This window comes from Bradyrhizobium nivariense (assembly GCF_029846695.2).
Classification (GTDB): domain Bacteria; phylum Pseudomonadota; class Alphaproteobacteria; order Rhizobiales; family Xanthobacteraceae; genus Bradyrhizobium.
In genome coordinates, this window is record NZ_JARWCR020000001.1 from 1 (window position 1) to 56483 (window position 56483).

The window sequence follows — 56483 nt, forward strand, 5'->3', positions numbered from 1 at the left end:
GATAGTACACGCTGCCGCGGCTAATCCTCAAAATCTCCGCCTGTTTCGTGATCGACAGATCGTGTTCACGGTCGATCATCGCTTTGCGCTCAGCAATCCCGCCTTGGTGAGCGCTCCTTCTAAAAAATCATTCTCCAGCGTCAGTTCTCCGATCTTGGCGTGGAGCGACTTCACATCGACCGTCGGCGTGGCCGGCGTCCCGCCTCCCGATCCGAAAACGTCGGAAGCGCTGCCTTCAAGCTGCGATTTCCATGCTGTGATCTGATTGGGGTGTACATCGAAATGCTCGGCCAACTGGGCTATCGTCCGATCGCCTTTGACGGCGGCCAGAGCCACCTTCGCCTTGAAGGCCGGTGAGTGGTTCCGGCGGGGTCGTCTGCTCATGGTCTCTCCTGATTCGCGGGGCCTATCGTGCCCGCCGTCAGGCAGAAACTCCACTTAGCGTCCTGTGCAGATTTCCGGGACCGGCTCTTGTAACGGGAGTGTGGGATGCAGCACTGGTAAGGCGGCTCCAATCAGATGTTGATGGCAAGTTGGAAGACCGCAGAGCTAGGCCCGCGCAGGAAGGAGCGCGCGTGGGTACTCCTGCATCAATCAACGGGTGCTCGTCGCGCTCTGGCGCGGTATTTCAGCGAAATAGAAACAAAAGAAAAGGTAAGTATCTTGTGCACGGCGTGTGCACGTCGCCCTATAACCACTTGTTTCTTATGGACTATCCGTCCAGTCCGTCAGGGTGGCAGCGATTGAGCCCCAGCTGGTAGGTCTAGGTTCGCGGATTGGGTCGACCCAAGCCCAAAGCGGATTCAAATTCGTCTCGACGCAGTTTCTGCGGGGGACGTCCAGCAAGGGACTTTTATCCGCGCTTGGCAAGCCGATCGAAAACGCTTCGACGAGGGTCATATCGCTCGGCACTTGCTTGAGAGATGGCCCGCCCCAGCAACGTGAATCAGCCTGCCAGGCATCACTCATGAGGCTGCATCGGCCACTGCGCCATCCTCTCGACATCAACGCAACCACAGAATTGATTACCTGACGACCGGCGCCTTAAAGGCCTGGCTGAGGAAAATAAGCACGATCGTCACGCCGATAAGGCAGCTAGAAATGGCGGCAATCGTAGGATCGACCTGATCCCGAAGAGCGTTGAACATACGACGGTTCAGTGTAGCGGCAGAACCGTTGGAGATGAACATAGCAACGACTACCTCGTCGAAAGAAGTAAAGAAGGAAAAGAGAGTCGCCGACAGCACCGACGCCCTGATCTGCGGCAGCGTCACCGTGAAGAACGCACGCAAGCGCGTCGCGCCCAGGCTCCGGGCCGCCTGTTCTTGATTGCCATCATAAGACGCCAGTCCTGCCGTCACGATGATGACTACGATGGGCAGCGCCAAAGCGGTGTGGACGACAGAGAGCCCGAGAGTGGTATTCACCAGGCCGAGCCGTGCCAACACGAAGAGCGAGCCAACGGCTACAAGGATGACTGGCACGGTCATAGGCAATGCGAAAAGGCCGAGAAGGAACGACCGCCACACTGTACTGCCGGCCCAAATACCGTAGGCCGCAGCAGTCCCGATGGACGTCGCTGCCACCATTGTGATGATCGCCACACGAAAGGAAATCAACGTCGATGTCATCCATTCAGTGGAGTAGAAATAGTGCTCGTACCATCTCAAGGAAAAGTCCCGTGGCGGGAATTCGAGATCCGGTGCGCCGGAGAAACTCATCGGCACAACGATAAGGGTCGGCAATATAAGGAAAATCAAGGTAAGAACCGCAAAGGCATAGAGCCAAATGCGCTGCCGGTGAGTCACTTGTGTAATGGAGGCGGGACGATTTAACCAAGTCATCATAACGTCCTCCGTCCTGTCTTCCGTGCAAGAACTGCTGCAATCGCGATCAGCGTCATTGTACTGGTCAGCAATACGATCCCGAGTGAACTCGCAGCGCCCCAACTGGAATACAGCCGCACGTTAGCGTCAATCCGCATGGCCGCCATGACGACCTGACCGCCTCCAAGCACTGCGGGTGTCGTGTAGAAGCCGAGGCACATGACGAACACCATCAGGAGACCTGAGAAGAATCCGGGCAATGACAACGGGAAGAACACGTCCCAAAACGCCCTCGACGGCTTGGCTCCCAGATTGCACGCCGCGGCAACGAGATTCTGATCGATCGATCGCATCGATGCGTAAAGAGGAAGCACCATAAAGGGAATCATGACGTGAACCATGCCGATCAGCGCGCCGGTCAAATTGTGCGCGAGTTGCAATGGCTCGCTGATCAGTCCAATGCCGATCAGAGCCTTGTTGACAAGACCCTTGTTCTGCAAGAGCACGACCCAAGCATAGGTGCGAACCAGAACGGCCGTCCAGAACGGGAGAAGAATGAAGAGAAGCATGTATTTCAGGGTTTTTTCCGGCAGTTGGACCATAAAATACGTGAGCGGATAGCCGATCAGCGCTACTAACAGTGTCGTGTAGAGCGACACTCTGAAGGTAATGGCCAAGACCTCCGCATAGACCGGCTGGCTCCAGAGCCGCTGATAATTCTCTAAGCTGAATCCGCCTCTGTCTCCGAGAAAGGAGAAGTAGAGCATGACACCGAGCGGCAGGATAACAGCCAGAAAAATGACCGCTGCGCCTGGCGCGGAAAGGGACAGAAGCCATGCGTTTTCCGAATTCGCAGAACTCCGGAGCGCCTCGGCATTCCCGTCCGAACTTTGGGTCAATGTGATCGGCGCCATGTTCATCGCTTGATGTCTCTGCCCACGACACGGCTTTCGTTGATATGCAGGCCAACTGAAATCGGCTCGCCACGCTGGGGGAAAAGCGACTTAGTGCCTTCGCGTAGGTTTCTCCTCACCGAGATGGTTTCACCCGTTGGAAGCAGAACGAAAGCGAGGCAGCTTTCGCCCTGAAAGAGAATTCTTTCAAGAATACCGTCGAACACATTGAAAGCGCTCGGATCTACGGAAGGTGTGATGACCTCCATCTTCTCCGGACGGATCACTAACAATCCCTCCCCCTCTGGCGGAGTTGAGCCATAAGCTAGCTTAAGCGTCTGATCGCGGTAAAGGGATTGGCCGCCGGATGTCTTAGTCGGCAGGAAGTTGGATTCACCCATGAATTCCGCGATGAAAGCCGTCTTTGGTGCATTGTAGAGATCTTCCGCTGCATCTATCTGGGCGATCTCTCCCGCCCGCATTACCGCAATGCGGTCCGACATTGTAAGTGCCTCGCGCTGGTCGTGCGTCACCAGAACGGTCGTCATTCCTAGGCGCTCATGCATCGCTCGCAACTCGACCTGCATGCGCTCCCTCAAGTTCTTGTCTAAAGCCGAAAGCGGCTCGTCCATGAGGAGGATCTTGGGCTTGGCGACCACCGCGCGCGCGAGTGCAATACGCTGTTTTTGGCCGCCGGATAGTTCGGAGATTCGTCGATTCTCGTAGCCGGGCAGTTGCACGGTCTCGAGGACCTGGGCCACCGCTTCGTCGATCTCCCTTTTCGACCACTTCCTGACCTTCAACGGATAGGCGATGTTCGCAAAGACGTTCATATGCGGGAAGAGAGCATAGTTCTGGAACATCATTCCGACGCCGCGCTGATGCGGAGGTTTCAAGATCACCTCTTCGGCGCCGAATTTGAGGGAGCCATGATCCGGTCGAATGAAGCCGGCAAGGACCATCAGCAGAGTCGTCTTTCCGGAACCAGACGGTCCCAGAAGGGTCATGAACTCACCGCTGCGAATATCCAGCGACACGTTCTTGAGAGCGGCTACCGCGCCATAGACCTTGCTGATATCTGCGATGCCAATCGGTAGCGACTGCATCGAGGCGGAAGTCAAGTTTCTTGGTTGTTCCATATTGTCACGCACATCCAATGCACCACGATTGAACAGGTAGTCGCGATCAGTTTGGCCGGGCGGCCGACTTAATGCTTCGAACCGCCCGACAGGGAGCCGACAGCATGGAGCGTCGGACTTCATGCGACTTTTCTCAGTTCGAGATGAGCATCGCGTCAAAGGCTTCCGACAACTCGGCCCCAAACTTATTCCAGAAGTCGAAATCGACCGTATATTGTTTTTGGATGTTCTCCGGCGACGAGGCTAACCGAGCCAGTGTGGCTTCATCATAGCCTTCATAGGCCTTTAGGTTCGCCGAACCGTAGGAGATATACTTGGGTAGATCCTTAGCGTATTGCGGCTTGCTGATTTCCTTGAGAAACTTCAATGCGTTTTCAGGATGCGGAGCTCCCTTGACGATCGCATCGCAGTCGATTTGAAGGACGCCGTCATTGAACGTAATCTTATACTTGGCTCCGGCGTCGATGGCAGCCTGCGTACGGCCGTTCCAAGTGTAAATCAGCGGCACCTCGCCGCTCTTGACGAGTTGCATTGCCTGAGCCCCGCTGGTCCACCAAATGACGTAAGGCTTCAGTTCGGCAAGCTTAGTCATTGCAGCTTTGCGTCCCTCCGGTGTGCTGAGAAACTTGTATATCTCGCTCTTCGGATGCCCCATAGCCAGAACGGCCGCTTCGAGATTGCCGCGCGGATCGCGGTACATTCCGCGCTTGCCGGGAAACTTCTTGACGTCCCAGAAATCCTTCATGTTCTGCGGACCTTGACCGCCGTAAGCCTCAGTGCTGTAGCCGATCGCCTGGGAGTACACGTCGTAGCCGACGCAGTAGTCGTTCACCGAGCCTGGAACATAATCATTACGGTTTACGATGTCGGCAGGTAGCTTGATGATAACGCCGGCGGCTGCGGCGCGTCCGACTTCAGTCATGGAGAGTTGCACGATGTCCCAGGTCACCGCACCGGCCTCGACCTGAGCTCTGACCTCTCCCCAATTCTGGGAAGTATCTTCGGACAAAGTCATGCCCAACGTCTTCGCGGCAGGATTCCAAAGCGCGGTACGTCGAGCTTCTTGAGAAACGCCCCCGGCCCCAGCGATCACGACGTCAACTGCGTGCGCCGACGCGAAGACGCCGCTCAGCGCGAAGGCCACTGCGGAAACCAGGCCGAGATGATAATTTCTAAAAGTCATGTACTCGCTCCCGTTGTTGATAAAGTCCCGGCGCAACACCGCAGCCTTCGGTCGCTAATGAGTTTGGAGAGCCAAACCTTTCGCCAAATGAAACCTGCGGGCATTCAAGGAAATCCCAGAGCCATCTCGTGCCGGAACTCGTGACAAGACATGCAACCGGTGGCGGCTCTTCTCTCGTTTTTTCGCGCCGCTTCTCTGTCGGCACGGCACTCCATCGATCATGAATTGCGTCGTTCGTAATCCGCGGCAGGGCGTCCGCTTTGCCAATAGCGGCCTCCCCTGTAGGCGAACGAACTCTCGTCAACCTGGCCGCCACGACTGGCTCCCTCATTTCATCGCTCCATATTCAGAAGCGCCGAATGCGGAGCCGCAGCCTGTTCTATCGAAAGCGTATCCGGAGCAGTCACTGTCCAACCCTAACAACCTGATGGCGTTTCAGCGCCACAGCGGGGCTCGCGATAACGCCACACATTGCTGCAGCGGCACCGGACCTACTTCCCTTGCCGGCCAAGAGGCGACCCCCGTCACGTACATTTCACATCTGTTTGATTTTTGTCAATATCAAACATGAACCAATCATTTTTTTGGAAGTTTATTGCGCGCCAAGGAGATTTGTTCTATTTTTGTTTGAAACGAACACTGAAAGAGTCAGCGAGCGTGAGCCTCGGCCGGGACGACTTCACTTTTGAAGGGTCGTGCAAGAAGGCTCGCACGATCGATCAGACACCCTCACTCGCCGCTACGGCACAGCCGCACGGCTAACTCTGGGACGATCCATGACTATTGCTAGAGGTTATGCTGCGACCGACGCGTCGAAACCGCTGACGCCCTTTACCTTCGAGCGCCGCGAGCCGAACCCTGATGACGTGGTGATCGACATCAAGTTTTCAGGCATCTGTCATTCGGACATCCATACCGTTCGCAACGAATGGAAGAACGCGGTCTATCCGATTGTTCCAGGTCACGAGATCGCCGGTATCGTTTCTGCAGTCGGTTCCGCTGTTACCAAGTTCAAAGTTGGTGATCGGGTCGGCGTCGGCGTTTTCGTGGACAGTTGCGTCGGCTGCGCCTGCCGCGATCTCGATAACGAACAATATATGCCGGGCCTTGTGGATACCTACAACAGCGTCGAAGCAGACGGAAAGACGGCCACACAGGGGGGCTATTCCGACCATATCGTCGTTAAGGAAGGCTATGTCCTGTCGATCCCGGACAACCTGCCGCTCGACGCCTCCGCACCGCTGCTCTGCGCCGGCATCACGCTCTATTCGCCGCTCCGCCACTGGAAAGCCGGCCCCGGCAAGAAGGTAGCCATTGTCGGGATGGGCGGGCTAGGCCACATGGGCGTCAAACTCGGCGCGGCCATGGGCGCGGATATCACCGTGCTCTCGCAGACGCTATCGAAGAAGGAAGACGGCCTGAAACTCGGCGCTAAGGAATATTACGCCACCAGCGACGCCTCGACATTCGATAAACTCGCCGGCACCTTCGACCTCATCATTTGCACGGCCGGCGTAGCGATCGACTGGAATACATATCTTTGCCTGCTCAGGCTCGACGGCACCATGGTCATCGTCGGAGCCCCGGAGCACATGATCCCGGTTCACGCCTTCTCGCTAATCCCTGGCCGCAGGAGCCTTTCCGGCTCGATGATTGGCTCCATCAAGGAAACTCAGGAAATGCTGGATTTCTGCGGAGAGCACAACATCGTGTCGGAAATCGAGAAGATTAACATACAGGACGTCAACGAAGCCTACGAACGCGTCCTGAAGAGCGACGTCCGCTACCGCTTCGTCATCGACACTGCATCGCTCGCCGCCTGATCTCAGACAACATACCGAAAGCGGGCGGGGTGGCTTGCTGGCCGCCCAATGCCGATCCGTACCGGACGGCTGACGCTGGACGCGAAGCGGAGGGCCGTCATTGCGGCTCGGCCGGAAGAGGCGCACGCTTGGCGACCGCCTGCTCGCGCATGAAGATGTAGATGCCGGCACCGATTATCAGTGCGGCGCCGACGAGCGTCAGCGGCTCCGGAACTTCGTTGAAGAAGATGTAACCGACCAACATACCCCAGATGATCTGCGTATATTGGAACGGCACCACGACGCTCGCGGGCGCAAGCTTGAGCGACCGGTTCGTGCACAACGCACCGCCGATGAAGAACATCGCCATCACGACGAAGATTGCGAGATCGAAAGGGCGCGGCGTAACCCATTCGGTCCGCAGGATCAGCATCATCATCAGTCCGATGAACATGGAGCCGACGAGCGATGACGAGATCAGCACGACGTCGGCGGACTGACGCAGCGACCGCGTTGCCAGCAGCACGCACGCGTAGATCATGCCGCCGAACAATCCGATCAGGACCGGTCCAGTGAGCATCTCGGCCGACGGATGCATGGCGAACGCGACGCCGACGAATCCGACCACAACAGCGGTCCAGCGTCGCCAACCGACCCGCTCGCCGAGGAAGATCACCGATAGCGCAGTGACGTAGATCGGTGTCGCCATCCAGAAGGTCATCGCGTTGGCCAGCGGCAGATAGGTGATAGCGCCATAGAACGCCGCGATCTCAAGGGCCGAGATAGCCATGCGGATGAAGTGGAGCTTTTTATTCGGGGCGTTGCGGAAGACCGCGACACCGGCCCGCCAATAGAGCGGCGTCATCAGCACTATAGCGGTCGCGCCGCGCAGCACCAGTACTTCGCCAACCGGCATGACCCCGATCAGATATTTTCCGAACCCGTTGCTAACGGTGTAGATTAGGACGCTCAGCAGCATCAACCCGATGCCGAGCAGGATCGTGTTGGCCTGGCGTTGTGAGAGTTGGACCGTCATCGCGCGCTCACGCCGGCTCGTTGGCGGACGGCGCCGACCGTTCGATGCGCTGTTTGCGCATGAAGATGTAGAGGTACGCCGCGGTGAAGTGTCCGTGCTGATCTATGCTGTGCCAGCAGCGTCGAGCACTCTTCGGTAGGTCTCTGATCCGTATCGGCATCTGCGTTTGGTGTGGCGACGGACGCTTACTCCATCCAGGCGCCACCGCTGACAGTCAGCGAGATGCCCGTCATGAAGTTTCCTTGGGGCGACGCGAGAAAGCCGATGACACCTGCGACGTCTTCCGGGGTTTCCAGCCGACCAAGGGGCGTGTCCTTAATGTAAAGTTCCTGCACTTGTTCGCTCGTCAGGCCCCGCAAGTTCGCCTCCCAGGCGATTTCGCGCTCCTGCATCGCTGTGCGCACATATCCGGGGCAGACGGCATTGACCGTAATGCCCTCGGGAGACAGTTCGCTGGCCATTGCCTGCGTCAGACCGACAACGGCGAACTTGGAGGCGATGTAGTGGGCAAGGTACGAGGCCTTACCAGTCTTGCCGGCTACGCTCGCAACGTTGATGATCTTGCCACGCAGACCGTCCGCGAGCCTATCTTGTTTGAGCATTTGCCTTGCTATTGCCCTGCTGCAGAGAAAAGTGCCCTTGGAATTTACCTCGAAATTGAAATCCCACTCTTCCTCGCTAATGTCGATAAATCGCTGCATTGTGCTGACACCGGCATTGTTGCACCAGATGTCAATCCGGCCATGCTTGGACAGGACTCGCGCGAGCGCCAAATCAATCGAAGCAACGTCGGTCACATCCAGAGCCTCCGCCGAAGTCTCGATGGCTGATTTCCTGATTTCAGCGGCAGCGCGCTCAGCCTTGGCCGCATCGCGATCGGTGACGACAACATGCGCGCCAAGCTCGCCCAGACGCACCGCGATGGCCCGCCCGATGCCTTCACCTGCACCCGTAACCACCGCGAGTTGATTGTCCAGTGATAGTGACCCCATCGTCATTTCCAATTTCCTCCATGTAGTCGCATTGCTCGCAATGGCGCCGCATGTCTATCCGGAGTCAGATAACAACCTTGTCCGCTAACTCTCTTGTTTGCATGACAAAGCGGTCGATGCAGTCAGAGAAAGAGGCAATCGATCCAGCTCCGAGAAGCAAGTGGAAGAGAGCGCTCACTGAGTTTGACGATTCAGAGGATAGACACTCGCGGAACTTCTTCTCCAGGGCGTCATCCGACAGTGGCGCACCGGCGCTTCCGGGTGCGAATTCCTGAAATCTCTCGAAACGACGCCCATCCCTCAGTTCGATCTCAATGCGCGAGGATACCGAGGCTCCGCTCGGACCCTTTGGCAACGTTGCGTCGGTCAGCATAGTGGTTCGCTCCATGACGGACCGAATGTTCGCGTCGAGACCGTTTTCCAATGTGAACTCGGCGACACCGACCTTGCCGACCTGTGCAGCGACGGCCAGGCAATATGGCATGCTGAACTTTGCCTCGGTTCCGTTGGTCGGCCTGTCGTAGATCAGGATACCCGGAACGACTGGATCGATATGGCAGGTTATCTTGGCGATATCGCTGCCGCTGAAACGGTGCTCGGCTTTGAGGGTAAGCATTGAGTAGATGGCGGTATGCGAGGCTGTACAGCAGGGATAAGCCTTGATGACCATACTTCCTCCGAGCAAGCGGTAGGGCTCGCCGAAGCCGTCGATGATGGTTTCAAGGTCGCGTCCTTTTTGGAACAGAGATCCAAAGCCCGCTTCTCCGAACAGCGCGCCCGCCGCGGCTGTCAAACCGGCCTTCGCAGCTTCAACGGCAAAGATGCCATTGCGAACAGCGTGGCCAACTTGAAGCGGTTTCGTATCACTGCCGAAGTTGGCTCGAATACCGGATGCTAATGAAGCGCACATTCCGAGCGCTTGACGCATCTGAAGAGGGGTCAGACCGAGGATGCGGCCTGCTGCAGCGCAAGCAGCAAAACTCCCCAATGTTGCGGAGGAATGCCATCCACGACGATAGTGATCCGGATTGATGATCTCGCCTAATCTCATTGCCGCTTCGGAAGCTACGAGGTACGCCTTCATGACCTCCGCACCCGACACTCCGGGGCACGCATCGGCCGCCACGATCGCTGCAGTGGCGGCAGTCACCGTCAAATGGGCCAAGGAGTATTCGACCTCGTCGTCGTCGAAATCGTGAATGTGGCCGGCAAACGCGTTGATCAAACCGGCTTCCCGTAACGAGACGCGTCTGTTGCTACCCCAGATGCGAGCCGAGAGCCGGCCCTGTTCAGGAAGATCTGCGGAAAGTGACACCAAGCGGTCGAAAGCGGGCAGTTTTGTACCCGCAAGAGCTACGCCGACGAGATCGGCAACATGTCGGGAAGCCTGGCACGTCTCTGTTTCGGACACTTTTGGTGTGTCCTGGACGATAAGTTCTGCGAGACGAAGCTCTAGGGTATTTGACGAAACGATGCTCATTAGGGCTTTCCGTTCGCTGGAGCTATTAGGGGCGCTGTGGCGCCTGCGGGATCAATCGATCGGCGCGAAGTGGAGGCGGCAGACGTTGAGTGCGGCCGGGCGATGGCATGCTCCAGACTTCGCCCACAGGACGAGACGATCCAGCCACGCACGAAGGAGACAACAAGAATAGCGCGGTAGGCGAGGAATGTAGGACTTCGTCGCGATCGGCGACGACGATAAGGGCGCTAAATTCGTCCAGATGCGCCGCGGTGGCCCGTCCAACGCCTTCGCCTGCGCCCTTAACCACTGCAAAATGATCGCTCAACGGTCTTCGACGCATCGTCCTTCCCAATTCCTTCGACGTCGTCGCATCGCTCGCGACAACGCCTCATGTCGAGGCAGCGCGGCCTGCATGCCAGCAAGGGCGCGAGCCGTTGCTCCCACTTGACACGATGTTCGATTTATGTCAATTTCAAACATCAAATAAACATTCCCGAAAACGATCGTTGTGCTTTCGGAGTATCTGTGCTGTTTTTGTTTGAAACGAACATCACACAGTTTGAGGCGAACATGAGTAGCGGACGCAACGACCGTCAAAAAACGTTGCTCGAATATCTCGGCGAAGCCGGGACGGGCAGCATCGAAGAACTTTGCAAGCGGTTCGACGTCTCCGAGATGACGATCCGGCGCGACCTTTCAGAGCTCGAAAGAGAGGGCCTGCTCATTCGCACCCACGGCGGCGCCAGGCTGAAGGAAACGGCATTCTTCGAGGTGTCGTTTGCAGCCAAGGCGACCCAGTTCGTCGCTGAAAAAAAGCGGATCGCCGAACGTGCAGCCGAGTTTGTGCAAGACGGAGATAGGATCATCATCGATTCAGGAACGACGACCGGTCATTTCGCCCGCCTGCTAAAGGATCGCCGCCTGACCGTCGTGTCCAACGCGTTGAATGTCGCAACCGATCTGATCGATGGTCGACAAATCGATCTGCATTTTTGCGGAGGGGCACTGCGCCGGGGACCTGTAGCTGCGGTCGGTCAGGTGGCCGCAAAGTTCTTTGAATCTATTCGCTGCGACCGCCTCTTTATGGGCGTGGAAGGAATAGACGACACCGGCACGATGACCGTGCCGGATGTCGATGAGGCTTTGGTGAAGCAGGTAATGATGCGCGCAGCCCGCGAGGTGTTTGTTCTCGCCGACCATAGCAAGCTCCGGCGCAATTCACTCGGCGTCATCGGTGGCCTCGGCTCCGTGACGGCATTGATAACCGGCGAGGAAGCCAACTCATCGGCTTTGGCGTCTCTCCGGGGATTGACGAATGTGATCACCGTGTAAGCTGAAGCTTCTGCAGCGAAGCTATCACTCAAGGGTGCCGGTAACGGTGAACCAACTTTATCTTCCCGAGCAGGAGACCTGCTTCGGGAGCAGCCTTCTACTGCCACCACGCCTGATCTCGGGCGACCTTATGAACTTACCGACTTAGCGAGGTACTACGATGAACCCCATGGATAGATTTCGGCTCGATGGCCAAACCGTCATCGTTACGGGTGCGGCACGGGGCATTGGCCTTGCGGTGGCGGAACTCTGCCTGCACGCGGGCGCGAATGTCGCCATCATCGATATCCTCGAGGAACAGGGAAAGGCCTCCGCCCAGCGGCTAGCCAAAGCTTCCGGAAAGAAGGTCCGGTTCTACGGCGCCGATCTGCGCGACGCGATGAAAGCCGGTCAGGTGGTTCAGGAGATCAGCCAAGACTTCGGCCCAACGCACGTACTGATGAACTGCATCGGTATCGGTCCAAATACCGACGTTCTAAAGATCTCGCCCCAAGAATGGCAGAACGTCATGAACGTTAACGTCAATGCGCAGTTCTTCATCGCCCAGGCCGTGGCGAAAGAAATGGTCGTGAAGGGTGGCGGCAGTATCGTTTCGATCGGGTCGAACTCCGGCCTCATCGTCGACCGGCCCCAGCCGCAGGCGCATTACAATGCGAGCAAGGCCGCCGTTCATCAGATGGTCAAGTCGATGGCGGTCGAACTCGCGCCGCACAAGATTCGCGTCAACGCCGTCGCTCCCGGTTTCGTCATGACGGACATGACAAAGGACGCAATCACTAAGTCGGGCTGGCTGGAGATCTGGGAGCACAACACGCCGATGGGCCGCCTCGCCCGGCCCGACGAAATCGCTTTCGCGATGCTCTACCTCGCCAGCGACGCGGCAAGCTACGTGACCGGCAGCATCCTCGTGGTCGATGGCGGCTACACCTGCTGGTAGTCGCGCGTTCGAACAGACCGTTGGCGAATAAGCCTTACCGGCACGCGCTCGCAGCGCGCCACAGCGGAGTTCCCTACCATGAGTGATGCGACGACAAACGCCGTGAGTTCTCGCCTTTCCGAACGTACTGCGAAGGAACTGGCGGATGTTATATACCAACCCGGAATGGCGGGTTTCGACCACCCGGCGCTGGATGCGCTATGTCAGTTGAACGAAGCCCATACTGTCATGCTCGTCGAGCAGGGTCTGATTGCCCGTTCCGCTGGCCAGTCGCTTCTGAGGGCGATGGCACGGATACGCTCCGAAGGAGTTAAGGCGATCGATCTCGACCCGCAGTTCGAGGACAGCTATTTCGCTTTCGAGAACAGGCTCGCCGTGATCGCGGAAAACGATGCGGGCTATCTTCACACCGGCCGCAGCCGCAACGACCTTGGCGCAACGCTCGACAGGATGAGAACCCGCACGTTGTGCCTGCGGATGATGGAAGGGTTGAACCAGGCTCGCGCCGCCTGCGAAGCCAAGGCCGCCGAGCACGCCGAAAGTATCATGCCTGGCTACACGCATCTCCAGCCAGCGCAGCCGATCACCTTCGGCTACTTTCTGACCAATGTCGCATCTGCGCTCTCTCGCGAGCACGACAAGATCGCCGCCGTTTACACCCGCATCAACAGGTCGAGCCTTGGTGCGGCGGCGTTGGCCGGCACCAGCTTCAATGTCGACCGGAACCGCACGGCAGAACTGCTAGGATTTGACGGTATTGCGGAGCCGTGCCTAGAGGCGGTGGCGTCGCGCGACTTTGTCACCGAACTTCTGTGGACTGCGACTAGCGCATTGTCGGTATTGAGCCGGGTGGCACAGGATATGTACGTGTTCTGCACCCACGAGTTCGCGATTATTTCTTTCCCAGATCGGATCGCCGGCACATCCAGCATCATGCCGCAAAAGAAGAACATGTTCGCCCTCGAATACTTCCGGGCGGCGGCCGGGCGGAGCATCGGCGCGTTGACTGGCGCGCTCACGAACATCAAGGGCAGCAACTATTCCATCGGCCTTGACTCCACGCGTGAAGGCATCACGGATGCATGGCCGTCGTTGGCGCATTTCGTGGACTCCATGGAGCTTCTCAGGCTGGTGTTCGAATGCGTGAACGTGAACGCGAGCCGGCTTGAGCAGAGATGCTATGAGAACTTCTCCACCGCAACCGACCTCGCGGACGGCCTGGTTCGTGAGTGCGGCCTATCCTTCCGTGAAGCACATCACGTTGTAGGCGGCGCCGTGCAGCGTGCGATCGATGCCGGTCTGGATGCCACCGGTATGACGGTCGAGACTATCAATGACTCCGCCGAAAAGGAACTCGGCCGGCCATTGTCGATCACGCCGCAATTCGTTCGCGATTGCCTCGATCCGGTTCGATCCGTCCATGCACGAACGACTTCCGGCGGCACTGCACCGTCGGAGGTCCGGCGCATGCTTGCAGCATTGGCAGCAAAGCGCGCCCTGGATGTCAGCCTCGTCGCGACCCTTCGGCACAAAGTCAATCTAGCAGATGCACGCCTCCATCAGGCGGTTCAATCGATCGCCGCCTGACCCTCCCATTCCGAGCTCAACCCTCAACTTGAAGGAGCCTACCTTGCTGAACTTTGATGAACCCCGCTTCCTGCGGATCCAGTCGGGTGCCGTTGCCCTTGCCGAGCGCATCGATACGACCATCGCTTCCGCTCTCAATGCTGGTGCGACAAACCTGTTCTTCCTCGGGACCGGCGGTGTCGCTTATCTGATGCAGCCGGCCTATCAGCTTCTGCAGCGACGTTCGACGTTCCCGGTCTTTCTCGACTATCCGGCTGAGCTTGTGCTTACGGGGTCTGCGAACCTAACAAAAAACTCGATTGTCGTGATGCCATCGCTTTCGGGTACGACGAAGGAAAGCGTGGCGATGCTTGCCAAGCTCAAGGAGATCGGCGCGACCGTTCTCACCTTCGTGGGACATGAGGAAACGCCGTTGGGCAAGGGCGGCGACCAAGTATTCGTTAACTTCGCCCAAGACGATACGTCCTGCGAATCCTTTTATGTTCAATCCTTGCTAATCGCTCTGTCGATCATGAAGGCGCGGAACGATATCGACAATTACCACTCGGTTGTTTCCGAACTGAAGCGCCTGCCGGAACTGCTATTGGAAGTGAAGCGCGCGTTCGAGCCGAGAGCCGAGGCGTTCGCCGCTCGCATTGCGGGGGCCGACTATCATATCTTCACCGGCGGCGGGAACACCTGGCCTTCGGCGCTCTACTACGCCACCTGCATTCTGGAAGAAATGCAGTGGATCCGCACCCGGCCGGTCCACGCTTCGGATTTCTTCCACGGCACTCTGGAGCTCGTGGACAAAAACGTCAGCCTCATGTTGTTCAAGGGCGAAGATGCCTACCGCCCGCTCGCCGAACGGGTGGAGAGCTTTGCGCCGAATTACACCGACAAGCTGACCATTCTCGACAGCAAGGAATTCGCGCTTCCCGGGATTTCGGATGAAGTGCGCGCCATGGCATCGCCGATCGTCCTGGCAACCGTCCTTGAACGCGTCAGCGCTCATCTTGAGGTCATGCGCGATCATCCGTTGATCACGCGCCGCTATTACAAGCGCGTCGCATACTGAGCCATTTCGTGTCCGCCGTCGGGGTAGACGGCGGACACTCCATCTTCCGGGTAACAATATGCCAGATTTCGACGTAGCGACAGTGGGCGACAACTGCATGGATCGATACCTGCCGCCAGTCGGACTCGCGGCGATCGGCGGCAACGCCGTTAACGTCGCAATTCATCTCCGAAAGCAGGGCCTGCGCACCGCTTATTTCGGCGCCGTTGGACCGGACGACGACGGCCGCCGCATGCTCGACTGCTTCAAAGATAACGACCTCAATATTGCTCATGTCCAGGTCAAAGAGGGCGTGACTGCCTATACCAACATCGATATCGACAAAAGCGGCGATCGCATCATCGCATTCGAGGAATTCGGCGTTTGCCGCACCTATCGTCCATCCGAGGCGGATTTCAAGGTTCTGCTCTCGATGCGCCATGTCCATATCGGCTGGCTAGACGACGGCGGCGAGTTGAAGCGCCGCCTCGCGAGCGCCGGCGTGAGTGTATCTCAGGACATCACCGTCAATCCCGGTGCGGACGGATTGACGATCGCTTTCGGCTCCGCCGGTGCCGATCCGCATGCAGCGATCGACACCGCGAACGGATATCTGACACAGGGCGCCGCGCTCGCGGTTGTCACGCGAGGATCCATGGGAAGCATCGCGACTGATGGCTCGGTCGTGGTCGAGGCCGGAATCTTGCCCGTCGACGTTTGCGACACGACGGGAGCTGGAGACACGTTCATCGCGGGCTTCATCGCCCGACGGCTCGCCGGAGGAAACCTGCAGGAATGTCTCGCAGCCGGAAGAGACGCCGCCGCCGTCACCTGCACCCATTTCGGAGGCTTCCCGCAAACGCCGTACTTTCTAGTCTGAGAGTTGAGACAGGATGCAAAACGTCACAATTACCCGAAGCAGACGAGGCGCATTGAAAGTGAGGTGCTGCCTAGATCCATCGGAGCTCATTTTGAAGAATCGACAGTCGAGGCGCCTGTGCTCCACTCCATTGCCAACGATGAGGCCCTTACCAACACCCACCTTTTGGGTGAGATTAATAGGACGGCCAACGCTTTTTAATTTCGTCAACGACAACTCGAATGGTCGGTACGACACGTACGAAACTGACGCGCTACAGACACGATTGAATACAATAGCCACGCGTGCAGGCAGCTCGCTCTTTAAAGCGATTTCCGATCAGCGATATTGTGTCGTCGCCGAAGATGATGGCGCACTATGCGAGCTAGAATCTGGTCTCTAATACGAATCCGCCGAGCGATCGGCGGTTGCTTGCGGTAGGTTTATCCTGCTGCAGCCCTTCGGGGCGTTTCCTCCCTGACTTGGCCGTCGGCTTCAAAGCCGACGGCCCCTTTCCTCCCGACCACAACCGAACGCTTGCGTTTTGGAAAAGCTACACGGCGCGGCGGGTCAAACGGTCCAGAACACTCCGTTGCAACGATGCATCGCATTTTCCAAAGCTTTATCGACCACCTGCTGAGCGCCCGAAACCCAGAGGCCCTTCGCGAAGCTATGGCAGAAGCGATCGCCGCTCTCGACCTCCCGTGCTTCGCATATCTATCCATACCAGGTGAGTTGGGCGCCCAGCCACGTTTGATCTCGACGTATCCTGCGAGCTGGACGGAGCACTATTTGGAGCGCCACTATGAGCGCTGTGATCCCGTGATTGAACGTGTGATCAATCATACTGAACCATTTGAATGGGGCATCGGGGTCGCCTCATTCACTGCTTCAAACTTGCGCCAAGAATTATTCGATGAAGCCTCGCGATTTGGCATCCGCTGCGGGTTCACAATTCCCATTCACGATGGTCGCGGCCCGACCGCGGCGGTAACTTTCGCGTCGGACGAGCGTCGTCCGCAGTTTGAGAGAATTATCGGCGAGCACGCGCGGGTGCTGCAACTCATGGCAATGTATTTTCATTCGCACGCCCGTCGCAAGCTTGCTCCCGAGCGACAGATCAATGGCATATCGCTGTCACCTCGCGAATTCGAATGCCTCGAATGGGCCAGCCAGGGTAAGTCCGCATGGGAGATCGGACACATACTCGGCATTTCGCGTCGTACAGCTGCTTTTCATCTGGACAATGCCAAAGCGAAGCTTCGCGTTCATTCGATCTGCCAAGCTGTCGCTTGCTTGGTCGCGTCCAGGTCGACGACATAGTTGTCCAGTGCCGCGTCAATTTACGCTGACACCCTGTGCAGCTGCACAGGATATTTTTTGCGGAGATTTGGCTTCCTTTGCTGACACTTCAGCACGAGGAGGCGATGATGATGCAGCTGATCACGGCCGACTACTACGGCGACTTTGTTGACGAGATTTCTGAGATGCACCGCCTACGATACCGGGTATTCAAGGACAGGCTCGACTGGGATGTCGACGTTTGCGGCGAGTTAGAGGTGGACAAATTCGACTCCTTACATCCTGCTTACCTAATTCAACGGGCAAACAACGGCCGCATCCAAGGCTGCGTGCGCCTACTCCCCTCCACAGGGCCAACCATGCTGCGCGACGCCTTTCCCATTCTTTTGGACGGTTCCGCGGCCCCTTCGAGCTTGACGATCTGGGAGAGCAGCCGCTTTGCACTGGACATTCATCATGAAGCGCCGAAGGTCATCCATGGTCTAGCAACGGCAACCTATGAACTGCTTGCCGGTATGATTGAATTTGGCTTGTCGCGGCAGCTCACCGATATCGTGACGGTGACCGACGCTCGAATGGAGCGGATCTTGCGCCGCGCAGGATGGCCGTTGCGGCGGCTCAGCGAACCTCGCGCACTTGGCAGCGCCCTCGCGGTTGCGGGATATCTGGAGGTCTCTATTGAGAGCCTAGCGCGCGTCCGTGCCGCCGGTAGCCTTCGGGGCCCGGTGCTCTGGGTACCAGTTGCGCTTGCAGCGGCTTAGATGGAGCTAAGTACGACCACAATCTTCAACGGAGCCGCTTTAAGAATGAGACAGCGGCTCTATCGTTGGTGAGACGAGAATCAACATGGTGACGAGGCGCGCAAAGATATGCCAATTGCCGGAGCAAACAATATTGATCTGCATCATCTCCGCGCAGCGATCGCCGCATCCGATTGTGGAAGCTTCAGACAAGCAGCGGAGACGCTTGGTATGCGCCATTCTTTGCTGAGCCGCTCGATTGGTCAACTCGAGCATTTTGTCGGAGCAACGCTATTCACGCGATCGCGCGGAGGAGTCGTCCCGACTTTTGCGGGACGACGCATTCTGCGAATATCGCGAATTATTCTCGAACAAGTCGACATGCTTGTTATGACGGGCCGGTCTAGCGGCAATGGCGACCTTGGGCGTCTCTCCATAGGTTTCTGCACGTCAATTTCCGCCGGAAACTTGAGGGTAAGCCTAGTTGAATTCAAACGACACGCACCCCAGGTCGACCTAGCAACTGTAGAACGATCTCGCATCCGTCTCATGAACGCGCTTCGAAATGGTACCATTGACATAGCGATTGTTCCGGGACAAAGCCCATTATCCGATAGCATGCGTCTCCCGATCTGGAGCGAGCGCATCATGATCTTGCTGCCGAAAGACCATCCGCTCGCTGCGCAGGACGTTATTCATTGGACCGATCTTCGCAATGAAACGGTTCTCTTGAGCCAATATGACCCAGGAACAGATGTAGAGGATCTACTGATCTCTAATCTGGTGGCAGAGAATAAACGCCCCAGGATCGAACGGCATGACGTGAGCCGCGGTATCGTAAAGAGTCTCATCAGTATGGGTCTCGGAGTCAGTCTTGTTATGGAATCGGACGTTGGTGCCACCTTTGCAGGTTTGACTTATCGCGAGATACAGGACGGTACCGGTCCAAGTCGTATGGGCTTCTATGCTCATTGGCAAAAGGACAACGAGAATCCTGCTCTTCAGCGGTTTTTGGCGCTTCTTTCCGAGCGCTATCCGTCACCACCCGCTAACGGTGAGTGAATCTTGCGCCTCAGCCGAGCGAAACCTCTGTCAGTCGCCATGAACCGCGCCAGCATGGGAGCGATCAGCTTGCTTGGGTCGTTAATGGTCTGACCAGTTTCACCTGCAAGAGCTTTCGCGTAAGCGAGCAGATCTCGATGCACAGTATTCGGCAGTTCGACGCTGAGTCGGACGGGCTTATCGTCGGTCAGCGTTCCAATCTTTAACTTGGGCATCGAGTTACCCTCTGTATGGCTCGAGAACGAGGTCGCGATTGACGATGACGCGAACTGGGAAACCAGGTCGTACGGTCAAAGTAGGTTGAATATTGAGGCTGCGCCGAACCACCTGCTGTCCAGTTTGGTTTAGTGAATCGGAGGCGCCATGACGCAACGCCTGAACGATGGCGCTGTCGTTGCTATTGGTGTCGGACCCCGCACCTAGTTCGGTCCCGACAGCCAAGAACGTCGACAGCGCGGCGGCCTTGAATAGCTCACCCCAATGATTGTCGACCTGGTCTTCGAGCCCCGCGTAGCCTGCGCTGTCAGCACCGGGCTGCCGCTCCAGAACGATCGAGCGGCCGTTCGGCATGATCAGCCGGGTCCAGACCAGCAGCACCCGCGACTGCCCGAACGAAACCTGACTATCATAACCGCCGATCAGCCTCGCTCCTTGGGGCACGAGCAAAAAGCGACCGGTCGGAGTGTCGTATAAATTCTCCGTCACTTGCGCCGTGACTTGGCCGGGAAGGTCTGACCTGATCCCCGTGATCAGCGCTCCTGGAATGACCGTCCCGGCCTGCACGATGTATGGTGAAGCGGGCCTGGCGACGCGGTCAGGGCTCACCGTGCGACGGTCCACGGAAGCGTTCACAAAAGCAAGTTTTCGGTCCTGCGCGTTTTGGGTAGATCCATCATCGCCGGCGCTCGTGGCGTTCGGCGGCGCCACGCGCTCGCCTCCAACCGCCGCAGCGGCGGGCGGACGCACCTCTCTCCCATTGGTCGAAGCGAACAGATGGCTGATACGGGCTGCCTCGCTCTCTTGATCCCGGCGTTGCTGTTCCGGATCTCCGCCGGTTATCGGCGACTGGCCTTGCGCGGCCAGGATCGGTCGACCGAGGTCGCCTGGGAGTGGCGGACCAAGCTGCGGTACGGTTTGGCGTGAAACGCCAGTATAGTCCTTCGGCAGCGCCTCAATCCCGTCAGCGAGATTGTGATGATCAGTGCTATAGAGTTCGTCGGCCGCGCGGTTACCGGAGCGATTGCTCTGCAGCGACCACAGCACAGCACCGCCGATAACAAGCAGAGCAACTGCGCTGCCCCCCGCCAGAACCTTGCGGGACAATCGGGTGACCCGCGGGGGTTCGGCTCGCAGGCGAAAGCTCCTGGATTGCTCCTCCGGTGTTTGCGGCGGAATGACCCCGTTAGAACTGTTTTCGTTCTGCGTGTTCATGACGACGGCCTCCCGTCAGTCCGGACAATTCTGACCTTCTGCTGATGCTCACCGCCGAGCCGCAGTTCTGCGGCTGCAAACAGCCGATCGACGATCAACACATTGCCGTAGGCGCGATAGTTGACGAGCTCGGCCTTGCCATCGGGCCCAATGACGAACAGCGGCGGCATCTCGCCCTGGACAATCCCTTGCGGGAATTCGATATAGACCTTTCGGCCGTCGTCATACGCTGCGAGCGGCCGCCAGGGTGGACTGTCGCCCTCGATCGCGTAACGAAAGACACGCTGCGCTGGATCTGGAATGACCGGTCTGAGGGCGACTGAGCGCGATCGTTCGCGAACCGTTTCCGGGTAGTACCAGGCTACGGATGGCATGTACGGTCGTTCGCGGGAGCGGAGCTCGATCAGGTAGGTGCGCCGGTCCGTGTTGATGACAAGATTCGTCTCGATTGAGGCCCGGGTCGGCTTCACCAAGATGTGGACCCGGCGCGTGTCCCCGCTCCCGCTCTCCGTATCTCCGACGACCCATCGCACGGTATCCCCGGCCGCGATCGGTCCGGATCCCGTCAGTTGCTCTCCTTCTTCCAGCGCAATATCCGTGATCTGTCCGGGAGCAGCGTAGACCTGGTACAGCGCACCGGGGCTGAAGGCGTAAATCTGCGCCGCATTAAAGTATCCTTTTTTGCGCGGCTCGACTCGCGCGGCGCTGTTCGCGCTCTCAACCCGGGTTACGGGTTCAGCGTCTTCCTTCGCTCCCGACTTGCCGCCGAGAACCGGTTTCCAGAGCGGTGGAACGTGAAGCGGCTTAGCTCGGTCATCAAGCGGCGCTGGAGGTGCCGGCAACGGCGGGACCTCGGCATCATAGCTGATTTCTGGCGGAATGTAGGTCGCGCAACCGCCGAGTGCCGAAGTGCCAAGCAGCAGAGCTGGTAAAAGGGCTCGCCTCAAAGCGGCGAGCTTGCACCTACTCGAGCTTAACCTGCGGTATCGGATCGGACCTTTTGAACACATGTCACGCGTCGTCTTGATCACTGACCCAACTCCTTCGACCAGTTGATGGCGCGGACGTAGACGCCAAGGGGATTCTTGCGCAGGCGTTCGGCATCGCGCGGCGTCTCGATTGTGACCGTGAGAATCGCGGTCCAGCGCTCGGTCGCGCTCAATGAGCCGTTCTCGTAGATGCGTTGGGTCCATGCGACCCGGAAGCTCTCTGACGACGCACGGATGACGCTGGACACATCGACAGAGATCTGCGCCTTGCCCAGCCTGGCAAAGGGGTCATTGTTACGCGCAAAATCGTTGAGCGCGGCCGCGCCACGATCGGTCGTAAAGTCATACGCCCTAAGCCAATTCTGGCGCAGAACGATGCCATCAGCCGGCAAGCCTCTGACGTCCTCGATAAAGCGCGCCAGGTGATAGGCGATCTGAGCATCTGTAGGCTGATAATCGATGTTGGCTGGCGCAACCCGCTGGGCCTGGCCCAGGCGATCGACCTCGACGACCCATGGCGTGATCGATCCTTGTGCTGACTGCCAAACAAGTCCACCGGCCAGGCCGCCCGAGAGCATGAGGCAACCGAAGGCCATCAAGCGCCAATTCCTGGCCTGCACGCGCGCAGATCCAATGCGCTCGTCCCAGACTTGCGCTGCTTTTTGGTAGGGCGTGACCGGCTCGGGCATGCGCCCGTAGTGAACGGAGGGTCGTCTGAACATGGATAGTTGCCCCTGAGATCAGTGATTGGTTTCGAGTGTCGCGGCGTGCCGTTTGACGCCGCTGCTGGCGCGCGGCGAGCCTGCGGGTGGCTGGCTGTCAGCGCTCTCCTTCCGAGAGATCGACAGAAGAGCCGCTGCCGCCATGATCGCCGGAGCGCACCGCATGACCGGCCGCCGAGGCGCCATGCCGAATGGTCTGGGCGCGTTTCATGCGGCGCGCCCAATCGGGTTGACCCTCCGTGGGCGTGGTCGCAGCCGGCTCGCTCGCTTGCCCGCTGCTGGCGAATGCGGCCGTGGCTCGACGTAACGGGCTCATCGCAGCCGACCCACCCGCCTCCGCGACGCCAGCAAGGCCGCCGCTTCGATACGCCGCGGATGCGCCACTCACCATGGCAGCTCCACCGCGCCCCGCACCTGCGAGCGCGCCACCAGCGAAACCAGCGCCGCCGGCGGCAAGGCCGGCACCCGCCGCAACAACGCCGCCGGCAGCAAGGCCCGTCCCAATCGCGGCGCCGGCGCCGAGCTGGGGTCCGCCCGATACCAGTCCGTTTGCGATACCCGGACCGAAGATGCCGAGGCCCAGCAAGGAGAGGGCCGCCAACACCAGCGTCATCGCATCTTCGATCGTCGGCTGCGCGCCACCGAAACCCAAGGTGAACTGCGAGAACAAGGTTGAGCCAATGCCGACGATGACGGCCAGGACCAAAACCTTGATCCCGGAGGATATGACGTTGCCCAGGACCCGCTCCGCCGCGAATGCCGTCTTGCCAAACAGGCCAAAGGGAATGAGCACGAAGCCGGCCAACGTCGTCAGCTTGAACTCGATCAGCGTAACGAAGAGCTGGATCGCCAGAATGAAGAAGGCCAGCAGCACCACGACCCACGCGAACAGGAGAACGACGATCTGCACGAAGTTCTCGAAGAAGCTGATGTAGCCCATCAGGTTCGAGATTGAATCGAGCATCGGCCGGCCGGCATCGAGCCCGACCTGGGCGATCTTTCCCGGCCGCGGGAGGTCTGACGCGGAGAGGCTTGAACCAGATGCCTTCAGCCCGAGACCGGCAAAGCTCTCGAAGACGATCCGCGCGAGGTTGTTCCAATTGCCAATCAGATACGCAAAGACCCCAACGAACAGCGTTTTCTTGACCAGACGCGCGATGATGTCCTCGTCCGTGCCCCAACTCCAGAATAGCGCGGCAAGCGTGATATCGATGGCCGCCAGCGTTATCGCGAGATATCCGACCTCGCCACCCAAAAGCCCGAAGCCGTTGTCGATGTAGCGGGTGAATGTCTCAAGGAACTGGTCGATGATGCCGGTGCCGGTCATGGCTTATCTTCCCCGGGCACCCCGGCCGACGGATATCCTTGCGGCATCCGGCTCTGATCCTTTGGCGCGGCGGTCGCGCCGGTTTCTGCAGCGGCAGCACCGTCCCGCCTGACAAAGAAGCGACGGCGGTTTTCGGCCCAGACCCTCTGGCAATGCTGATAGTCCGCTGCATCTTCCGAAGAGACGGTGCGGCAGCGTGCAAGCTCGGAACGGTCAGCGCCGTTGGTCTGCTCTGTCTTGGGCGGCGACGACGTCTCTTCGCCGCCACGAAGCTGGATCGCGCAGCCTGCGACGACCGCCACCCCGACAGAGATGAGTAGCGATAGCGCCTTGAATGGGCCTGAAGTCATTAGTGGAACATCCGCACGTCCTGGGATTGATAGCCCTGCCCCGGCGTCAGAAACCGCCGGAGCTGTTCTCGCCCCTGGTCTTGGGCTGCCGCCCGCTGCGCCGCCTCAAGGCTCTGCGCCCTGCCCTGTGCCGCGACAGTGGCGGTGAGATCTGCAAGCTGCTGCGCCTGAAGCGCGAGGATCTGATTGCCAGCCTGCGTCGCCTGCAGGGCGCCGCTCGCACCCTGGCTGGACGTCACGAGCGCCGACGTCTGGACGCGATTGGTGTCGAGGTTGCCAACAACGCCGGCCTGGACCCGGAGCGCGTCCTGCAACGCTGCGACAGAATTCTGCCACCGCGATTGAGCGTTGCTGATCAGCAATTGGCTGGACTGGCCGCCGCTCGCCGGCGCATAGCTGGTCGAGAACGCGCGATCGATCTGCTGGACGTCGTAGGCAACGCGCTGGGCCTGCGCCAGCAATTGCTGGGTTCGCTGGATCGAGGATTGCAGTTGCTGGAGCGAAGAATACGGCAAGCTTGCCAGATTCCTGGCCTGGTTGATCAGCATCTGCGCTTCGTTTTGCAATGAGGTGATCTGGTTGCTGATCTGCTGCAGTTCACGCGCGGCAGTCAGCACGTTCTGGACGTAGTTGTTGGGATCAAAGACGACCCACTGCGCTGGTGCGGGCGCCGTGATGCAAAACGTGAGGGCGATCATGCCAGCGGCGGCAAATAGACCAAGGCGCCTCATTGCGACTTCTCCAGATTGACGAGACTGGGAATCAGGTCCGTGGCCCAGGCGGCGCCGCGATGCTGGAGCCAGGCAGGCACGAAGCCGTCCGCTCCATGCTCGGCGAGAAGCCGCTCGATGGTCGCCTGGTCGGTCTTGGACGAGGCCGCTGTAAAGGCGAGTGCGACCTCACCAAGGCCGAGTTCGAACATCCGGTTGCCGCGGCGGGACTGGCAGTAATAGTCGCGCTTGGGCGTTGCCCGGTTCAGTAGTTCGATCTGGCGGTCATTCAGGCCGAAACGGCGATAGATGGCCGTGATCTGCGGTTCGATCGCCCGTTCATTCGGCAGCAACAAGCGCGTTGGACAGCTTTCGATGATCGCCGGCGCGATCGCCGAGCCATCGATGTCCGAAAGCGATTGGGTGGCAAAAATGACGGACGCATTCTTCTTGCGAAGAGTCTTCAGCCATTCCCGGAGCTGGCCGGCAAAATCCTCGTCATCGAGGGCAAGCCAGCCTTCATCGACAATGAGAAGCGTGGGACGGCCGTCGAGACGGTCTCCAATGCGATGAAAGAGGTAGGCCAGCACGGCCGGGGCCGCGCTCGTTCCGATCAACCCTTCGGTCTCGAACGCCTGGACGGAGGACTCGCCAAGCCGCTCGAATTCAGCATCAAGCAGGCGTCCGGACGAACCGCCAAGGCAATAGGGTTGAAGAGCACGCTTTAAGGAGTTCGATTGCAGGAGGACTGACAGGCCGGTCAGGGTACGCTCCTGTATTGGCGCCGAGGCGAGAGACGTCAGCGCCGACCAGAGATGGTCCTTGACCTCTGGGGTGATCTCGACCTTTTCGCGTGCCAGGATTGCACCGACCCATTCGGTGGCCCATCCGCGCTCGGAAGCGTCGTCGATCCAGGCCAGCGGCTGCAATGCGACCGCTCGGTCGCCTTCGTCGGACAAGGCACCGCCGAGATCATGCCAATCGCCGCCCATGGCGAGCGCGGCCGCCCGGATCGAACCACCGAAGTCGAACGCAAACACCTGGGAGTTCGGGTAACGGCGGAACTGCATTGCCATGAGCGCGAGCAGGACCGACTTGCCCGCACCTGTCGGCCCCACCACGAGAGTATGGCCGACGTCGCCGACGTGGAGCGAAAACCGGAACGGGGTCGATCCCTCCGTCTTGCCGAACAGGAGCGGCGGAGCGCCAAAATGCAGATCCCTCGCCTCGCCCGCCCATACAGCCGACATCGGAATCATATGAGCGAGGTTGAGGGTCGAAACCGGCGGCTGCCGCACATTGGCATAGACATGCCCGGGCAGACTGCCGAGCCAGGCTTCGACGGCGTTCACCGTCTCGATCATGCAGGTGAAATCGCGGCCCTGAATGACCTTCTCGACGAGGCGGAGCTTTTCGTCGGCAGCGCCGCGATCGGAGTCCCACACCGTGATGGTCGCGGTGACAAAGGCCTGTCCGATCTGGTCCGAACCCAGTTCCTGCAGGGCAGCGTCGGCGTCAAGCGCCTTGTTGTTGGCATCGGTATCCAGCAACGTCGATGCCTCATTGGTCATGACCTCCTTGAGGATGGCGCCAATCGATTTTCGTTTGGCAAACCACTGTCGGCGGATTTTGGTCAACAGCTTGGTGGCATCCATCTTGTCGAGCATGATCGCGCGCGTCGACCAACGGTAAGAAAATGGCAGGCGATTGAGGTCGTCCAGAATTCCAGGCGTCGTCGCTCCCGGAAAGCCGACGATGGTGAGAACTCGCAGATTGGCTGAGCCGAGCATCGGCTCGAGACCGCCGGTCAGCGGCTGGTCCGCCAACAGCGCATCGATGTACATGGGAATTTCGGGCACGCGAACCCGATGGCGCTTGGTCGAGATCGTCGAGTGCAGGTAGGTCAGCGTGGCCTGATCATCGAGCCATGCGCATTCGGGCATGAATCCTTCCAGAAGCCCGAGTACGCGGCTGGTTTGATCGACAAAGCCGCGAAGTACCTCGCGAGCATCGGCTCCAACGGCCCGATCGCGCCCTTCATAGAGCAGTCGCTCTGCCTTGGCTGCGCCCTCCTCCGGTGGAAGATAAAGGAAGGTCAGGAAGTAGCTGGACTCGTAGTGGGCGCCGGCCTCCTCGAACTGGGCCCCGCGCTCGGCGTCGACCAGCGCGGATGCGACATCCGGAAATGTGCTCGGAGGATAGCTGCCGGCAAAATGGCGCTGCGCCTCAACGAACACGGCCCAGCCGGACCCCAGGCGACGAAGTGCGTTGTTCAGACGACCTGCGACACCGACAAGCTCAGCCGGCACCGCACTGTCGAGGTCGGGTCCGCGGAACTTGGCTGTCCGCTGTAGCGAGCCGTCCTTGTTCAGGATAATGCCCTGGTCGACGAGGGCTGCCCAAGGCAGGAAGTCGGCAAGACGGTCATTCGAATGGCGATATTCGGCAAGGTTCATCATGACCGAGAACTCAGAGGTTGAGATGACCGGGAATGCGCAGATGTCGGCGCACCACATCGACGAAGGCGGGATCGCGCCTGGCGGCCCAGACGGCTGCCATGTGGCCGATGAACCAGAGGACGAGACCTGCGATCCAGAGCCGCAAGCCAAGTCCAAGCGCCGCCGCCAACGTGCCGTTGACGATCGCGACCGCCCGCGGCGCACCACCCATCAGAATCGGCTCGGTAAGCGCGCGGTGAACAGGCACGACAAAACCTGCGACCGCCTCGTCCATCAGATCACCACGCCGCCGCCGAAGGAGAAGAACGACAGGAAGAAACTCGAGGCGGCGAACGCGATCGACAGACCGAACACGATCTGGATCAGCCTGCGGAAACCGCCGGACGAATCCCCGAACGCGAGCGTGAGCCCGGTCACGACGATGATGATGACGGCGATGATCTTCGCGACCGGCCCCTCGACGGACTGCAGGATCTGATTGAGTGGCTGCTCCCATGGCATGTTCGAGCCGGCCGCCCATGCGGGCGCTGTCGTCAGAACAACCGGGCTGGCAATCGCCAACAAAGCAGCTTCCCGAAGAATACGAAATCGTGGACGCATGTCAGTCTCCTGCTGGTGAAAGGCTGTAATCGCCGGCGGCGCCAAGCCCCGTGACAAGGGCGAGTTCAGCGAGGCGACGATCGGCGCCGCGACCTACGAGCACAGCGACGAGGTTGATGGTCTCGGCGATCAGGGCGCGCGGAACCGTGATGACTGCTTCCTGGATCAGTTGCTCGAGACGCCGCAGAGCGCCGAGCGCACTGCCCGAATGAATGGTACCAATGCCGCCGGGGTGACCGGTGCCCCACGCCTTGAGCAGGTCGAGAGCTTCGGCCCCGCGGACCTCGCCGATCGGGATGCGGTCAGGACGCAGTCGAAGCGAGGAGCGGACAAGGTCGGATAAAGTGGCTACGCCGTCCTTGGTCCGTAGCGCGACGAGATTGGGCGCCTTGCATTGAAGCTCGCGAGTATCTTCGATCAGGACAACACGATCGGAGGTCTTTGCCACTTCGGCCAGAAGCGCGTTGGTCAAGGTGGTCTTGCCGGTCGATGTGCCACCGGCCACCAGGATATTCTTGCGAGTGGCAACCGCACTCCTCAGGACGTCGGCATGCCGGGAGGTCATGGTGCCGGCGGTGACGTAATCGTCGAGCGTGAAGACGGCGACCGCTGGCTTGCGGATGGCGAAAGCAGGGGCAGCAACGACCGGAGGCAACAGGCCCTCGAAGCGCTCGCCGGTTCCAGGAAGTTCGGCCGAGACGCGTGGTGAGCTGGCATGCACCTCCGCGCCTACATGATGCGCCACCAGACGAACGATGCGCTCGCCATCCGCCGCAGACAACGTTTCGCCGGTGTCAACCAAGCCACTCGACAGTCGATCAATCCAAAGCCGCCCATCGGGATTGAGCATAACCTCGATGATAGCGTCGTCTTCCAGGTAGCCGGCGATCGCCGCCCCAAGTGCGCTTCGCAGCATTCGCGCGCCGCGCGAATTCGCCTCCGATTGAATGGAATGGATTGCCACCGCCGCCCCCCTAATGAGGAGCCCACAGAGGCCCTCAGACGGGGATGATTAGAAAAGGCCAATGGACTTGGCGCAACAAGCGCTTCCGGTGATCGTAGAGCAGCGTAGAAAAAGAAAGAACCGAGAATTGGCAATTGAGGCCTACTCAGTCGTATCGATTCGCTGCGACTGCTCACCACTCCGCATCGTCATCCTCGGGCAGGAGAATGACGAAATTTTCATACATGCCAACTGACTCGATGGCTTCGGAAATCTCTGCCGGCATAAAGAAGGGAATTGCGCTCATCCATGAAGCGAAGGATCGACACCAAGGCCGCGCGAACCAGACCAACGCCGCGATCTGCAAGGCTACGTTGAGGCCGAACGCGACTTGATAGGCGTGGACGGACCTGTGGCCTTCATTTGTGGACCATTGCTCCAGGATCAGTCCTGTCGCGTATTGGGCCAGAAAAGCCCAGCCAAAGTGCAACACGTTCAAGGCGCCATTGGCACGCCCGGCAAGCTCCGGCGGAAAATAATCCGCTATCACCGCGAAGCTGACCACCGTTGCCGTTCCGACAATCGCGACAACGGAAAAGGGCAAGATGGACGGCAGGGACGCCCGCAGGATCAAAGCTAACTCGGCCGCGATGAACAGCAGTGCAACCATCGCGAACATCGTTTCCGCCCCGATTCCTCTTCGCTTGATGTAGTGAACCGACATCCCGAACAACCAGGCACCGCCGCTCGATACGATGGACATTATGAAGAGCTGTCCGACCACAGTTTTGCGATCGAAACCCTCTACGTCCATCAGCCACGGCGATACCCACAATCCCTGCAAAGACCAGGCCGATCCAACGCAAGTCGCTGACAACGGGGCAATACGCCAGAAACGCTTATCGCTGAAAACGGAATTAAGGGTCGCGGGGATTGACGATACAGATGGGACAGCGACTCGTTCAGGAACCACGACATAGATGAGCATGCCCGTCGCAGCGGTCGCAGCCGCCAAGACTTCGAAGAGCTGTCGCCAGCCCATCCAGGCGATTAGGTGCTCAGCGGGAGCCGTGGCGGTCACCGCCCCCAACGACCCCAGCATGATCATGTAGCCGTTCATCAAGGCCACTCGTTCTCTAGGAAACCAAAGAACGATGGACTTCAGTCCAGCCATGAGCGCCGCCGCCAACCCGAACCCGATCATTGCTCGCGCAAGCAAAAGAGACACTAACCCCGTGGACACTGCGAATAGTCCAGCGCCCGCCGCGGCGACCAAGAGCAACGCACTGTGGACGCGACGCGGACCAAAGCGGTCCAACAATATGCCGACGGGGATCTGAGCCGCCGCGAAGACAAGGAAATAGAGTGACGTCAGCAGCCCGAGGGCGGCAGTCCCAAGCCCGGTATCCGAGCTGAGATGATCGGCGATCAGGGCGTTGATCGTTCGAAACAGATACGAAAGATAGTATCCAGCAGCAAACGGGAGAAATACGCGCGCGGTGAGATTCCGTATCCCGGACATTTGCATGCAGGCCTCTCTTGCTATCAACTCGCGCGAGCCGATAGCGCGGCCAGCCTTTTGTCGGCTTGGGTAAATTGTTGCCATGGTAGGCTGGCGTAGAAAAAGGAAGGCGATGTGAATTTCTTGGCTTGGGCGCAAATTGATTAATTCATCAGGTCCGCTCTACCCTCAGAGGTCGACAATCAAGCGGACGCTGTGCATGCCGGCTCAAGTCCACAAGCCGACGTTCACTCGCTTTCACTCCGCGCAGGATCTTGATGATGGATATCGCGTTGCTGGTGCCGCGCCCGCAAATGTCGATGACCCGCATGGCCACATCCCGCAACATGGATCGCGCGGTCAACAAAATTAGAGGGCTTTCAGAGTTTGCGATAGGCTAGTTCAAGCAGCTTGAACATCGGGAGGGGACAGTTTTCTCCCATTGGGGAAAGATCCGGTCGTCACGCAGCGCGCCGTCGGATCTCCTGCGAGTTCTGAGCACCCATATCCAAAGTGGCATCCATGATGACTGAACTCGCCTTCGATAGAGACTATCTGTAAGTGAGCGCCCTGGCTTTCGTCGCGGCGATCAATCAGGACGGAACGACAAGCCTTTCGCCGAACGCGCCGCTAAATTGATATGCTGCGTCGGCGATTCAAGCTCTCGAGGTCTCATGTCTCAAGTCGACTGGTTGAGTCATCTCCTGCAAATCATCACCGTTACCGGCCAACTCGAGGTGCGCTGCGCCTACGGCGCACCGTGGCGTCTTATCTGGCCCAAGGCCGCGGCGAACGAGATCCCCTACCATGTCATCGTCAAGGGCCGGGCCACTTTCGAGGACCCTGATTCGAGAACGGTGCAGGAGCTTGGGAGCGGGGACATCGTGCTGCTCCCGCACGGTTCGGCGCATGTGCTGCACGACGGCAGCGGCGAAACGCCAGTCAGCACGCACGAAAGCAGGGGCTCCGCAGGATGGATGTTGAGCGAGAACGATGGACGGGGTGAGCAACTGGATCTGCTGTGCGGACGATTTTTCGTCGTGCCACCTCATGATCGACTAATCCGCAACTACCTGCCAGCAAATCTGGTAGTGCGGTCTATGGAAAGCCATAGAGAAGAGGACATCGCGTCGGCCTCCAATCAACTTTCCGGACTGGTCGGGCTGATGCGAATGGAGTCCGCCGGTGACAGAGCGGGAGGACGCGCCATTCTCAACGCGCTCTCTTCGGTCTTATTCACGCTAGTCCTACGCGCCGCGAGCGAGGCCGGAAAATCCACCGAAGGCTTGTTGGCCCTTGCTGGCCATCCGAGATTGGCATCGGCCATTGCGGCGATGTTCGCTGATCCGGCGCGGCAGTGGAAGCTTCCCGAGCTGGCCGATTTATGCGGCATGTCACGCGCTACATTCATGCGCCAGATTCAGGACAAGTTAGGTCGCTCCGCCCTCGACCTGTTGACCGATCTTCGCATGGGTATGGCCGCCAACGAGCTTAAAAAGCCAGGGATCACACACCGCTACAACCGCTGCAGCTGTCTATCCCGAAACCTCCCGTTCGCGGGCGCGGCCGCTGCCGACGAACGCTGTGATCGAAACCATTCTGAGCCGCAGTGCTGCGAAGTATTACGACTCGACGGCCGTCCTCAGCGACGATCAGATACGTGACCTCGTGCGGATCGGCACATCGGCGCCGACATCGTTCCATCTGCAGAACTGGCGCTTCATCGCCGTGCGCTCACCCGAAGCAAAGGCGCGGCTGCTTCCGATCGCCTGGAATCAGCCCGCAATCACCGAAGCAGCAGTTAGCTTCATCATCATCGGCCAGTTGGCCGATGCGAGCACCGTCCCTGAGCGCCTGGCACCCGTCGTGGAAGCCGGAATCATGCCGGCACATCTGGTGCCGGAATGGGAGGGGCCTGCTCGCGGCCTCTACGACAATCAACCGCAGCGCCAGCGCGACGAAGCCGTACGCTCCGCGACCTTCGGCGCCGCAGCCATCATCTATGTAGCCCGCTCGCTGGGCCTGGGTTCGACACCGATGATCGGTTTCGATGCAGAGGCCGTACACAGAGAGTTCGGCCTGGCCGACGACGAAATCCCGGTCATGCTGCTGACCGTCGGGCCGGAGCGGCCTGGCAACTGGCCGCAGAAGCCGCGCCTGCCCGTGGCCGACGTGCTGCACTTCGCCTAGCCAACCTGAAATCAATCATCCAAGGAGAAATATCATGGCCAGAGCTGCCGCTCTGAGGCCGGAACACGTGCCGGCCGCTTCGAAACCGACCCTCGATGCGTTCACCAAGAATATCGGATTCACTCCAAACATGCTGATGACCTTCGCGCAAAGCCCGATCGCATTCAACGCATGGGCCACTCTGCTCGGCTCGTTGAGCAAGGCGCTCGACGTCAAGACGCGCGACAGCATCGGCCTTGCGGTCTCCGAGGTGAACGGCTGCAACTATTGCCTGACGGTGCACAGCTTCACGGCGGAGCATATGGCCAAGCTGCCGGCCGACGACGTCATTCTCGCCCGAAAAGGTCATGCCAGGGACCCGAAGCGGGATGCCGCCGTCCAGCTTGCACGTAAGATCATCGAGAGCCGCGGCCATGTCACAGACGCCGATCTGCAAGCCGTCCGCGATGCGGGCTACACGGACGCGAACATCATGGAGATCGTCGCGCTCGTGGCCATGTACTCGCTAACGAACTTCTTCAACAACGTGTTCAATCCCGACAAGGACTTTCCCGCGGTGGCACCGGCCGGCTCGATCTGAGCACGGTCCTCTCGGTTCGCAGACCGGGAAGCTCGGAATCTGAAAAAACATCACACATACAGGAGTCGAAGATGAAAGCGATTATTGTGACGGATCAGGCTGCCGGATTTGGCGGGATGAAGCTGGTGGATCGGCCCGAACCTCAACCAGCGATCAACGACGTCATCGTAGCGGTTCACGCATCGGGATTCGTTCCGACGGAATTGGAGTGGCCCTCGACGTGGACCGATCGTCGCGAGCAGAACAGAACTCCTTCGATCCCTGGACACGAATTCGCCGGCATAGTCACGGCGCTTGGCTACGGCACGACGGGACTGTCGGTGGGACAGCGCGTATTCGGCCTTGCCGATTGGTACCGCGATGGCTCGCTCGCTGAATATGTTGCCATCGAGGCGCGCAATCTCGCGCCATTGCCGGGTGACGTCGATTTCAAGGTAGGCGCGAGCCTGCCGATCTCGGGCTTAACTGCGTGGCAGGGCCTTTTCCAGCACGGCCGTCTTCAGGCAGGCCAGAGCGTGCTTGCGCATGGTGCCGCGGGCGCGGTCGGCTCTATGGTGATTCAACTCGCACGAGAGGCTGGCGCCTATGTCATCGGGACAGGACGCGCAGCCGACCGGCAGAAAGCGCTCGACTTCGGCGCGAATGAATTCGTCGACCTGGAGAACGACGCGCTCAAAGATGTCGGCGGCGTGAATCTTGTATTCGACGTCATCGGCGGCGACATCCAGAAGCAGTCTGCAGCCATTATTAGGGCCGGAGGGACGCTGGTAACGGTCGTCGGCCCGCCGGAGGCTCGGCCGCTGGACGGTTTGGCCATCGACTTTGTTGTGGAGGCCGATCGCGGTCAATTGACTGAGATCGTCCAGAGGGTGCGAGACGGAAGACTGCGGACAAACATCGGAAAGGTCTCCTCACTCGACGAAGCTGTCGCCACCTTCAACTCGGCGAAGCGACGCCAGGGCAAGACGATCATTCAGGTCCACTCGTGAGAGCTTGGGTAGGACGAGGGATCAGCTGTTCCCAGTGAGTTATCGTTCGCTTCTGGATCGTGGCGAGTGTTTTGCCACGATCCTGGCGATGCGATCATCAGTTAGTTTGGGTCACGAGGAGCCGATCTCGGTCGCGCTGGTAGACTTCCGCTTAGAAACAGAACAAGAAGCGCTACACTCCGCCAGTTTTTTTGTCCTCGGTTTCCTGACGTCGGATGTCTTCTGGAATCTCGCGCAGAAAGCTTTGCCCCTTCTGTAAACGGCGCCCGAGCGCTTCGACAAATCCTTCAAAGCGTTCCCGGCCCTTGAGTTGCGCGGCCGGCTGCGCGTCGTTGGGCAACGGCGGCGTGATCGTCAGCCAAAAGCGTATGAAGAGAGCCAAGGTCTCGGCGGTCAAGCCGACGTCGCGTTCCAACCGCTGCATCTGACGCGACAGCCGGTCCAGGCGACGGGTAAACACCGCCTCCCGTCGGTCGGCACCGTCGGGTGACAGAAATGAAGCAACCGCCGCTTCCACGATCGCAGACCGGGAAAGCTTCTTGCGATCAGCCAGATCCGTGATCTGCTTTAGAAGCTCTGGTGGGAAATACACGTTCATCCGGTCGCGCATGTTGCCTCACAGTTCCATGCCGTCGTTTGGATCAAGCGCGACCTGGCGGGCAGCGCCACGCATCTGCTGACGAATAAGTCGAGACTGGCGGACCGCATCTTCGTCGTCGTCAAGAACGACAGCAAATTCCTCTGCCGGCGTCGGCTCGGTCGTCTCCTTGACGATCGCAACGTGATCGGGAAGTTCGGGCTCACGACGCAGCCCGCTGTTCGCTGTGTCTTCCTCGGCCTCCGCGGCTTTATCAGTTGGACCTCCCGTCGGCTTCGTCGACCCGAGCGCTGACCATCCGTCCGTTCGCGACGACTGGCCGGCGGCCGCAGGATCGGGCGGCGGCAGAACCCGCTCAACCAAACGCGGATCCTCGTAGTAGCGCACCTTCTTCGCCCGGATCGGCGGCGTGCCCGCCACCATGACGATCTCGTCCACCGGCGGAAGCTGCATGACCTCGCCGGGTGTCAAGAGCGGTCTCGCCGTCTCCTGCCGTGAGACCATGAGGTGCCCTAGCCAGGGATTTAATCTGTGACCAGCATAATTCTTCATCGCCCTCATCTCGGTCGCCGTACCGAGCGCATCGGACACGCGCTTCGCGGTCCGCTCGTCATTGGTCGCAAAGCTGACTCGGACGTGGCAGTTATCGAGGATGGCGTTGTTGGGCCCGTAGGCCTTTTCGATCTGGTTGAGAGACTGCGCGATCAAGAAACTCTTGATGCCGTACCCCGCCATGAAAGCGAGGGCGGACTCGAAGAAATCAAGCCGCCCAAGTGCCGGGAACTCGTCGAGCATCATCAGGATCCGATGCCGGCGGTCGCGGGCGTGCAACTCCTCGGTCAAGCGCCGGCCAATCTGGTTCAGCACCAGGCGGATCAGCGGCTTGGTCCGTGAGATATCGGAGGGCGGCACGACGAGGTAGAGCGTCGAAGGACTGGCATCGGAGATCAAGTCCGCGATCCGCCAGTCGCACCGGCAGGTTACCTGGGCCACCACGGGATCGCGGTATAACCCGAGGAACGACATCGCTGTGGATAGGACGCCGGAACGTTCATTATCCGATTTGTTGAGGAGTTCTCTCGCAGTCGAAGCGACCACGGGATGAGCGCCCTGCTCGCCAAGGTGCGCGGTGGTCATCATCGCCTTCAGCGTCGCCTCGATCGGCCGCTTTGGGTCGGACAGAAAGGCGGCGACTCCAGCCAAGGTCTTATCCGCCTCGGCATAGAGAACGTGGAGTATGGCGCCGACCAGGAGCGAATGACTGGTCTTCTCCCAATGGTTCCGCTTATCGAGGGAGCCTTCGGGGTCGACCAGGACGTCGGCGACGTTCTGGACGTCGCGAACCTCCCATTCCCCGCGCCGGACTTCGAGGAGGGGATTGTAGGCTGAGGACTTCGGGTTGGTGGGGTCGAACAACAGGACGCGGCCGTGCCGCGAGCGAAAGCCCGCGGTCAGTTGCCAGTTCTCGCCCTTGATGTCGTGAACGATGGCCGAGCCGGGCCAGGCCAGCAACGAGGGAACGACGAGGCCGACGCCTTTGCCGGACCGGGTGGGCGCAAAGCACAGCACATGCTCCGGTCCGTCGTGCCGAAGGTAGTCGCGGTCGAGCTTGCCGAGCACCACACCATCCGGACCGAGAAGTCCGGCCGCTCGAACCTCTTCTGCATCAGCCCAGCGCGCCGAACCATAGGTCTCAACGTTCTTGGCCTCACGCGCCCGCCACACCGACATGCCGATCGCAACCGCGATCGAAACGAAGGTCCCCGACGCCGCGATGAATGCACCTTCGACAAAGACTTGTGGCGCATAGGCATCGTAGACGAACCACCACCAGAAGAAGACCGGCGGGTAATAGATCTTGAAGCCCAACAGTTCGAACCATGGCGGCCCAAGCTCCGGCTGATACGCGAGCCGCCAGGCCGTCCACTCGGTCGCGCCCCAGATGGCCAGCAAGACGATCAGGCCGACAACGATTACCTGTCCCCAGAGGATTTTGGTTCCGGACATCCCGAAAGTCCTTTGCGCAACTGCATTGGAGAGAATGCTAGAGGCCGAGGTCGCGCTTGCGGCCAAAGCCCCATTCGATGCCGCCGCCGTCCTTCACGACGCCGGTGACGTGCTGGCCGAGCCTCTTCTCGAGCTCGCGCGACCAAGGCACTAGCTGGAAACCGAGCCCGTTATCGATCACGGCAAAACGCCCCGAGACGAGCGTCAGCCGCTGGCGATACGTACCTGCCACATGCTCGCCGGGAGCCGCCTTCACGTGAGGCAGGCCGGTGTCGGCCGAGACTTTTGCAGCCACCTCGTCCAGTTCACGTCGGCGCAACGTGTTCAGGAGATCGCGTTGCAAGATGATGCGTTGGCCCTGCCGCCGCGCCAGACCTTCCTGAACCAGATGCTCAGTACGGGCTTCCATTGCGTCGCGGGTCTCGCGGCCGAATCCGCCCATGGCGAGCGGCATGGAGTCGCGTTCGACCAGCCTGTGGTCGAGCCAAGTCGCTCCTTTAGCCGTGACCTGCCCACGGAGATCGAGATCGGAACGGGTTGCGAGGACCAAGGTGGGGTGCGCTTCCCCGGCTTGCCCGAAGCGTCGGACTTCGACGATTCCGCCGATCGGCGGTGCATGTTCGAAGGCCTCAATCCCTCGGAAGCGGACGTGGTGCGCGCGTCCGTCAGTTCCATCGATCAAGGCGTAAGCCTCACCCGTCAGTTCATTGTGCAACCCCCGATCGACCAGCCGTCCGATGATCTGGGACGTCGGCTGTCCACCTTCGATGACGAAGTCGGCAACGCCGCGCGCTTCTCCACGCTCGGTAAAGGCACGGTGCATGGTCTTGATGATGTCGCCGCGCATCCCAAGGTCGCGCAAGCTGCGCTCGGCCTCGAGCCCGACCATCCACTCCCTTGGTGCGCTGGATGCGGCAAGGCCCATCTTTTCCAGGTGTTGAAGACGACCGACCATCAGGCGCCGGATCTCGGGGTCGGATTTGCCGGATTTCTCGGGGCGAAGGTCGATGTAGCCGGTCTCATCGGCCCCCCGCCGGATCTCCTGATCGAGCCGCGTCCACCGCTCCACCGTTACTTCCCTCTCTAGCGAACTACGGATCTCGTGCTCCGGTTTCGGACCCAGTTCGATGGCGACCAGTTCCTCGGCGCGCGAGCGCAGGCCCTGGCTGATGTAGTCGCGCGAGATGACGAGATCCGCCCCATCCTCCTCTACTCCCCGAACGAGCAGATGGACGTGAGGGTTGTCGGTATTCCAATGATCGACGGCCACCCAGTCGAGCCGCGTCCCCAGATCGCCCTCCATCTGCCGGGCGAGGTCCCGGGTGAAGGCCTTCAGGTCGGTCATGTCGCCGGCTTCCTCTGGCGAGACGATGAATCTAAAATGGTGCCGGTCGTCCTTGCACCGGTCAGCAAAGGCCGCGCTATCGGCGCGGTCGCTGCCGGCATCGAACATCTCGGCCCGCTCACCACTCCGAGTCACGCCATCGCGCCTCAGGTATGAAAGATGGGCCGTCAGCGGCGCCGAGCGGAACGCCCGTCCTTTGTGGCGGACAACGCGCGCTTTCACCAGGACGCGCCGCGTCGGACTGAACAATCGGCTGCGGCTAAACGCGAGCCTGCCGCGGCCAAACGTCGAGCGCCCATAAACCGCCGAACGCTTGCCAGCCGCAGCCTGTCCCGACGTGTGTCCGGCTTTCTTCGCAGCACGTAGCACCTGGTTGATGAAGTTCTTCGGCTTCGGCGCGCGGGTGTTGCGGATGCGCCCAGGCCGAATACGCAGATCGCTGTCGCCTGCGGTCACGGCAGGGCCTCCCAATGAGCAAAAGCGCATGCGGTGCCGAAAACGCCTTTGATTGCATTCGCCAAAATGCAACGCGCGGCACGCGCGCCGACCGACCGGCACGCCGGAACCCAAGCCATGTCAATGGCTTGCGGTTCGACCGGCGAGCCCCTTTTATCTCGCCGTCCTGCAGTCGTGGTGTAAGCGTCCGAGTCCTGCACGTAAGCGTCCGAATCCTGCACGACTTTCCGAGAGTGCGTTGTCGTTCCATATCGGGTTCCTTGCTGCATTGGAGGATCTCCGGTGGGTACGGAATATTTCAAGAACGAGGCGCGCCGTTCTTTTTGGTCGGTGCACGTTGAAGCGTGGCGACGGAGTGGTCTCAGCAAACGCAAATATTGTCGTCAGCATCGCCTCTCCGGCGGCACATTCGATCGCTGGCTGCGGCATCTGATTGACGCCGAAGCCCTGAAAACACGTGCGGAATTGCGTCGAGAGGAACGTCGGGAGCGGCTCCGCAAGAAGCGGCGTCCGGTGTCGACGGACCAGCGTTGCAGAGCCGTGCAAGCGTTCTGGGCGATGCACGTCGAAGCGATGAGATGGTGCGGAATGAACATGCAAGCATATTCCCGGGCACATGGCATATCGCAGCACAGCCTGAGGCGGTGGCGCGATCTGATCGACGCCAATGAAGTGGAAATCGACTGGCGAACGCACCTTCATCCGAGTGCCCGTCCGCCAATAAGCACTAGTGCTAGCAGCGCTGCTAAGGAGTCCGTCGCCGAAACGCGCTTGACAGATGCGCCGACAGCTGATCCGCCGAGCGATGGACTTGCCAACCGACGTCGGTTCAGTGACGAGGAAAAGCTGGAGATCGTGCGCGAGTCCGAACACCCCGGCGCCACCGCCGCCGAGGTTTGCCGGCGCCACGGCATCGTCAGCAGCATGCTGTTTCGGTGGCGGGTACAGTTCGGGTTCGGCAAGCGAGCGCGGGCGAAGTTGGTGGCCGTGCAAGTTACCGGAGCGCACCCGGGAACGCTCGTCCTGAACGATCTGTTGCAGCCGCCCGACGGCATGACGGTTGTCCAACTGGACGACGGGCGACGTGTCTTTGCACCGATGGGCAGCGATCCGGATGCAGTCCGTCGACACGTCAACGAGCAGGAGATAGCACGATGATGATCGTGCCGGCCGGCGTGAAGGTGCATCTGGCCTAGGGATATACCGACATGCGCAAAGGCCTGGACGGGCTCGCTACGCTCGTACAGGAACACCTCAAGAAGGATCCATTCTCCGGCCACCTGTTTGCCTTCCGCGGCAGGAATGCGAGCAGACTGAAAATCCTGTTCTGGGACGGCAATGGACTCTGTCTGTTCACCAAGCGCATCGATCAAGGTGGCTTCATCTGGCCTAGAGTGAGCGATCCAGGTGGCACCGTGACGCTGTCTCCAGCGCAACTTGCAATGCTGATCGAAGGCATCGATTGGCGCACACCCGAACGTCGATGGCGCCCCGCCGCCGCGGGCTGAATCGCAGAAACCCTCATAGAATATAGCGAAGTTGCTTCTTCGAATCAGCGTGTTCGAGTAGAATCGGTCATGCAGCTTGATCTCAACAATCTGCCGTCGGACACGACACTTCTGCATCGCTTGGTGCGCGACATCGCCGCGACAATTGAGCATCGAGACAGCGAGATCGGGCGTCTTCAGGCAATCATCAAACAGCTTCAGCGCGCGCAGTTCGGGCGTCGTTCCGAGCGCCTTGATCCCGACCAACTGGCGCTCACGCTGGAAGATATCAACAGCGATATCGGTCGCATTGAGGAAAGCCGGCCGGTTATTGTATCGGAGCCGCCAGAGGCACCGTCGCGGCGCGCACCGCTGCCCGATCACCTGCCGCGCGAGGACATTCTGCTTGACGTCGATGGTGAGGCCTGCAGCTGCTGCGGTGGCGCGCTGCATTCGATCGGCGAGAGCGTCAGCGAGATGCTGGACTGGGTTCCGGCGCAGCTTCGCGTGGTGCGCATCACTCGTCCGAAGTACGCCTGCCGAGCCTGCAGTAAGGTTGTCCAGGCGCCTGCGCCGGAGCGGCCGATCGCCGGCGGATTGGCGACTCCAACCCTGCTCGCCCACGTGCTGGTCAGCAAGTATTGCGATCACACGCCGCTTTATCGGCAGTCGCAAATCCTCGCCCGGCATGGTGTCGATCTCGGCCGCTCGACGCTGGCCGGATGGGTCGGCGGAGCATGCTGGTGGTTGGAAGTTCTGCACGAGCGATTGTGCAAGAACGTGTTTGCCTCCAACCATCTGTTCGCCGACGACACGCCGATCCCGGTGCTCGATCCGGGAAGAGGACGCACCAAGACCGGACGCCTGTGGGTCTACGCCCGCGAGCAGCGGCCCTGGAGCGGACCTGAACCGCCAGCGGCGGTCTATTTGTTCGCACCCGACCGAAAGGCCGAACGTCCGGTATCTCACCTGGCGGGCTTCAAAGGTGTCCTGCATGTCGACGGCTATACGGGCTTCGAGCAACTGACCAGCAACGGCGACGTCATGCTCGCGGCATGTTGGTCCCATACAAGACGCAAGTTCTACGACGTTGCCGAGGCCACCGGTTCGCCCATAGCGGCGGAAGCGTTGCGCCGGATCGGCGAACTCTATGCCATTGAAGCCCGCGTCCGTGGGCAGTCGTCTGCACATCGGCTCGCTGAGCGGCGCTCCTTCTCCAAGCCGGTGGCGCAGGCCCTGCATACCTGGCTCGAGGCGCAGCTTGCGCGTCTGTCCGGCAGCAGCACGCTTGCGGAAGCGATCCGGTACGCGCTCTCCCGTTGGGAAGGTCTGACGCGCTTCCTGCACGATGGCCGCATTGAACTGGACACCAATCCGGTCGAGCGCGCGATCCGTCCGGTGGCACTCGGCCGGAAGAACCATCTCTTCGCCGGTAGCGACTGTGGAGGCGAACGCTGGGCAGTCGTCTGCTCGTTGATTGAAACCTGCAAGCTCAATGGCGTCGAACCCTATGCTTACCTGCGCGACGTGCTGCAGCGGATGGTCGACGGACATCCCGTCAACCATCTCGACGAACTGCTGCCGTGGGCTTGGAAACAAGAGATTCATGTCAATACCTGACTGACGTGCAACAAACGGACGCTTACTCCTGCACCACTCTTCGATAGTGTGTTCTCGTTCCATTTCGGGTTCTCTGCTGCATTGGAGAATCTCCGGTGGGTCCAAAACATTTCCAGAACAAAGCCAGGCGCGAATGGTGGTCGATTCACATCGAGGCCTGGCAGCGCAGCGGCGTTTCGCGCAAGGCGTATTGTCGTCAGCATCGATTGGACGACGGGACGTTCGCGCGCTGGCTCAAGGCGCTTGCAGGCGAGGAATCTGCACGCAAGCTCGCGGAATATCAGACGGAATTGCGCCGCGAAAAGCGCCGTGAACAGCGAGAAAAAGGGCTGCGACGACGCTTTAGCGTGAGCACGGACGTGCGCAATCGCGCCATGCAAGCGTTCTGGGCGATGCACGTGGAGGCAATGAACTGGAGCGGAATGGGTCTCCGCGCCTACGCCGCCGCAATGCAACTGTCGCCGCATTCGTTGCGCAAATGGCGTGACCGATTGGACGCCGGCGAGGTGGTAATCGACTGGCGTGTACATCTTCATCCCTCCGCCCGTCCTGCCGTTAGCACTAGTGCTAGGAACTCAGCTCCCGAACGCCGCTTGACAGCGGCGGAAATCGGAGATCCGACGGCAGCCCCGGCACCCGTCCGACGCTTCTTCAGCGACGAGGAGAAGTTCGCGATCGCAAAGGAAACCGAGCAGCCGAGCGCCAAGGTCTCTGCCGTTGCCCGCAAGCACGGGATCGTCACCGGGCTACTGTTCCGCTGGCGTGCGCAATTTGGCATCGCCCAAAAGAAACGCTCCAAGCTCGCCCGTGTCGCGATCCCCGACGACGCGCCAGCGGCGCATGTTCTGCGCGGTCTCGTTCGCCCGCCGGAGGGGATGGTGGCCGTCGACATCGCCGACGGGCGTCGCGTCTTTGCTCCAGTCGGCAGCGATCCGGATGCAGTGCGAGCGCAGATCGAAAGCGGAGAAATGGCGCCATGCTGATCGTTCCTGCGGGCGTGAAAGTGCACCTGGCGCTGGGCTACACCGACATGAGAAAGGGCATGGACGGGCTTGCCATGCTGGTACAGGAGACGCTGAAGAAGGACCCGTTCTCGGGTCACCTGTTTGCCTTCCGCGGTAAGAAAGCATCGATGCTGAAGATTCTGTTCTGGGACGGCAATGGGCTTTGCTTGTTCACCAAGCGGATCGACCAGGGCCGATTTGCCTGGCCGATAATGCCGGGTTACGACGGTTCGATCACATTGACACCGGCACAGCTTGCGATGCTGATCGAAGGCATCGACTGGCGCGCACCCGAGCGCGTGTGGAAGCCGGCGCTCGCAGGCTGAATCGCAGAAACCCGCATAGAATATGGCGAAATTTCTTCTTCGAATCAGCGTGTTCGAGTAGAATCGGACATGCAGCTCGATCTCAACAATCTGCCGTCCGATACGGCGCTGTTGCACCGTTTGGTGCGCGAGATGGCTGTTGTCGTCGACAGCCGTGACGGTGAGATCGAGCGCCTCCAACTCATCATCAAGAAGTTGCAGCGAGCGCAGTTCGGGCGTCGCTCCGAACGCCTGGATGCCGATCAACTGGCGCTCACGCTTGAAGACCTCGACGGCGACATTGGCCGCATCCGGGAGAGCCGCCCGATAGTCGTCGCCGAGACCGGCGACGGACGCCCGAAACGCAAACCGCTGCCCGATCATCTGCCGCGCGAGGACGTTGTGCTCGCGATCGCCGCTGATACCTGCGGCTGTTGTGGTGGCGCGCTCCATGCGATCGGCGAAAGCGTCAGCGAGATGCTGGACTGGGTGCCGGCGCAGCTTCGTGTGGTGCGCATCACTCGCCCGAAATACGCCTGCCGCGCCTGCAACGAAGTCGTGCAAGCGGCGGCGCCGGAGCGGCTGATCGCTGGTGGACTGGCCACACCGGCGCTGCTCGCGCAGGTGATGGTCAGTAAATATTGTGATCACACGCCGCTTTATCGGCAGTCGCAGATCTTCGCCCGCCACGGCGTCGATCTCGGATGCTCGACGCTGGCCGGATGGGTTGGCGGCGCATGCTGGTGGCTGGAAGCCCTGCATGAGCGATTGTGCAAAAGCGTGTTCGCCTCCGAACATCTGTTTGCGGACGACACGCCGATCCCGGTGCTCGATCCGGGCCGTGGACGAACGAAAACAGGACGGCTCTGGGTCTATGCTCGCGAACAACGCCCCTGGAATGGACCGGAACCGCCGGCGGCGGTCTATCTGTTCGCGCCGGACCGGAAAGCGGAGCGACCGGTGGCGCATCTCGAACGGTTCAAGGGCGTCCTGCACGTCGATGGTTACGCGGGATTCGAGCGGTTGACCGGCAATGGAGATATCGTGCTCGCCGCCTGCTGGGCGCACACAAGACGCAAGTTCTACGAGGTCGCTGAGGCGACCGGATCGCCGGTGGCGGCTGAGGCGTTGCGCCAGATCGGCGAACTCTATGCCGTCGAAGCGCGCGTGCGCGGGCTGTCGTCCGCTCATCGGCTTGCCGAGCGGCGCTCCTTCTCCAGACCGATCGTGCAAGCGCTGCATACGTGGCTGGAAGCGCAGCTTCCCCGCGTCGCCGGCCGCAGCACGCTTGCCGAGGCGATCGGTTACGCGCTCTCGCGCTGGGAAGGCCTGACGCGCTTCCTGCATGATGGACGCATCGAACTCGACACCAACCCGGTCGAGCGCGCGATCCGCCCGGTGGCGCTCGGTCGCAAGAACCACCTGTTTGCAGGCAGTGACGGCGGTGGTGAGCGTTGGGCGATTATCTGTTCGTTGATCGAAACCTGCAAACTCAACGGCGTCGAACCCTACGCTTATCTCACCGACGTGCTCACGCGCATGGTCGACGGACATCCGATCAACCGTCTCGACGAACTGCTGCCGTGGGTTTGGAAACCAGAGATTCATGTCAAGACCTGACCGACGTGCAAGAACCGGACGCATACGTCGTGGTCTCCCGGTCGCCGGTTCCCGAAAGAGCCGCCGCGACTTGGCAGCCAACTCGCGAAGCCCCCACTGCTTCCGAGCGCTTGCGATAGCGATCGTTACCCGAAGGGCCGAGACACCCGAAGGGTGGCTCGGTGAGGAGCGAAGCGACGAGTAGAGCGCGGGCCGAAGGCATCGCCCATACGCCATCAGCTTGCGAACCCGCACACTTGGTCATTGCGATGCTCCCGAATCCGATCGAGGCATGAACACGCCAATAGGCCGGGGGACCATGGGCGAAACATCGGGCGCCGAGATTGCGGTCGTGACACCGCTCGACGGCACCAGCGTCAGCAACCGATCGCGCGTTTTCATGAGATCGGATCGCGCGACGAATAGCGTCGCAGCTGCTGATGACCGCCCGCTGGAGGTCCACCTCGGCGGCGGTTCGATGGCAAGCAGATTTGCAAGCTTTGCGACGTATGCTCGCGTCTCGTCAGGCAGAGAGCCGCCTGCGAGATGCTCTTCATAGCGAGACGGTCCCGCATTGTACGCAGCAAACGCGCCGGGCGAGCCATAGCGATCGAGCAGTTCGCGCAGATAGGCCGTGCCGGCCAGAATGTTGTCGTGCGGGTCGTAGGGGTCATTCCCGAGATTGTAGCGCTCGCGAAGTTCCGCCCAAGTCGCCGGCATGATTTGCATCAGGCCCATTGCGCCTTTTGGCGATCTGGCGTGCACGTCACCAGCACTCTCGATGCGTTGGACTGATCGGATCCAGTTCGGCGCAATCGCAAAGCGTTGTGAGGCTTCGTTGATGAAACCGGCAAATGCGTGAGCGGTCTGGTTGATCGCCGGTTTGTCGGCTGATCCGCTCTGGGCCAAAGCAGCACTGCCGAACCCGGTCAGAAGAAACATCAGGGGCACGACAGCACAAACGCGCGTGCCCAACCGACCCAAGTACGCGGTCGGGCTCGCGCCAGCTTTGCAGACATCGCTTGAGAACGAGGAATGATCCCGCAATCGATCGAACAAGGGAATGGCGAGGAGAACACGTCGAATACGCACGCTCACTCCTCCCTGGTCCACACCGGCAGCGCGCGGCCGATCACGCTAGATGCCGGAAGAAACCCAAAATACCGGCCATCAAGAGAGTCGTCCGACTGCCAGTTCATCAGAAACAGCTCGCCGTCGCCGACGACGCGGCAGCCCTGCCATTTCGGCAGCGGCCTGCCTCGTCTGTCGTGATCCTTCGCCTCACCCACCGCCACGTCGTCGACCGAAATCGTGAGGCCGGTTCTGCAAACACTCTGCCCCGGAAGTGCGAGCACGCGCTTCAGCATGGGGACGCCAATGGGCAAATAGCCGTTAAGGTCGAGGAAGGTCGCGAGCGGCTCCGGCGGCTGCACGGCGACCAATTCAGTGACCTGGAATTGGTCCGCCGGTCGGAGGCGGTAGAGACCGATCGGCACGCTCGCGGATGCGTTCCAGATGTAGAGCGGAAGCGGCTCCAAGACGATCGTCGCGACGAGCGCAGCAGCGACCCCAATCGTCGCGGCCAGCATCATGAGGCGTGTCATCGCATCACCTTTTGGCGATGAAGCCAGGCCCGATGGCGCGCTTTCGTATAGGGGCGCGGGTTTTCGTTGACGGACAGACGGTTATGAACGTGATGCCAATGATCGGGCGCAACGTCGGCCGGATCGATGCCGAGCGCCTCAACGGCGTCGGTCATCTGCAGCACGCGCTCGACCTTCGGCCAGCCTGACAGGCGCAGCAGAATCTCTCCGCCGGGTGTCACGTAAGGGACGGTCGAGCAACGCTGTCCAGGCGCGACCGCGCGCAGGATGTCGATCCGAGAAATGATCGTTCCAAAGTCGTTGGAGGTCCAACGGACGAACGCAAAGATGCTGCCGGGTGCAAATGACAGAACACGGCGATGACGATCAAGCTTCTGTTCCTTGACGATGCGACCGAACCGAATGCGGTTTTCGATGCGCTTCTCGAGCCACAGGACTTCCACTTCGGTGAGGTCACTCATGCCGCGGCTCCTTGATGCTGGAGCTGAGAGACGTGAGCTTTGCGCTCGGCGAAGTACGTATGCGGCTGGTGTAGGCAAGTACGACTCGCGGCCCGCGCTCGCCAATCAGCCCCAATGCGGCGGCTTTCGGCCTGTTCCGTTAGAAGAAATCCGAAGGATTTCCGGTTAGTAAAGTTAGAGCGGCTAGAAAGCGCGGAGAAACAAGCCCTTAAGCTCGATTTCGGTCCCCGATAGCACGAGGATCGGGTCCCCGATAGCACGAGGGTTGCGGTCCCCGATAGCACGAGCTGATTCACAGGTTGTCCTCCGAATTTGGAATGAGACCGCGGCGGCGCAAGCGTGCCGTTAAGGGATCAACAGGCGTAGGTGCGAAGTTCAGTCGCTCGGTGCCGTCAGGATCGCGCGTGAGCGCGAGCTGATAGCCGGGCAATGTCTGGCGCTGGACGATCTGGCGGACGTCGTAAGCAAAGTGCTTGAGCGGCGAGATGATGCCGGACTTGGCATGGAGGTGCACAAGGTCAAAGCTCCAGCCGCCGTCCTGCCGGCCACCGTGCTTGCGCACGAGCCTGTAGAGCCACCGCTCAAGCCCGCCCGTGAGGTCGAAATAGGCGCGGTCGATCGTCAGAACGAGTGCGTCATCGATGACGCCGGCATAGAACCAATCCGGCAGGATCAGCTCGAGCCCAAATGGACGACCATTTGCATCGGCCGTCTCCTTCCACTCGTTGATCCAGGAGAAGCGATGCCGCCGGCGCTCTGCCGGCTGACGGATCGAGGTCAGCACGGTCGTTGACTGAAGTCTGTCGAGACCCGCCTTGAGGCGATCATAATCTCGCGCGCTGGTGCCGCGGCCGACAAACGTCAGAATTTCGTAAGGCGTTGCAGCCATCAGGCGCGAGGTCTTCAGGCCGGCGTCACGTGCTTCGACGATCTGGGAAGCAGCCCAGATCAGAACGTCTGCATCCCAGATGGTTGCCATGCCGTGCTCCGCCACGGCTTCGACCCGAATTGCGATCGCGCCGGCACGGAAATCGATCGGTACAATCCGCTTCGTTTTTGCAAGCGAGAAGAACGGGTAAGCCATCAGATCCTGCGCATCGCGTGGCGCGAGATCCCCGGGGACCGCCCGAAAGAGCTCCAGCTGGTCGCGCTCGGAATGTTGTTTGCGTCGCATGGTCACTGCTTTCACGCGCGATCAGCGACGTTCCTGGCCTGCATACGGGCGCAGCACCGGGTGCTTCTTGGCCGGCAGTACAGTGCCCTTGCCGGGATCCGACGTTGACGTCTTGGCGCCGAGATCAGCCCATGCTTTCAGATCATCCAGAGCGTAGACGACGCGCCCGCCGATCTTCCGATACGTCGGCCCGGTGCCGTACGTGCGGTGCTTCTCGAGCGTGCGTCCCGAGAGACCAAGATACCGCGCGGCCTCCGGTGTACGCAGGAAGCGCGGGGGAAGACCGGCCATCGGATCGGGCATTTGAGAACTCCAGGGTGACAGCGCACTACGCCTGGCTAGGCCGGCGTGTGTGCGGTCATCATGGAGGAGCAGGATCTCGGAGGGGGATGCCGAATGTTGGGGGTACGATTTTCGGCACCCCAGGGAGGGCGCTACTCGACCCTGCGCCTGGGCCGAAGCAGCTTGCGATAGCCTCCGCGCACAAATGCGAGGCCGCTTTGTACAAGGCGACGGGTTCGGCTGCGCAGATCGTGTGTTTTCCAGGCACGATCCGATATGCGAGCGTTGCCAAACAGAGCTTCTGCGATGCTGCGATAAGTCGCGCCGTGGAGATACGCGGCGACCGCGCGAAGGGCTGCGCACAGTCGTTCGCGCCGCTGTTTGGGCACGCGATGAAACGGAGGTCCTGGCGCGCGTCCATTCATCGCGCGCCACAGCCGCGTGGCGGCATGCGCGCGCGCCTGAAAATCGCCGTTAAACGGCAACTCGGCGGCATAGTGAGCGCCTGCAATCAGTGGCTGTTTCGACCAGATGCGATGCTCCACCGAACCGATTTGCAGCACGGCATGCCAGCCGTCAGCGGCACGGCGCACCTGACCAGATGCAAGATCAAGCGGTGGCTGAGGCGTTGGGCCTTGACCAAGCGTTGAAGTGGTTACAGCGACCGGGACGACGGTCGGCAGAACCTCGGGCGCCCAAAAGATTGTCTGCTCGTGGAACGACCTCTGCGGGTCATGCGCGAAAGCAGAGGCCCCACCTCCTCCTGAATTCCTCGGTCACCCCGCCATCTGAGCTGCTAGCGATGATCGCATCGTAGTCACGCTGATAGTCCACGTTCATACGAAGGCCTACCCAGGCGATTTCAGTGATCTCAGCGTTCTCTAGGCTCTTAAACGAATCCGGCGATCGCCAGTCGAATTCAGGCATTTCTTCCGCCCCATTGCATGCAGCTAACAAGGATTGCGGCGCAATAGTTATGAACGAGGCGGTTGTAGGAAGTCCCTAGTTTGGCACCACGTGGTGCATGAGAATGACCACCGGTTAGCGGGAGAAAATCGTTCTTGCTGCAAGTCTGTAGTCGGCAATTCTCTTCTATTTTGAGCCAGTACCGCGTAAGAGGCGTCCCTGCTCAGTCACCCACTTGGCGCGCGCAAGATGGCTCTGATATGCGGCCCGCGCGCGGTCCGGCTCTCGCTCTGGATCCATATGCAAGACGACTCGAGCCACTTCGCGCCAGTCCGCCCCCTCGCCCTCCGCCTGCAGAAGGCGAATGTACGTGACGACATGCTGTTCGTCATAGGCTGTCAGCGCCGGCTCGTTCGGCGCGACATCCGCGACGTCAGGATCTAGCGACGGCTTCGACATCAGAGGCTACAATGTGCGCGGGATTGAAAATAAAATTGCGAGGCGCAAGCCTTGCCGGCTCGAACAGTTCCGTTCTGTAGCATATGGCATGCCACGAGCTCGGGCGAGCGTTCAAGAAGCCGCGTTCCCCACATATTCAGCAATCGAGGCTCCGTCCGTGACCTTCAACACCCAGCTCCGCGTATTATAACACGTAGCGCCAAAATACGCGATTGCTTCCTATCCTGCGGATGGATATCCGCAAGGTTTTCGGAGCGAACGCGCGTCGATTTCGACTGGCCCTTGGCTTGAGCCAAGAGGCCGTGGCGGAACGCATGGGCGTCGATCGAGCCTTCGTGAGTAGCATGGAGCGAGGGCTGCAAAACGCTACATTGCTAACGATCTGGCAGATTGCCCAAGCTTTAGGGGTCCGGCCTGCAGATCTGCTTGAGGAGAAGGTGTCCAAAGTTCGATCATGAACTTCCGCGAGCCGGGCCGGTAGCCAGGGAGCGCCCGACCTGGACACGCGTCACGGCCGCCGATCCGGCTTGCTGGATCGGCGGCCGTGCGTGAGGCCTCGAACAGGCGCCCACAGGGACGCGCCGAGCGCGCCCATCAAACGAAATTTTCCTCAAATTGACGCAACGACCTAAAAACAATCAGCCGTTACCATCGACCGAGGTAGGATTTGAGAAAGCCCCGCCCGGCGAACCGGACGGGGCTTGGCGGAGCGTCTACTCGCCGTTCTTACGGGGCCGCGACCAGAGCAGGGTGTAGCCCTCGCCGCCTTCGTCATCGAACAGGTTGGCGTAGATCGGCGCGTTGAACGAGGGATCATCGAGCTTGAGCGAGAGGTAATCTCGGCCCTCTTCGGAGCGCTTCGACCAAGCTGCGCCGATCTCCGCCCGGCCCACGTAGATGCGGTGGCTGGGAGCGTTGTCGTTGGATCGGTTGGTCTCGGCGACGATACGGACGCCCTTGGCTTGCAGGCTCAGGGTGACGATCTCGCCCTGGAAGTCGTTGCCGACCTTCTTGAAAGAACCGATGTTAGCCATGTCACTTCTCCTGTTGTGTTTCGAGCCCGCGACCACCGCGGCCTCGATGGCGATCTAAAGGCCGAGGACGATCGGCGACGCACCCGCTCGGGCCGGAGCGCAGCGGAGGACGCCGTTGTTGCGACTTTCTTGCCTCGCGAGGAATGGGCGAAGCCCAGGGGAAGAAAATCGCATCAAAGGCGTTGCGGCTCAGACGATCGAGGCGCAGCCGGTCTTCGGCCAGATCAAGCCATCAAAGAGGCCACGTGGTCTGCGTGCTGAACCGCAATCTTGAGGAGAAGACTGGCGAATCTCGGTTCTGCTGAACAAGGGGTTGGTACGGTTCGGCGCAGAAAGAGAAACAATCTGCCGCAAAGGGCGGTATCGTCCCGGAAGGAATGATCGAACGGAGCGCGCCGTTCCACCGCAGCTATGTGGGCCAGACAGAGACCGGTACGGCTTGCTTAAGCGCCCCGAAGAGGGCCGAGATTACCTCTCGCTCAAGCTCGTCGACCCCTCGTTCAACGTGACGCCCTGTGCCGTCTTGCTCGGCCGATGATGGCGACGAAGCCTCACCGCTCGTGCGCGGCGGCTGTGAGAACTGGTTCAGGCGCATTCTCCACCACCCCGGCCGACTCCGACGGGAGGGTCCCCGCGAACACGGTCAAGCGTGTCCATGCCGTGCCGCCGATGCAAACCGCTCCTAGGCATGCGAACGCCTCGCGCCAAGCCAATGAAGGAACCCCGATCTGCGACAGGGCAAAAATCACCTGATAGCCGGCGATCGCTGCGGGGACCGTGAATACGGTTGCGATCGCGACGCGCAAGGTCAAGGACCGACTAACGGCGACGGCGACCTGACCAGCGGCAAGCGTCAGCGTGCCAGAAGCAATTCCGATAAGCAGTGCGCCGAAGACGCCCGCGCCATGACGAAATGCCAACATCCCGACACTGAGTGCGACGAAAAATGGTAGCGCATACACAGCGAGCGCAAAGATCGCCCAGCAAAACAAACCGATACCGAGTGTGTTGAGAACAAGCCCAATGGCGAGCATGGTGGTGGCTCCATGTGTATGGATTTATCAATCGCGCCTTCCACCACCACCACGGCGCAGTCTTGCGATGTAAAAACGAAACGAGGCGTAGTTGCGGCGTGCAACTCCACCTCGTCTTACAGGCGAGCAAGACGGCGCTCATGCGCCGCCGAACTTCCAAACGGGAATGCCAAGCCGCTTCGCCTTGTCAGCGAGATTGTCCTGAATTCCCGTGCCCGGGAAATGCATGACGCCGATTGGCAGGAGTTCGAGCATAGCGTCGTTGCGCTTGAAGGGGGCTGCTTTGGCATGTTTCGTCCAGTCAGGCTTGAAGGCGATCTGAGGTACCTTGCGGGCGGTCGCCCATCTGGAGGCGATCAGTTCGGCACCCTTGGGCGAGCCGCCATGGAGCAGGACCATGTCGGGGTGCTTGGCATGAACCTTGTCGAGGCGATCCCAGACGAGGTGGTGGTCGTTGAAATCGAGCCCACCGGTGAGTGCGATCTTCGGTCCTGGTGGCAACATGACCTCAGTCTCGGAACGACGCTTGGCCGCGATGAAGTCGCGGGAGTCGATCATTGCCGCGGTGAGCGTTCGGTGGTTGACCAATGATCCCGACCGAGGACGCCAAGCTGAGCCGGTGTGGACCTCAAATCGCTCGATGGCCTGATCCCGGAACAGTTCCAGGCAATTGCGGCGCTCGATCAGCGTGATGCCTTCGGCCGTCAGGCGCTCGAGTTCGACCGATCGCACTTCCGAGCCGTTCTGCTCACGTTGGCTCTTATGCTGTGCTTGTTCGTTGTCATCGAGCTGCCTTTCGATGCGCTCGACGGCACGATGGAACAGATTGACGGTCGACCAGAGCAGATCGTCAAGGTCCGGCTCAAGCCGCGTGTCGTTGAGGGTCGCAACAAGGGAGTCAAAGATATCGGCGACAGCGCCGGCGATCATCCTGCCCTCGGGGAGCGGTCTTGGATCGGGCTGGTCGTCGAAGGGACGATAGCCGAAGAGCTGCAATTCGGTGAGGACGTGGTCGGTCGGAGATGTGGCGTGCGGCGGTTCGATGTCGTCATGGTCGGTCATGGGTAGAGGTCCTTTGCCGGATCGGCCGCGACCATCGCGGCCTTCGTGGCGATCCTCTGACGGCAGGCGGAACGGGCCAGAACCCGAAAGGGCCGAAGCGACAGCGGAGGATGGCGGAGGCCGGCTATTTTGCTTCGCGATGCAAAGCGCGCTGCCAAACGCATGATGTGTCTTCACATCGCTGGCGCGCGGCGGAAAATAGTCGGACGCAGCCATTGCCGGCCCGGGCCGCTTGCTGTCCGATCGCCCTCTAGAAGGCCGAGGTCGCGTCCTCTTCCGGTATTGGTCTCACCTATGACCGGCCTGGCAGCGTCGATCAAAGGCCGGGAGCTATTCCGCGGCCACCGTCGATGAATGCAGGAAGCGAACGACGTCCTCTGGCACGAGCTGGAACCGCAAGGCCGCTTGAAGGGTCTCGAGACCGAAGACATGCAGATCTTCGTTGAAGTCGCCTAACCGAGGCGACAGCGCGATCGCCTCAATGCCGAGGTCCGTTGCACGCTGAGTCAGAATGGCCTGCACCGCATCCCCGGCGGCATCGGCATCGCGGGCGATATAGAGCCGACGTAGGCTAGACGGCAGCATGATGGCCGAGAGGTGATTGGCCGAAAGCGCAGCGGCCATCGGCATGGTCGGGAACACGCAGCGTATGGACAGCATGGTCTCGATGCCCTCGCCGGCAGCGAGCACGTCATCCACCACGCCGAACCGAACGGCATTGCCGAGCAGATCGCCCATGGCGCGTCGTGGCGTATCGATCGGAGCCTTGCCGAGCCGGACGCGATCGAAGCCGTCCGGATCAAGCCAGGTGCGGTGCACGCCGGTGATCCGACCATCGAGATCCGTGACGCGGGCGATCATCGCCGGCCAGGTTTCAGTCGGCAAATGGTCGTCGGGCCGATAGAAGCAACGTGGGTGGAAGCGCAGGCTGCCACCATGGTGGATGCGGGCTATTCCGCGACGCCGCAAATACGTCTCGACCACCGTCTCCTCGATCGGGTTAGAGATCGCAAAGAGCCGGCGGGCGGATTCCTGCGACCCGGTCGGAACTACCGAACGAATGGGTTTCGGGGCCGATTGCTGCGCTGAACGAGGCAGCCTCAGAAACCGCCTCGCTTCCTCGGCGACCTCGCGGAAGTCTCGCAAACCCAGGCTTTCGCGGATGATGTCGAGGAGGTCGCCATGTTCCCCGGTCGCGGCATCGGTCCACTTGCCGGGCGGCCCCTTTGGCGATTCCTGGAGCCGCACGAACAGTGAGCGGCCTGGCGTGTTGTGGACGTCGCCGACCACCCAGTACCGCCCCGCCCGCTTGCCGTGGGAGAGATAATGTCGGCACACCGCCTCGGCCTCGCGCGCGAGCCAGCGTGCCAGTTCGCTGGCATCGCGGGGCATCAGGCGGCCTCCCGCTCGCTGATGCGCGCGACCGGATAGTGGTCGAGCACCTTCGACAGGATCTCGGCACCGCTCGCGTCCGTGGGCACGAACATGCGCAGTTCCAGGAGATGATCTCTCCAAAGAGGCCATAAGCCCGCAAGCGATCGCGCATCGTGTCGTTGAAGCCCGACAGTTCGATACGGTGTGCGCCCATCACGCGGACACGGCGAAGCTGGAGCCCCTCCGCAAGCTCGAGGACGGTCCGTCCCTCCACGAGCGCGGCAAAGGCAGCGTCCGGCGTCAACGCCGGCGCGTCAGCCGCAAGGGCATTCGCGACCCAGGTCGTCGAGACCCTGCGGCCGATGATCCGCTCGCCCGCATCGGTCTGAAGCCGATAGACCCGTGTCGACTCGTTCGGCAGCCGCTTCCAGATGGGCAGCAGCACGCCGGCCACGACGTGGATCGTGCCTTCCGTGAACTCTGGGATCTCGGCAAGCTCCGCCAGCCAGGCCGCGGCGAAGCGTTCGCGGTCGGCGTCGCGCCAATGGCTTTCCGTCATCGTCTCTAGGGAAACGCTGTGCTGCTCCATCGGCCGGATCAGGCGGACGCGCCGCTCGATCTCGCCGTCGTCAAACATGAAACTCGGGGCCGGCAGCTGCACGGCGGCTCGTCCCGAGCGTTCATTGATCAGCAGGCCGGCACGAAGATCGGAACGACGACCGAGAGCGTCATCCAGGCTCACAGGATGATTGCGCTGGCGCTGGGTGATCGTGAGCAGCCGGGTCTCGGCGTTAGTGCCGGGATGGGTATAGATCGTCCGCCGATCGGTGACGACAAAACTCTCGGCGCGGAGCGTTTCCAGCCCGACGTCATAGCTACCCGATGCGACCGCCCCCTCGATCCGAGCCGTCAGCAGCTGCTCGAAGACGGTGAACAGGATGTTCTGAAGATCGATCGTGAGCGCCAGCAACCTGTTCAGGAAAATCGTGATCGGCGGCAGGTCATCCCTGAGCCCATTAGCATCCGTGAGCTTCAGACCGGTCGCATCCTCGAACCTCTCGAGCGAGCAGCCCTCGACCTTGCCGCGCGCCAACAGTGTGTAGAGCTGGCGCAACGCATCGCGGCCGTACTGGCTTTCGAGATTGTCCTCGGGGCGGAACAACCCCTGCCCTCCGGTCTGGCGCTGGCCGCGGGTGATGGCTCCCAACGTGTCGAGCCGGCGCGCAATGGTGCTCAAGAAACGCTTTTCGGCCTTCACGTCGGTCGCGATCGGGCGAAACAGCGGCGGCTGCGCTTGGTTGGTCCGGTTGGTTCGGCCGAGCCCCTGGATCGCGGCGTCCGCTTTCCAGCCGGGCTCGAGCAAATAGTGGACCCGCAGGCGGCGATTCCGCGCCGACAACTCGGCATGGTAGCTCCTCCCCGTGCCGCCCGCGTCGGAGAATACGAGGATCCGCTTGACGTCGTCCATGAAGGCCGACGTCTCGGCGAGGTTGGCCGAACCAGTTCGGTTTTCGACCAGCAGCCGGTCGCCCTTGCGAACGATACGACGCGAGCGGCCTGTGACTTCCGCGACCATGTCGGTGCCGAAGCGCTGGACGACTTGGTCCAGCGCGCCAGGTACCGGCGGCAGCGAGGCGAGCTTCTCGATGAGGCGGTCGCGGCGAGCGACGGCCTCCCGGCTCTCGACCGGTTGGCCGTCGAGGTAGACAGGCCGGGAGCAGAGGTTGCCTTCCTGGTCGGTGAAGGGCTCGTAGAGTTGGACCGGAAAGGAATGGGCGAGATAGTCGAGGACGTACTCGCGCGGGGTGATGTCGACCCGGACGTCGCCCCACTCCTCCGTCGGGATCTCGGCGAGCCTTCGCTCCATCAGCGCGTCGCCGGTCGAGACGATCTGGATGACGGCTGCATGGCCGGCTTCGAGATCACGCTCGATCGAGCGGATCAATGACGGCGTTTTCATTGAGGTCAGGAGGTGGCCAAAAAAGCGCTGCTTGGCACTCTCGAAGGCAGATCGCGCGGCCGATTTAGCCTGGCCGTTCAGCGTGCCGGTCTCGCCGGTGATGTTGGCGGCCCGCATTGCCGCGTCGAGATTGTTATGGATGACGCTGAACGCTCCGGCGTAGGCATCGTAGATGCGAACCTGCTCGGGCGTGAGCTGGTGCTCGACGAGCTCGTACGCGACGCCCTCGTAAGAGAGCGAGCGGGCCGCGTAGAGACCGAGCGCCTTGAGGTCGCGCGCGAGCACCTCCATCGCCGCGACTCCACCCTCCTCGATCGCCTCGACGAATTCGGCCCGGGTGGCGAACGGGAAATCAGCGCCGCCCCACAATCCCAGCCGCTGGGCGTAGGCCAGATTGTGGACGGTCGTGGCGCCCGTCGCCGAGACATAGACGACGCGGGCATTCGGTAATGCGTGCTGGAGCCTCAGGCCCGCACGCCCCTGCTGGGAGGCCGCCTGCTCGCCGCGCTCGCCCTTCTGGCCTGCCGCGTTCTGCATCGCGTGGCTCTCGTCGAAGACGATCACTCCGTCGAAGTCGGAGCCCAACCATTCGACGATCTGCCGCACGCGCGAAAGCTTCTCGCCACGCTCATCGGTGCGCAGCGTAGCGTAGGTGGTGAAAAGGACGCCTTCCGCGAGCCGGATCGGTGTGCCCTGCCGGAAACGGGACAGCGGCGTCACGAGCAGCCGCTCC

54 protein-coding genes and 3 pseudogenes (1 of these 57 running past the window's edge) are annotated in these 56483 nt (G+C 60.5%); 21 read left to right on the forward strand and 36 right to left on the reverse strand.

Annotation, left to right across the window (positions count from 1 at the left end):
- The 5 genes and pseudogenes from QCM77_RS00005 to QCM77_RS00025 all read right to left on the reverse strand — a co-directional run.
- Nucleotides 1-384: pseudogene (locus QCM77_RS00005) on the reverse strand (transposase); the annotation flags it as partial.
- A gap of 641 nt (nt 385-1025) precedes the next feature.
- Nucleotides 1026-1847, reverse strand: a complete 822-nt coding sequence (locus tag QCM77_RS00010; RefSeq protein ID WP_279681289.1) for an ABC transporter permease — start codon at nt 1845-1847, stop codon at nt 1026-1028.
- Nucleotides 1844-2740, reverse strand: a complete 897-nt coding sequence (locus QCM77_RS00015; protein WP_279681291.1) for an ABC transporter permease — start codon at nt 2738-2740, stop codon at nt 1844-1846. Before QCM77_RS00015 ends, QCM77_RS00010 begins: the two co-directional genes overlap by 4 nt.
- A 2-nt stretch (nt 2741-2742) precedes the next feature.
- Complete coding sequence (locus QCM77_RS00020; RefSeq protein WP_279681293.1) at nt 2743-3981, reverse strand: ABC transporter ATP-binding protein; 1239 nt, start codon at nt 3979-3981, stop codon at nt 2743-2745.
- A gap of 10 nt (nt 3982-3991) precedes the next feature.
- Nucleotides 3992-5041 (reverse strand): ABC transporter substrate-binding protein, encoded by a 1050-nt coding sequence (locus QCM77_RS00025; protein ID WP_279681295.1) that lies wholly within the window; start codon nt 5039-5041, stop codon nt 3992-3994.
- Between the two features lie 776 nt (nt 5042-5817).
- Between QCM77_RS00025 and QCM77_RS00030 the strand changes: the two genes are divergently transcribed.
- Nucleotides 5818-6864, forward strand: a complete 1047-nt coding sequence (locus QCM77_RS00030; protein ID WP_279681674.1) for an NAD(P)-dependent alcohol dehydrogenase — start codon at nt 5818-5820, stop codon at nt 6862-6864.
- A gap of 97 nt (nt 6865-6961) precedes the next feature.
- Here QCM77_RS00030 and QCM77_RS00035 read toward each other — a convergent pair whose 3' ends face one another.
- The 3 genes from QCM77_RS00035 to QCM77_RS00045 all read right to left on the reverse strand — a co-directional run bounded on the left by QCM77_RS00035 (nt 6962) and on the right by QCM77_RS00045 (nt 10351).
- Complete coding sequence (locus tag QCM77_RS00035; protein WP_279681297.1) at nt 6962-7879, reverse strand: DMT family transporter; 918 nt, start codon at nt 7877-7879, stop codon at nt 6962-6964.
- Nucleotides 7880-8064: 185 nt separating this feature from the next.
- On the reverse strand, nt 8065-8877 hold the full coding sequence (locus QCM77_RS00040; protein WP_279681299.1) for an SDR family NAD(P)-dependent oxidoreductase: 813 nt from the start codon (nt 8875-8877) through the stop codon (nt 8065-8067).
- A 58-nt stretch (nt 8878-8935) separates the two neighbouring features.
- Nucleotides 8936-10351, reverse strand: a complete 1416-nt coding sequence (locus tag QCM77_RS00045) for an MmgE/PrpD family protein (protein ID WP_279681301.1) — start codon at nt 10349-10351, stop codon at nt 8936-8938.
- A 507-nt stretch (nt 10352-10858) separates the two neighbouring features.
- On the opposite strand from QCM77_RS00045, the gene QCM77_RS00050 reads away from it, so the two are divergent.
- The 8 genes from QCM77_RS00050 (at nt 10859) to QCM77_RS00085 (ending at nt 19188) form a co-directional block, all read left to right on the forward strand.
- Nucleotides 10859-11665, forward strand: coding sequence for a DeoR/GlpR family DNA-binding transcription regulator (locus QCM77_RS00050; protein ID WP_279681303.1), 807 nt, complete (start codon nt 10859-10861; stop codon nt 11663-11665).
- A 160-nt stretch (nt 11666-11825) separates the two neighbouring features.
- A complete protein-coding gene (locus QCM77_RS00055) occupies nt 11826-12602 on the forward strand; it encodes a glucose 1-dehydrogenase (protein ID WP_279681305.1) in 777 nt (258 codons plus the stop codon).
- Nucleotides 12603-12680: 78 nt separating this feature from the next.
- Nucleotides 12681-14189 (forward strand): argininosuccinate lyase, encoded by a 1509-nt coding sequence (gene argH / locus QCM77_RS00060; RefSeq protein ID WP_279681307.1) that lies wholly within the window; start codon nt 12681-12683, stop codon nt 14187-14189.
- Between the two features lie 43 nt (nt 14190-14232).
- Nucleotides 14233-15246, forward strand: a complete 1014-nt coding sequence (locus QCM77_RS00065) for an SIS domain-containing protein (protein WP_279681309.1) — start codon at nt 14233-14235, stop codon at nt 15244-15246.
- Nucleotides 15247-15304: 58 nt separating this feature from the next.
- Nucleotides 15305-16105: a PfkB family carbohydrate kinase gene (locus QCM77_RS00070; RefSeq protein ID WP_279681311.1), complete on the forward strand. Its 801-nt coding sequence runs from the start codon at nt 15305-15307 to the stop codon at nt 16103-16105.
- A 579-nt stretch (nt 16106-16684) separates the two neighbouring features.
- Nucleotides 16685-17407 (forward strand): helix-turn-helix transcriptional regulator, encoded by a 723-nt coding sequence (locus QCM77_RS00075; RefSeq protein WP_279681313.1) that lies wholly within the window; start codon nt 16685-16687, stop codon nt 17405-17407.
- A 107-nt stretch (nt 17408-17514) separates the two neighbouring features.
- Nucleotides 17515-18147 carry an acyl-homoserine-lactone synthase gene (locus QCM77_RS00080; RefSeq protein ID WP_279681315.1) on the forward strand — a complete coding sequence of 211 codons (633 nt, stop codon included), beginning with the start codon at nt 17515-17517 and terminating at the stop codon, nt 18145-18147.
- Between the two features lie 108 nt (nt 18148-18255).
- Nucleotides 18256-19188: a LysR family transcriptional regulator gene (locus QCM77_RS00085; protein ID WP_279681317.1), complete on the forward strand. Its 933-nt coding sequence runs from the start codon at nt 18256-18258 to the stop codon at nt 19186-19188.
- Here QCM77_RS00085 and QCM77_RS00090 read toward each other — a convergent pair.
- The 12 genes from QCM77_RS00090 to QCM77_RS00145 form a co-directional block, all read right to left on the reverse strand.
- Nucleotides 19158-19403 carry a DUF2274 domain-containing protein gene (locus tag QCM77_RS00090; RefSeq protein ID WP_279681319.1) on the reverse strand — a complete coding sequence of 82 codons (246 nt, stop codon included), beginning with the start codon at nt 19401-19403 and terminating at the stop codon, nt 19158-19160. The genes QCM77_RS00085 and QCM77_RS00090 overlap by 31 nt on opposite strands.
- Before the next feature lie 4 nt (nt 19404-19407).
- Nucleotides 19408-20619, reverse strand: coding sequence for a TraB/TrbI/VirB10 family type IV secretion system protein (locus QCM77_RS00095; RefSeq protein WP_279681321.1), 1212 nt, complete (start codon nt 20617-20619; stop codon nt 19408-19410).
- A complete protein-coding gene (gene trbG, locus QCM77_RS00100) occupies nt 20616-21650 on the reverse strand; it encodes a P-type conjugative transfer protein TrbG (RefSeq protein WP_462804273.1) in 1035 nt (344 codons plus the stop codon). The genes QCM77_RS00095 and trbG overlap by 4 nt, the downstream gene beginning before the upstream one ends.
- Nucleotides 21647-22330, reverse strand: a complete 684-nt coding sequence (gene trbF, locus QCM77_RS00105; protein ID WP_279681324.1) for a conjugal transfer protein TrbF — start codon at nt 22328-22330, stop codon at nt 21647-21649. Before trbF ends, trbG begins: the two co-directional genes overlap by 4 nt.
- 97 nt (nt 22331-22427) lie before the next feature.
- Nucleotides 22428-23657, reverse strand: coding sequence for a P-type conjugative transfer protein TrbL (gene trbL, locus QCM77_RS00110; protein WP_279681326.1), 1230 nt, complete (start codon nt 23655-23657; stop codon nt 22428-22430).
- Nucleotides 23654-24007, reverse strand: coding sequence for a putative entry exclusion protein TrbK-alt (trbK-alt, locus tag QCM77_RS00115; protein ID WP_279681328.1), 354 nt, complete (start codon nt 24005-24007; stop codon nt 23654-23656). The genes trbL and trbK-alt overlap by 4 nt, the downstream gene beginning before the upstream one ends.
- On the reverse strand, nt 24007-24738 hold the full coding sequence (gene trbJ, locus QCM77_RS00120; protein WP_279681330.1) for a P-type conjugative transfer protein TrbJ: 732 nt from the start codon (nt 24736-24738) through the stop codon (nt 24007-24009). Before trbJ ends, trbK-alt begins: the two co-directional genes overlap by 1 nt.
- The gene (gene trbE, locus QCM77_RS00125; RefSeq protein WP_279681331.1) at nt 24735-27176 is read right to left on the reverse strand and encodes a conjugal transfer protein TrbE; all 2442 of its coding nucleotides are present in this window, start codon (nt 27174-27176) and stop codon (nt 24735-24737) included. The genes trbJ and trbE overlap by 4 nt, the downstream gene beginning before the upstream one ends.
- A 10-nt stretch (nt 27177-27186) precedes the next feature.
- Nucleotides 27187-27450 (reverse strand): VirB3 family type IV secretion system protein, encoded by a 264-nt coding sequence (locus QCM77_RS00130; protein ID WP_085394395.1) that lies wholly within the window; start codon nt 27448-27450, stop codon nt 27187-27189.
- A complete protein-coding gene (locus QCM77_RS00135) occupies nt 27450-27776 on the reverse strand; it encodes a TrbC/VirB2 family type IV secretion system protein (RefSeq protein ID WP_279681334.1) in 327 nt (108 codons plus the stop codon). The genes QCM77_RS00130 and QCM77_RS00135 overlap by 1 nt, the downstream gene beginning before the upstream one ends.
- A 1-nt stretch (nt 27777) precedes the next feature.
- Nucleotides 27778-28692, reverse strand: a complete 915-nt coding sequence (gene trbB, locus QCM77_RS00140) for a P-type conjugative transfer ATPase TrbB (protein WP_279681678.1) — start codon at nt 28690-28692, stop codon at nt 27778-27780.
- A gap of 220 nt (nt 28693-28912) precedes the next feature.
- Complete coding sequence (locus tag QCM77_RS00145; RefSeq protein WP_279681680.1) at nt 28913-30247, reverse strand: MFS transporter; 1335 nt, start codon at nt 30245-30247, stop codon at nt 28913-28915.
- 647 nt (nt 30248-30894) lie between these two features.
- On the opposite strand from QCM77_RS00145, the gene QCM77_RS00150 reads away from it, so the two are divergent.
- The 4 genes from QCM77_RS00150 to QCM77_RS00165 all read left to right on the forward strand — a co-directional run bounded on the left by QCM77_RS00150 (nt 30895) and on the right by QCM77_RS00165 (nt 33979).
- On the forward strand, nt 30895-31884 hold the full coding sequence (locus QCM77_RS00150) for an AraC family transcriptional regulator (RefSeq protein WP_279681336.1): 990 nt from the start codon (nt 30895-30897) through the stop codon (nt 31882-31884).
- A complete protein-coding gene (locus QCM77_RS00155) occupies nt 31790-32410 on the forward strand; it encodes a nitroreductase family protein (RefSeq protein ID WP_279681681.1) in 621 nt (206 codons plus the stop codon). The genes QCM77_RS00150 and QCM77_RS00155 overlap by 95 nt, the downstream gene beginning before the upstream one ends.
- Nucleotides 32411-32444: 34 nt before the next feature.
- Nucleotides 32445-32990, forward strand: a complete 546-nt coding sequence (locus QCM77_RS00160) for a carboxymuconolactone decarboxylase family protein (protein WP_279666782.1) — start codon at nt 32445-32447, stop codon at nt 32988-32990.
- Nucleotides 32991-33061: 71 nt separating this feature from the next.
- On the forward strand, nt 33062-33979 hold the full coding sequence (locus QCM77_RS00165; RefSeq protein ID WP_279681338.1) for an NADP-dependent oxidoreductase: 918 nt from the start codon (nt 33062-33064) through the stop codon (nt 33977-33979).
- 172 nt (nt 33980-34151) lie between these two features.
- Here QCM77_RS00165 and QCM77_RS00170 read toward each other — a convergent pair whose 3' ends face one another.
- From QCM77_RS00170 to QCM77_RS00180, 3 genes are read right to left on the reverse strand one after another with little or no spacing between them, the layout of a single operon-like run.
- Nucleotides 34152-34589 (reverse strand): ribbon-helix-helix domain-containing protein, encoded by a 438-nt coding sequence (locus QCM77_RS00170; protein ID WP_279666780.1) that lies wholly within the window; start codon nt 34587-34589, stop codon nt 34152-34154.
- 6 nt (nt 34590-34595) lie between these two features.
- Nucleotides 34596-36584: a conjugal transfer protein TraG gene (locus tag QCM77_RS00175; protein ID WP_279681340.1), complete on the reverse strand. Its 1989-nt coding sequence runs from the start codon at nt 36582-36584 to the stop codon at nt 34596-34598.
- Nucleotides 36585-36621: 37 nt separating this feature from the next.
- Entirely contained in the window at nt 36622-38385 is a 1764-nt protein-coding gene (locus QCM77_RS00180) for a relaxase/mobilization nuclease domain-containing protein (protein ID WP_279666777.1), read from the reverse strand.
- 282 nt (nt 38386-38667) lie between these two features.
- Here QCM77_RS00180 and tnpA (QCM77_RS00185) point away from each other — a divergent pair, with 282 nt between their 5' ends.
- The 6 genes from tnpA (QCM77_RS00185) to tnpC (QCM77_RS00210) all read left to right on the forward strand — a co-directional run bounded on the left by tnpA (QCM77_RS00185) (nt 38668) and on the right by tnpC (QCM77_RS00210) (nt 44421).
- Nucleotides 38668-39543, forward strand: a complete 876-nt coding sequence (gene tnpA, locus QCM77_RS00185; protein ID WP_279666776.1) for an IS66 family insertion sequence element accessory protein TnpA — start codon at nt 38668-38670, stop codon at nt 39541-39543.
- 50 nt (nt 39544-39593) lie between these two features.
- Complete coding sequence (gene tnpB / locus QCM77_RS00190) at nt 39594-39893, forward strand: IS66 family insertion sequence element accessory protein TnpB (RefSeq protein WP_279681342.1); 300 nt, start codon at nt 39594-39596, stop codon at nt 39891-39893.
- A 69-nt stretch (nt 39894-39962) separates the two neighbouring features.
- Nucleotides 39963-41492, forward strand: coding sequence for an IS66 family transposase (gene tnpC, locus QCM77_RS00195; protein ID WP_279681344.1), 1530 nt, complete (start codon nt 39963-39965; stop codon nt 41490-41492).
- 95 nt (nt 41493-41587) lie between these two features.
- Complete coding sequence (gene tnpA, locus QCM77_RS00200) at nt 41588-42475, forward strand: IS66 family insertion sequence element accessory protein TnpA (RefSeq protein ID WP_279666770.1); 888 nt, start codon at nt 41588-41590, stop codon at nt 42473-42475.
- Nucleotides 42469-42822: an IS66 family insertion sequence element accessory protein TnpB gene (gene tnpB / locus QCM77_RS00205; RefSeq protein WP_279666768.1), complete on the forward strand. Its 354-nt coding sequence runs from the start codon at nt 42469-42471 to the stop codon at nt 42820-42822. The genes tnpA (QCM77_RS00200) and tnpB (QCM77_RS00205) overlap by 7 nt, the downstream gene beginning before the upstream one ends.
- A gap of 69 nt (nt 42823-42891) precedes the next feature.
- Nucleotides 42892-44421 carry an IS66 family transposase gene (gene tnpC / locus QCM77_RS00210; protein ID WP_462804274.1) on the forward strand — a complete coding sequence of 510 codons (1530 nt, stop codon included), beginning with the start codon at nt 42892-42894 and terminating at the stop codon, nt 44419-44421.
- 240 nt (nt 44422-44661) lie between these two features.
- On the opposite strand, the gene QCM77_RS00215 is transcribed toward tnpC (QCM77_RS00210), so the two are convergent.
- From QCM77_RS00215 to QCM77_RS00250, 8 genes are all read right to left on the reverse strand, one after another.
- The gene (locus QCM77_RS00215) at nt 44662-45492 is read right to left on the reverse strand and encodes a lytic transglycosylase domain-containing protein (RefSeq protein ID WP_462676362.1); all 831 of its coding nucleotides are present in this window, start codon (nt 45490-45492) and stop codon (nt 44662-44664) included.
- Nucleotides 45493-45494: 2 nt separating this feature from the next.
- Complete coding sequence (locus tag QCM77_RS00220) at nt 45495-46004, reverse strand: S26 family signal peptidase (RefSeq protein WP_279666764.1); 510 nt, start codon at nt 46002-46004, stop codon at nt 45495-45497.
- The gene (locus QCM77_RS00225; RefSeq protein WP_279681346.1) at nt 46001-46465 is read right to left on the reverse strand and encodes a DUF2840 domain-containing protein; all 465 of its coding nucleotides are present in this window, start codon (nt 46463-46465) and stop codon (nt 46001-46003) included. Before QCM77_RS00225 ends, QCM77_RS00220 begins: the two co-directional genes overlap by 4 nt.
- 292 nt (nt 46466-46757) lie before the next feature.
- Complete coding sequence (locus QCM77_RS00230; protein WP_279666760.1) at nt 46758-47639, reverse strand: replication initiator protein A; 882 nt, start codon at nt 47637-47639, stop codon at nt 46758-46760.
- Nucleotides 47640-47660: 21 nt separating this feature from the next.
- A complete protein-coding gene (locus QCM77_RS00235) occupies nt 47661-47942 on the reverse strand; it encodes a helix-turn-helix transcriptional regulator (protein ID WP_018272755.1) in 282 nt (93 codons plus the stop codon).
- Nucleotides 47943-48073: 131 nt separating this feature from the next.
- Nucleotides 48074-48346, reverse strand: coding sequence for a DUF2285 domain-containing protein (locus QCM77_RS00240; RefSeq protein WP_279666824.1), 273 nt, complete (start codon nt 48344-48346; stop codon nt 48074-48076).
- Between the two features lie 307 nt (nt 48347-48653).
- Entirely contained in the window at nt 48654-48848 is a 195-nt protein-coding gene (locus QCM77_RS00245; protein ID WP_247447574.1) for a transcriptional regulator domain-containing protein, read from the reverse strand.
- A gap of 165 nt (nt 48849-49013) precedes the next feature.
- Nucleotides 49014-49286 (reverse strand): DUF2285 domain-containing protein, encoded by a 273-nt coding sequence (locus QCM77_RS00250; RefSeq protein WP_279681350.1) that lies wholly within the window; start codon nt 49284-49286, stop codon nt 49014-49016.
- Between the two features lie 230 nt (nt 49287-49516).
- Between QCM77_RS00250 and relB the strand changes: the two genes are divergently transcribed.
- Entirely contained in the window at nt 49517-49744 is a 228-nt protein-coding gene (relB, locus tag QCM77_RS00255; RefSeq protein ID WP_007594546.1) for a type II toxin-antitoxin system RelB family anti-toxin, read from the forward strand.
- A 255-nt stretch (nt 49745-49999) separates the two neighbouring features.
- Here relB and QCM77_RS00260 read toward each other — a convergent pair whose 3' ends face one another.
- Nucleotides 50000-50320, reverse strand: coding sequence for a DUF736 domain-containing protein (locus tag QCM77_RS00260; RefSeq protein ID WP_018454792.1), 321 nt, complete (start codon nt 50318-50320; stop codon nt 50000-50002).
- 389 nt (nt 50321-50709) lie between these two features.
- Here QCM77_RS00260 and QCM77_RS00265 point away from each other — a divergent pair.
- Nucleotides 50710-50825: pseudogene (locus tag QCM77_RS00265) on the forward strand (DUF736 family protein); the annotation flags it as partial.
- A 46-nt stretch (nt 50826-50871) separates the two neighbouring features.
- On the opposite strand, the gene QCM77_RS00270 reads toward QCM77_RS00265, so the two are convergent.
- From QCM77_RS00270 to QCM77_RS00285, 4 genes and pseudogenes are all read right to left on the reverse strand, one after another.
- On the reverse strand, nt 50872-51354 hold the full coding sequence (locus tag QCM77_RS00270) for a hypothetical protein (protein WP_279681352.1): 483 nt from the start codon (nt 51352-51354) through the stop codon (nt 50872-50874).
- Between the two features lie 138 nt (nt 51355-51492).
- Nucleotides 51493-52416: a DUF2493 domain-containing protein gene (locus tag QCM77_RS00275; protein WP_279681355.1), complete on the reverse strand. Its 924-nt coding sequence runs from the start codon at nt 52414-52416 to the stop codon at nt 51493-51495.
- Nucleotides 52417-52746: 330 nt separating this feature from the next.
- Nucleotides 52747-53808 (reverse strand): DUF7146 domain-containing protein, encoded by a 1062-nt coding sequence (locus QCM77_RS00280; RefSeq protein WP_279681357.1) that lies wholly within the window; start codon nt 53806-53808, stop codon nt 52747-52749.
- Nucleotides 53808-56483, reverse strand: a pseudogene (locus QCM77_RS00285) (strawberry notch-like NTP hydrolase domain-containing protein); it runs 1646 nt beyond the window's last position. Before QCM77_RS00285 ends, QCM77_RS00280 begins: the two are co-directional and overlap by 1 nt.

Bases quoted from the DNA above. Each gene is read 5' to 3' on its own strand.
- QCM77_RS00280 (WP_279681357.1), bottom strand. From the start codon at position 53,808: ATGCCCCGCGATGCCAGCGAACTGGCACGCTGGCTCGCGCGCGAGGCC.
- trbJ (WP_279681330.1), bottom strand. From the start codon at position 24,738: ATGAGGCGCCTTGGTCTATTTGCCGCCGCTGGCATGATCGCCCTCACG.
- QCM77_RS00175 (WP_279681340.1), bottom strand. From the start codon at position 36,584: ATGTCCGGAACCAAAATCCTCTGGGGACAGGTAATCGTTGTCGGCCTG.
- tnpB (WP_279666768.1), top strand. From the start codon at position 42,469: ATGCTGATCGTTCCTGCGGGCGTGAAAGTGCACCTGGCGCTGGGCTAC.
- QCM77_RS00030 (WP_279681674.1), top strand. From the start codon at position 5,818: ATGACTATTGCTAGAGGTTATGCTGCGACCGACGCGTCGAAACCGCTG.
- QCM77_RS00235 (WP_018272755.1), bottom strand. From the start codon at position 47,942: ATGCCCGATCCGATGGCCGGTCTTCCCCCGCGCTTCCTGCGTACACCG.
- QCM77_RS00045 (WP_279681301.1), bottom strand. From the start codon at position 10,351: ATGAGCATCGTTTCGTCAAATACCCTAGAGCTTCGTCTCGCAGAACTT.
- QCM77_RS00170 (WP_279666780.1), bottom strand. From the start codon at position 34,589: ATGCGCGACCGGATGAACGTGTATTTCCCACCAGAGCTTCTAAAGCAG.
- tnpC (WP_279681344.1), top strand. From the start codon at position 39,963: ATGCAGCTTGATCTCAACAATCTGCCGTCGGACACGACACTTCTGCAT.
- QCM77_RS00250 (WP_279681350.1), bottom strand. From the start codon at position 49,286: ATGTCGAAGCCGTCGCTAGATCCTGACGTCGCGGATGTCGCGCCGAAC.
- QCM77_RS00150 (WP_279681336.1), top strand. From the start codon at position 30,895: ATGTCTCAAGTCGACTGGTTGAGTCATCTCCTGCAAATCATCACCGTT.
- QCM77_RS00245 (WP_247447574.1), bottom strand. From the start codon at position 48,848: ATGCCTGAATTCGACTGGCGATCGCCGGATTCGTTTAAGAGCCTAGAG.
- QCM77_RS00040 (WP_279681299.1), bottom strand. From the start codon at position 8,877: ATGACGATGGGGTCACTATCACTGGACAATCAACTCGCGGTGGTTACG.
- argH (WP_279681307.1), top strand. From the start codon at position 12,681: ATGAGTGATGCGACGACAAACGCCGTGAGTTCTCGCCTTTCCGAACGT.
- tnpB (WP_279681342.1), top strand. From the start codon at position 39,594: ATGCGCAAAGGCCTGGACGGGCTCGCTACGCTCGTACAGGAACACCTC.
- QCM77_RS00225 (WP_279681346.1), bottom strand. From the start codon at position 46,465: ATGAGTGACCTCACCGAAGTGGAAGTCCTGTGGCTCGAGAAGCGCATC.
- QCM77_RS00270 (WP_279681352.1), bottom strand. From the start codon at position 51,354: ATGCTCGCCATTGGGCTTGTTCTCAACACACTCGGTATCGGTTTGTTT.
- QCM77_RS00160 (WP_279666782.1), top strand. From the start codon at position 32,445: ATGGCCAGAGCTGCCGCTCTGAGGCCGGAACACGTGCCGGCCGCTTCG.
- QCM77_RS00090 (WP_279681319.1), bottom strand. From the start codon at position 19,403: ATGCCCAAGTTAAAGATTGGAACGCTGACCGACGATAAGCCCGTCCGA.
- trbL (WP_279681326.1), bottom strand. From the start codon at position 23,657: ATGACCGGCACCGGCATCATCGACCAGTTCCTTGAGACATTCACCCGC.
- QCM77_RS00135 (WP_279681334.1), bottom strand. From the start codon at position 27,776: ATGCGTCCACGATTTCGTATTCTTCGGGAAGCTGCTTTGTTGGCGATT.
- trbE (WP_279681331.1), bottom strand. From the start codon at position 27,176: ATGATGAACCTTGCCGAATATCGCCATTCGAATGACCGTCTTGCCGAC.
- relB (WP_007594546.1), top strand. From the start codon at position 49,517: ATGGATATCCGCAAGGTTTTCGGAGCGAACGCGCGTCGATTTCGACTG.
- QCM77_RS00220 (WP_279666764.1), bottom strand. From the start codon at position 46,004: ATGACACGCCTCATGATGCTGGCCGCGACGATTGGGGTCGCTGCTGCG.
- QCM77_RS00260 (WP_018454792.1), bottom strand. From the start codon at position 50,320: ATGGCTAACATCGGTTCTTTCAAGAAGGTCGGCAACGACTTCCAGGGC.
- QCM77_RS00010 (WP_279681289.1), bottom strand. From the start codon at position 1,847: ATGATGACTTGGTTAAATCGTCCCGCCTCCATTACACAAGTGACTCAC.
- QCM77_RS00035 (WP_279681297.1), bottom strand. From the start codon at position 7,879: ATGACGGTCCAACTCTCACAACGCCAGGCCAACACGATCCTGCTCGGC.
- QCM77_RS00275 (WP_279681355.1), bottom strand. From the start codon at position 52,416: ATGACCGACCATGACGACATCGAACCGCCGCACGCCACATCTCCGACC.
- trbF (WP_279681324.1), bottom strand. From the start codon at position 22,330: ATGTTCAGACGACCCTCCGTTCACTACGGGCGCATGCCCGAGCCGGTC.
- QCM77_RS00025 (WP_279681295.1), bottom strand. From the start codon at position 5,041: ATGACTTTTAGAAATTATCATCTCGGCCTGGTTTCCGCAGTGGCCTTC.
- QCM77_RS00020 (WP_279681293.1), bottom strand. From the start codon at position 3,981: ATGAAGTCCGACGCTCCATGCTGTCGGCTCCCTGTCGGGCGGTTCGAA.
- QCM77_RS00055 (WP_279681305.1), top strand. From the start codon at position 11,826: ATGAACCCCATGGATAGATTTCGGCTCGATGGCCAAACCGTCATCGTT.
- trbB (WP_279681678.1), bottom strand. From the start codon at position 28,692: ATGCTGCGAAGCGCACTTGGGGCGGCGATCGCCGGCTACCTGGAAGAC.
- QCM77_RS00085 (WP_279681317.1), top strand. From the start codon at position 18,256: ATGCCAATTGCCGGAGCAAACAATATTGATCTGCATCATCTCCGCGCA.
- QCM77_RS00015 (WP_279681291.1), bottom strand. From the start codon at position 2,740: ATGGCGCCGATCACATTGACCCAAAGTTCGGACGGGAATGCCGAGGCG.
- QCM77_RS00095 (WP_279681321.1), bottom strand. From the start codon at position 20,619: ATGAACACGCAGAACGAAAACAGTTCTAACGGGGTCATTCCGCCGCAA.
- QCM77_RS00070 (WP_279681311.1), top strand. From the start codon at position 15,305: ATGCCAGATTTCGACGTAGCGACAGTGGGCGACAACTGCATGGATCGA.
- trbK-alt (WP_279681328.1), bottom strand. From the start codon at position 24,007: ATGACTTCAGGCCCATTCAAGGCGCTATCGCTACTCATCTCTGTCGGG.
- QCM77_RS00165 (WP_279681338.1), top strand. From the start codon at position 33,062: ATGAAAGCGATTATTGTGACGGATCAGGCTGCCGGATTTGGCGGGATG.
- QCM77_RS00240 (WP_279666824.1), bottom strand. From the start codon at position 48,346: ATGAATGGACGCGCGCCAGGACCTCCGTTTCATCGCGTGCCCAAACAG.
- QCM77_RS00080 (WP_279681315.1), top strand. From the start codon at position 17,515: ATGATGCAGCTGATCACGGCCGACTACTACGGCGACTTTGTTGACGAG.
- QCM77_RS00145 (WP_279681680.1), bottom strand. From the start codon at position 30,247: ATGCAAATGTCCGGGATACGGAATCTCACCGCGCGCGTATTTCTCCCG.
- tnpC (WP_462804274.1), top strand. From the start codon at position 42,892: ATGCAGCTCGATCTCAACAATCTGCCGTCCGATACGGCGCTGTTGCAC.
- QCM77_RS00230 (WP_279666760.1), bottom strand. From the start codon at position 47,639: ATGCGACGCAAACAACATTCCGAGCGCGACCAGCTGGAGCTCTTTCGG.
- QCM77_RS00075 (WP_279681313.1), top strand. From the start codon at position 16,685: ATGCATCGCATTTTCCAAAGCTTTATCGACCACCTGCTGAGCGCCCGA.
- QCM77_RS00130 (WP_085394395.1), bottom strand. From the start codon at position 27,450: ATGGACGAGGCGGTCGCAGGTTTTGTCGTGCCTGTTCACCGCGCGCTT.